General features: G+C 35.4%; 54 protein-coding genes and 1 pseudogene (1 of these 55 only partly in view). 41 read left to right on the forward strand and 14 right to left on the reverse strand.

The features are described from left to right. From AC1Q8N_RS25325 to AC1Q8N_RS25360, 8 genes are all read left to right on the forward strand, one after another. Nucleotides 1–1,728: SH3 domain-containing protein (locus tag AC1Q8N_RS25325; protein WP_493521424.1), on the forward strand; the 1,728-nt coding region annotated here is incomplete at its 5' end. A 62-nt stretch (nucleotides 1,729–1,790) separates the two neighbouring features. After that, complete coding sequence (locus tag AC1Q8N_RS25330) at nucleotides 1,791–2,669, forward strand: ROK family protein (protein ID WP_098079822.1); 879 nt, start codon at nucleotides 1,791–1,793, stop codon at nucleotides 2,667–2,669. Nucleotides 2,670–2,797: 128 nt separating this feature from the next. Next, nucleotides 2,798–3,394 carry a TerD family protein gene (locus AC1Q8N_RS25335; RefSeq protein WP_001121597.1) on the forward strand — a complete coding sequence of 199 codons (597 nt, stop codon included), beginning with the start codon at nucleotides 2,798–2,800 and terminating at the stop codon, nucleotides 3,392–3,394. Between the two features lie 23 nt (nucleotides 3,395–3,417). Next, nucleotides 3,418–4,002 (forward strand): TerD family protein, encoded by a 585-nt coding sequence (locus tag AC1Q8N_RS25340; RefSeq protein ID WP_000146727.1) that lies wholly within the window; start codon nucleotides 3,418–3,420, stop codon nucleotides 4,000–4,002. Between the two features lie 82 nt (nucleotides 4,003–4,084). Then, nucleotides 4,085–4,663, forward strand: a complete 579-nt coding sequence (locus AC1Q8N_RS25345; protein WP_000236650.1) for a TerD family protein — start codon at nucleotides 4,085–4,087, stop codon at nucleotides 4,661–4,663. A gap of 73 nt (nucleotides 4,664–4,736) precedes the next feature. After that, nucleotides 4,737–5,528, forward strand: a complete 792-nt coding sequence (locus tag AC1Q8N_RS25350; protein ID WP_046958168.1) for a TerC family protein — start codon at nucleotides 4,737–4,739, stop codon at nucleotides 5,526–5,528. Between the two features lie 110 nt (nucleotides 5,529–5,638). Continuing rightward, entirely contained in the window at nucleotides 5,639–7,270 is a 1,632-nt protein-coding gene (locus AC1Q8N_RS25355) for a YceG family protein (RefSeq protein WP_048542152.1), read from the forward strand. Nucleotides 7,271–7,288: 18 nt separating this feature from the next. Further along, complete coding sequence (locus AC1Q8N_RS25360; protein WP_001064402.1) at nucleotides 7,289–8,371, forward strand: toxic anion resistance protein; 1,083 nt, start codon at nucleotides 7,289–7,291, stop codon at nucleotides 8,369–8,371. Between the two features lie 82 nt (nucleotides 8,372–8,453). Here the strand turns inward: AC1Q8N_RS25360 and AC1Q8N_RS25365 are convergent, their stop codons facing one another. After that, nucleotides 8,454–11,120 carry a cation-translocating P-type ATPase gene (locus tag AC1Q8N_RS25365; protein ID WP_098079818.1) on the reverse strand — a complete coding sequence of 889 codons (2,667 nt, stop codon included), beginning with the start codon at nucleotides 11,118–11,120 and terminating at the stop codon, nucleotides 8,454–8,456. 188 nt (nucleotides 11,121–11,308) lie between these two features. Continuing rightward, nucleotides 11,309–11,533, reverse strand: coding sequence for a DUF1128 domain-containing protein (locus AC1Q8N_RS25370; RefSeq protein ID WP_000366197.1), 225 nt, complete (start codon nucleotides 11,531–11,533; stop codon nucleotides 11,309–11,311). 173 nt (nucleotides 11,534–11,706) lie between these two features. Between AC1Q8N_RS25370 and AC1Q8N_RS25375 the strand changes: the two genes are divergently transcribed. From AC1Q8N_RS25375 to AC1Q8N_RS25385, 3 genes are read left to right on the forward strand one after another with little or no spacing between them, the layout of a single operon-like run. Further along, complete coding sequence (locus tag AC1Q8N_RS25375) at nucleotides 11,707–12,171, forward strand: low molecular weight protein-tyrosine-phosphatase (RefSeq protein ID WP_098079816.1); 465 nt, start codon at nucleotides 11,707–11,709, stop codon at nucleotides 12,169–12,171. Between the two features lie 53 nt (nucleotides 12,172–12,224). Then, entirely contained in the window at nucleotides 12,225–12,740 is a 516-nt protein-coding gene (locus AC1Q8N_RS25380; RefSeq protein ID WP_001085384.1) for a DUF4075 domain-containing protein, read from the forward strand. Nucleotides 12,741–12,746: 6 nt separating this feature from the next. Beyond that, nucleotides 12,747–13,616, forward strand: a complete 870-nt coding sequence (locus AC1Q8N_RS25385; protein ID WP_048542149.1) for a YihY/virulence factor BrkB family protein — start codon at nucleotides 12,747–12,749, stop codon at nucleotides 13,614–13,616. Nucleotides 13,617–13,800: 184 nt separating this feature from the next. On the opposite strand, the gene AC1Q8N_RS25390 is transcribed toward AC1Q8N_RS25385, so the two are convergent. Further along, on the reverse strand, nucleotides 13,801–15,726 hold the full coding sequence (locus AC1Q8N_RS25390) for a heavy metal translocating P-type ATPase (RefSeq protein WP_098068161.1): 1,926 nt from the start codon (nucleotides 15,724–15,726) through the stop codon (nucleotides 13,801–13,803). 269 nt (nucleotides 15,727–15,995) lie between these two features. On the opposite strand from AC1Q8N_RS25390, the gene AC1Q8N_RS25395 reads away from it, so the two are divergent. The 3 genes from AC1Q8N_RS25395 to lepB all read left to right on the forward strand — a co-directional run bounded on the left by AC1Q8N_RS25395 (nucleotide 15,996) and on the right by lepB (nucleotide 18,504). Continuing rightward, nucleotides 15,996–16,946 carry a DMT family transporter gene (locus AC1Q8N_RS25395; RefSeq protein WP_431098375.1) on the forward strand — a complete coding sequence of 317 codons (951 nt, stop codon included), beginning with the start codon at nucleotides 15,996–15,998 and terminating at the stop codon, nucleotides 16,944–16,946. 122 nt (nucleotides 16,947–17,068) lie between these two features. Beyond that, on the forward strand, nucleotides 17,069–17,749 hold the full coding sequence (locus AC1Q8N_RS25400; RefSeq protein WP_048542140.1) for a lysoplasmalogenase: 681 nt from the start codon (nucleotides 17,069–17,071) through the stop codon (nucleotides 17,747–17,749). A gap of 218 nt (nucleotides 17,750–17,967) precedes the next feature. Beyond that, the gene (gene lepB, locus AC1Q8N_RS25405; protein ID WP_098079812.1) at nucleotides 17,968–18,504 is read left to right on the forward strand and encodes a signal peptidase I; all 537 of its coding nucleotides are present in this window, start codon (nucleotides 17,968–17,970) and stop codon (nucleotides 18,502–18,504) included. Between the two features lie 42 nt (nucleotides 18,505–18,546). Here lepB and AC1Q8N_RS25410 read toward each other — a convergent pair whose 3' ends face one another. Continuing rightward, nucleotides 18,547–21,309 carry a tetratricopeptide repeat protein gene (locus tag AC1Q8N_RS25410; RefSeq protein ID WP_098079810.1) on the reverse strand — a complete coding sequence of 921 codons (2,763 nt, stop codon included), beginning with the start codon at nucleotides 21,307–21,309 and terminating at the stop codon, nucleotides 18,547–18,549. A 474-nt stretch (nucleotides 21,310–21,783) separates the two neighbouring features. Between AC1Q8N_RS25410 and AC1Q8N_RS25415 the strand changes: the two genes are divergently transcribed. Beyond that, nucleotides 21,784–22,377: a DedA family protein gene (locus tag AC1Q8N_RS25415; RefSeq protein ID WP_048542134.1), complete on the forward strand. Its 594-nt coding sequence runs from the start codon at nucleotides 21,784–21,786 to the stop codon at nucleotides 22,375–22,377. A gap of 11 nt (nucleotides 22,378–22,388) precedes the next feature. Here the strand turns inward: AC1Q8N_RS25415 and AC1Q8N_RS25420 are convergent, their stop codons facing one another. From AC1Q8N_RS25420 to AC1Q8N_RS25430, 3 genes are all read right to left on the reverse strand, one after another. Beyond that, on the reverse strand, nucleotides 22,389–22,817 hold the full coding sequence (locus AC1Q8N_RS25420; RefSeq protein WP_000100307.1) for an EamA family transporter: 429 nt from the start codon (nucleotides 22,815–22,817) through the stop codon (nucleotides 22,389–22,391). Nucleotides 22,818–22,973: 156 nt separating this feature from the next. Continuing rightward, complete coding sequence (locus AC1Q8N_RS25425; RefSeq protein ID WP_000817786.1) at nucleotides 22,974–23,120, reverse strand: BH0509 family protein; 147 nt, start codon at nucleotides 23,118–23,120, stop codon at nucleotides 22,974–22,976. Nucleotides 23,121–23,427: 307 nt separating this feature from the next. After that, nucleotides 23,428–23,844, reverse strand: a complete 417-nt coding sequence (locus AC1Q8N_RS25430) for a pyridoxamine 5'-phosphate oxidase family protein (RefSeq protein ID WP_000550224.1) — start codon at nucleotides 23,842–23,844, stop codon at nucleotides 23,428–23,430. A 179-nt stretch (nucleotides 23,845–24,023) separates the two neighbouring features. Here AC1Q8N_RS25430 and cax point away from each other — a divergent pair, with 179 nt between their 5' ends. After that, a complete protein-coding gene (gene cax / locus AC1Q8N_RS25435) occupies nucleotides 24,024–25,079 on the forward strand; it encodes a calcium/proton exchanger (RefSeq protein ID WP_000482128.1) in 1,056 nt (351 codons plus the stop codon). Between the two features lie 81 nt (nucleotides 25,080–25,160). Further along, nucleotides 25,161–25,958: a YfkD famly protein gene (locus AC1Q8N_RS25440; RefSeq protein WP_033662157.1), complete on the forward strand. Its 798-nt coding sequence runs from the start codon at nucleotides 25,161–25,163 to the stop codon at nucleotides 25,956–25,958. A 118-nt stretch (nucleotides 25,959–26,076) separates the two neighbouring features. Here AC1Q8N_RS25440 and yfkAB read toward each other — a convergent pair whose 3' ends face one another. Further along, on the reverse strand, nucleotides 26,077–27,204 hold the full coding sequence (yfkAB, locus tag AC1Q8N_RS25445) for a radical SAM/CxCxxxxC motif protein YfkAB (RefSeq protein WP_000156029.1): 1,128 nt from the start codon (nucleotides 27,202–27,204) through the stop codon (nucleotides 26,077–26,079). A gap of 213 nt (nucleotides 27,205–27,417) precedes the next feature. Between yfkAB and AC1Q8N_RS25450 the strand changes: the two genes are divergently transcribed. The 6 genes from AC1Q8N_RS25450 (at nucleotide 27,418) to truA (ending at nucleotide 33,343) form a co-directional block, all read left to right on the forward strand. Then, nucleotides 27,418–27,600: an SE1561 family protein gene (locus tag AC1Q8N_RS25450; RefSeq protein ID WP_000513547.1), complete on the forward strand. Its 183-nt coding sequence runs from the start codon at nucleotides 27,418–27,420 to the stop codon at nucleotides 27,598–27,600. 206 nt (nucleotides 27,601–27,806) lie between these two features. Further along, nucleotides 27,807–29,327, forward strand: coding sequence for a class I fumarate hydratase (gene fumA / locus AC1Q8N_RS25455; RefSeq protein WP_098079808.1), 1,521 nt, complete (start codon nucleotides 27,807–27,809; stop codon nucleotides 29,325–29,327). A gap of 126 nt (nucleotides 29,328–29,453) precedes the next feature. After that, nucleotides 29,454–30,236, forward strand: coding sequence for a delta-lactam-biosynthetic de-N-acetylase (gene pdaA / locus AC1Q8N_RS25460; RefSeq protein ID WP_000875960.1), 783 nt, complete (start codon nucleotides 29,454–29,456; stop codon nucleotides 30,234–30,236). A gap of 59 nt (nucleotides 30,237–30,295) precedes the next feature. Then, on the forward strand, nucleotides 30,296–31,159 hold the full coding sequence (locus AC1Q8N_RS25465) for a DNA-3-methyladenine glycosylase family protein (RefSeq protein WP_000269433.1): 864 nt from the start codon (nucleotides 30,296–30,298) through the stop codon (nucleotides 31,157–31,159). A gap of 10 nt (nucleotides 31,160–31,169) precedes the next feature. Continuing rightward, nucleotides 31,170–32,549: a 23S rRNA (uracil(1939)-C(5))-methyltransferase RlmD gene (gene rlmD, locus AC1Q8N_RS25470; RefSeq protein ID WP_493521425.1), complete on the forward strand. Its 1,380-nt coding sequence runs from the start codon at nucleotides 31,170–31,172 to the stop codon at nucleotides 32,547–32,549. A gap of 56 nt (nucleotides 32,550–32,605) precedes the next feature. Further along, complete coding sequence (gene truA, locus AC1Q8N_RS25475; protein WP_048542121.1) at nucleotides 32,606–33,343, forward strand: tRNA pseudouridine(38-40) synthase TruA; 738 nt, start codon at nucleotides 32,606–32,608, stop codon at nucleotides 33,341–33,343. A gap of 53 nt (nucleotides 33,344–33,396) precedes the next feature. On the opposite strand, the gene AC1Q8N_RS25480 is transcribed toward truA, so the two are convergent. Together AC1Q8N_RS25480 and AC1Q8N_RS25485 are read right to left on the reverse strand one after the other, a co-directional pair. Next, nucleotides 33,397–33,594 carry a hypothetical protein gene (locus AC1Q8N_RS25480; RefSeq protein ID WP_048542120.1) on the reverse strand — a complete coding sequence of 66 codons (198 nt, stop codon included), beginning with the start codon at nucleotides 33,592–33,594 and terminating at the stop codon, nucleotides 33,397–33,399. Between the two features lie 157 nt (nucleotides 33,595–33,751). Continuing rightward, the gene (locus AC1Q8N_RS25485) at nucleotides 33,752–35,155 is read right to left on the reverse strand and encodes a sigma-54 interaction domain-containing protein (RefSeq protein WP_098642939.1); all 1,404 of its coding nucleotides are present in this window, start codon (nucleotides 35,153–35,155) and stop codon (nucleotides 33,752–33,754) included. Nucleotides 35,156–35,429: 274 nt separating this feature from the next. Here AC1Q8N_RS25485 and AC1Q8N_RS25490 point away from each other — a divergent pair, with 274 nt between their 5' ends. The 3 genes from AC1Q8N_RS25490 (at nucleotide 35,430) to AC1Q8N_RS25500 (ending at nucleotide 38,588) form a co-directional block, all read left to right on the forward strand. Then, on the forward strand, nucleotides 35,430–35,684 hold the full coding sequence (locus tag AC1Q8N_RS25490) for a biotin/lipoyl-containing protein (protein WP_000784766.1): 255 nt from the start codon (nucleotides 35,430–35,432) through the stop codon (nucleotides 35,682–35,684). A gap of 99 nt (nucleotides 35,685–35,783) precedes the next feature. Further along, complete coding sequence (locus tag AC1Q8N_RS25495; RefSeq protein ID WP_098079804.1) at nucleotides 35,784–37,205, forward strand: amino acid permease; 1,422 nt, start codon at nucleotides 35,784–35,786, stop codon at nucleotides 37,203–37,205. 60 nt (nucleotides 37,206–37,265) lie between these two features. Continuing rightward, nucleotides 37,266–38,588 carry an acetylornithine deacetylase gene (locus AC1Q8N_RS25500; protein WP_493521426.1) on the forward strand — a complete coding sequence of 441 codons (1,323 nt, stop codon included), beginning with the start codon at nucleotides 37,266–37,268 and terminating at the stop codon, nucleotides 38,586–38,588. Nucleotides 38,589–38,687: 99 nt separating this feature from the next. Here AC1Q8N_RS25500 and AC1Q8N_RS25505 read toward each other — a convergent pair whose 3' ends face one another. After that, complete coding sequence (locus tag AC1Q8N_RS25505) at nucleotides 38,688–39,341, reverse strand: DUF1232 domain-containing protein (protein ID WP_001123723.1); 654 nt, start codon at nucleotides 39,339–39,341, stop codon at nucleotides 38,688–38,690. Nucleotides 39,342–39,471: 130 nt separating this feature from the next. Here AC1Q8N_RS25505 and AC1Q8N_RS25510 point away from each other — a divergent pair, with 130 nt between their 5' ends. Continuing rightward, entirely contained in the window at nucleotides 39,472–40,083 is a 612-nt protein-coding gene (locus tag AC1Q8N_RS25510) for a manganese efflux pump (RefSeq protein ID WP_000100745.1), read from the forward strand. A 118-nt stretch (nucleotides 40,084–40,201) separates the two neighbouring features. After that, on the forward strand, nucleotides 40,202–40,360 hold the full coding sequence (locus AC1Q8N_RS25515; RefSeq protein WP_098079798.1) for a hypothetical protein: 159 nt from the start codon (nucleotides 40,202–40,204) through the stop codon (nucleotides 40,358–40,360). Between the two features lie 22 nt (nucleotides 40,361–40,382). Here AC1Q8N_RS25515 and AC1Q8N_RS25520 read toward each other — a convergent pair whose 3' ends face one another. Then, on the reverse strand, nucleotides 40,383–40,724 hold the full coding sequence (locus AC1Q8N_RS25520; RefSeq protein WP_000766602.1) for a DUF3969 family protein: 342 nt from the start codon (nucleotides 40,722–40,724) through the stop codon (nucleotides 40,383–40,385). 175 nt (nucleotides 40,725–40,899) lie between these two features. Then, complete coding sequence (gene glsA, locus AC1Q8N_RS25525) at nucleotides 40,900–41,829, reverse strand: glutaminase A (protein ID WP_001149862.1); 930 nt, start codon at nucleotides 41,827–41,829, stop codon at nucleotides 40,900–40,902. 69 nt (nucleotides 41,830–41,898) lie between these two features. Here glsA and AC1Q8N_RS25530 point away from each other — a divergent pair. From AC1Q8N_RS25530 to AC1Q8N_RS25590, 13 genes and pseudogenes are all read left to right on the forward strand, one after another. Further along, nucleotides 41,899–42,012 (forward strand): annotated as a pseudogene (locus AC1Q8N_RS25530) (transcriptional regulator). A gap of 141 nt (nucleotides 42,013–42,153) precedes the next feature. Beyond that, complete coding sequence (gene nagE, locus AC1Q8N_RS25535; protein ID WP_000938876.1) at nucleotides 42,154–43,647, forward strand: N-acetylglucosamine-specific PTS transporter subunit IIBC; 1,494 nt, start codon at nucleotides 42,154–42,156, stop codon at nucleotides 43,645–43,647. A 254-nt stretch (nucleotides 43,648–43,901) separates the two neighbouring features. After that, nucleotides 43,902–45,155, forward strand: coding sequence for a serine hydrolase domain-containing protein (locus AC1Q8N_RS25540; protein ID WP_098079113.1), 1,254 nt, complete (start codon nucleotides 43,902–43,904; stop codon nucleotides 45,153–45,155). A gap of 237 nt (nucleotides 45,156–45,392) precedes the next feature. Beyond that, nucleotides 45,393–46,208: a hypothetical protein gene (locus AC1Q8N_RS25545; protein ID WP_048542111.1), complete on the forward strand. Its 816-nt coding sequence runs from the start codon at nucleotides 45,393–45,395 to the stop codon at nucleotides 46,206–46,208. Nucleotides 46,209–46,375: 167 nt separating this feature from the next. Continuing rightward, entirely contained in the window at nucleotides 46,376–46,777 is a 402-nt protein-coding gene (locus AC1Q8N_RS25550; RefSeq protein ID WP_000335522.1) for an LSm family protein, read from the forward strand. Between the two features lie 16 nt (nucleotides 46,778–46,793). Then, the gene (locus tag AC1Q8N_RS25555; RefSeq protein ID WP_000899469.1) at nucleotides 46,794–46,988 is read left to right on the forward strand and encodes an LSm family protein; all 195 of its coding nucleotides are present in this window, start codon (nucleotides 46,794–46,796) and stop codon (nucleotides 46,986–46,988) included. Nucleotides 46,989–47,001: 13 nt separating this feature from the next. Then, nucleotides 47,002–48,546 carry a glycosyltransferase family 2 protein gene (locus AC1Q8N_RS25560; protein ID WP_141520051.1) on the forward strand — a complete coding sequence of 515 codons (1,545 nt, stop codon included), beginning with the start codon at nucleotides 47,002–47,004 and terminating at the stop codon, nucleotides 48,544–48,546. Further along, the gene (locus AC1Q8N_RS25565; RefSeq protein ID WP_098079792.1) at nucleotides 48,539–49,780 is read left to right on the forward strand and encodes a nucleotide sugar dehydrogenase; all 1,242 of its coding nucleotides are present in this window, start codon (nucleotides 48,539–48,541) and stop codon (nucleotides 49,778–49,780) included. The genes AC1Q8N_RS25560 and AC1Q8N_RS25565 overlap by 8 nt, the downstream gene beginning before the upstream one ends. Then, a complete protein-coding gene (locus tag AC1Q8N_RS25570; RefSeq protein ID WP_048542109.1) occupies nucleotides 49,777–50,742 on the forward strand; it encodes a UDP-N-acetyl-alpha-D-glucosaminuronate decarboxylase in 966 nt (321 codons plus the stop codon). The genes AC1Q8N_RS25565 and AC1Q8N_RS25570 overlap by 4 nt, the downstream gene beginning before the upstream one ends. Beyond that, on the forward strand, nucleotides 50,735–52,282 hold the full coding sequence (locus tag AC1Q8N_RS25575) for a glycosyltransferase family 2 protein (RefSeq protein ID WP_048542155.1): 1,548 nt from the start codon (nucleotides 50,735–50,737) through the stop codon (nucleotides 52,280–52,282). Before AC1Q8N_RS25570 ends, AC1Q8N_RS25575 begins: the two co-directional genes overlap by 8 nt. Nucleotides 52,283–52,621: 339 nt before the next feature. After that, nucleotides 52,622–54,871 carry a formate C-acetyltransferase gene (gene pflB / locus AC1Q8N_RS25580; protein ID WP_098079790.1) on the forward strand — a complete coding sequence of 750 codons (2,250 nt, stop codon included), beginning with the start codon at nucleotides 52,622–52,624 and terminating at the stop codon, nucleotides 54,869–54,871. 67 nt (nucleotides 54,872–54,938) lie between these two features. Next, on the forward strand, nucleotides 54,939–55,670 hold the full coding sequence (gene pflA / locus AC1Q8N_RS25585) for a pyruvate formate-lyase-activating protein (RefSeq protein WP_000589742.1): 732 nt from the start codon (nucleotides 54,939–54,941) through the stop codon (nucleotides 55,668–55,670). Between the two features lie 412 nt (nucleotides 55,671–56,082). Continuing rightward, entirely contained in the window at nucleotides 56,083–57,249 is a 1,167-nt protein-coding gene (locus AC1Q8N_RS25590) for a diglucosyl diacylglycerol synthase (RefSeq protein ID WP_098079787.1), read from the forward strand. A gap of 369 nt (nucleotides 57,250–57,618) precedes the next feature. Here the strand turns inward: AC1Q8N_RS25590 and AC1Q8N_RS25595 are convergent, their stop codons facing one another. Then, on the reverse strand, nucleotides 57,619–57,671 hold the final stretch of the coding sequence (locus AC1Q8N_RS25595) for a YfhE family protein (protein ID WP_000358487.1). 67 nt of this gene lie beyond the right edge of the window; only the last 53 of its 120 coding nucleotides appear in the window; the start codon falls outside the window, past its right edge — the gene reads right to left on this strand; its stop codon occupies nucleotides 57,619–57,621.

Genomic DNA, 57,671 nt, shown 5'->3' on the forward strand with positions numbered 1-57,671 from the left:
TGGGCGAAAATAAGCTACCAAGGAAAAGAAGGTTATGTATCGCTAGAGTTTGTGAAGCTAGAAGCAGGAAAACAAGAAGAAAAGCCAGCGGAAGACATTACGAATGGAACGCAAGAAGTAGGAACGATTAACGCGACAAGCTTACGAGTAAGAAGTGCGGCAAATACGAGCAGCACCATTTTAGGAACCCTAAAAAATGGAGAAAAAGTAACAGTACTAGGAAAAGCAAACGGCTGGGCGAAAATCAATTACCAAGGAAAAGAAGGGTATGTGTCGTTAGAGTTTATAACGATTGGTAAAGATTCCATAGATCCAACAAACCCAACAAACCCTGGACAGGTAATAGAAGAACGAGCCGTTGTAAATGCGTCTTTATTAAATGTACGTAAAGGTCCATCAACAGGTGCGGCAGCTGTCGGTCATTTGAAAAATGGAGAGACTGTTACGATCATAGGAAAAGAAAATGGCTGGGCAAAAATCCGTTTTAATGGCGGAGAGGGTTATGTTTCGTTACAGTTCTTAAAAGTTAAACAAGGTTCGTCTTCTTATGAAATTGTTACCTCATCACAAAAGGTTCAAAAACCAAATGAAGCGGAAGCAACACAAATTATGCAGAATATGAAAGAAGATGCTTACATTAAAAGTGACGGTAAAGTTGTAAATATGAAGCAAGGTTTCGTTCGTGCAAATGGTGTTATTAATATTTATGATATTACGACGGGTAAAAAGCTCACATATGTAAAGGGTGGAGCTGACCTGAAATTTGTAAAAGCTGTTGATGATCGTATTCATGTCCAAATTGATGGTATGACAGGTTATGTGAATATAAATGATGTTACATTACATCCGACAATGACTGGTGAGAAAACGTCGTATTATGCAACTAAAAATGGCAAGTTATATCATTATGTATACAATCCGGAAAATGGTAAACATGCAACGTATCAAATTGGTAATGCTCCGAAACATTTAAAAGAAGGAGAGCGTTACGAGGCTTTTGATAAGAAGCAAATTGGAGGACAAGATAGTTATCAATACTTTGAGTATATGCCACTTCGTGCAACATCTACTTATACAGGAGATGAAATTGATAATTTCTTACGTAAATCGAATGCAAAGAGTCCACTTATTGGATTAGGAAAATATTTTGTAAGTGCAGCAGAGAAATATAAGATGAATGCCGGTTACTTAGTGTCACATGCAATTTTAGAATCAGGATGGGGAACAAGTCGTATCGCGCAAGATAAGAAAAATTTATTTGGCTTTAGAGCGGTAGATTCAGATCCATACAATGGTGCAACTGGATTCAAAACATGGGAAGAAGGTATTGATTTTTGTGCGGCATATATAGATAAGCATTACTTAAATCCAAGTGGAAATACATATAATGGTGGAAACTTAGGAGATAAGGCACAAGGAATGAACGTCATGTATGCAAGTGATGAAAATTGGGGACAGCAAATTGCCTCGCTTATGTATAGAATTGATGCAATGAATGGAAGTAAAGATTTAAATAAATATCGACTTGGAACGTTAACGGCAGGTTCTCCGATATTCAAAAGTATGGCTGAAGGTCAGACTGGAATGACATCTCGCAACATTATGGTAGCCATTAAGAAAACAGTTAATACACCACAAGGATCGTATTATGAAATTGTCTCGGATAATAAAGAATACAACAGTGTCTACGTAAAAGCTGGATCTGTAAATCTTGTGAACTCTTATTAAAGGAAAACATCATCATTTCAATGCAGAAAAGTGAAGTTCATAATGTTAGAGGAAGTGACAGTGTGAAAAAATATATCGCATTTGATATTGGTGGCACACAGATTAAATATGGGATTATTTCAAAATCTGGGATATTACTAAATCACGAAACTACATTAACAGAGGCCCATTTAGGTGGGGAACAAATCGTTCAAAAGATTATTAGCTTGGCGGTGCAATTAATGAATGAACATGTTGTTTCTGGAATCGGTATTAGTACAGCTGGAATTGTAGATATTCATAGAGGAATCATAACTGGCGGCGTGGATCATATTCCACGCTATGCTGGTATTCCTATTATTGATAGATTACAAGCTGTATTAAAAGTTCCTATATCCATTGAAAATGATGTCAATTGTGCTTTGTTTGGAGAGATGTGGCAAGGTGTTGGAAGAGATGAAAATAATTGCATTATGCTTACCCTTGGAACGGGAATAGGGGGAGCTATTGTTATTAATAAAAAACTGTACAGAGGTCATTCATTTAGTGCTGGTGAATGGGGCAATATGTTGATCGAAGGGAAACAATTTGAAGAGGTTGCCTCGATTTCAGGGTTAATTTCTCTTGTGCGGAAGTATAAAGGTAGCGGGAATTGGAACGGTGAAAAAATTTTTGAATTATATGATCAGAAGGATAAAGAAGTTATACATGCCGTTCGAATATTCTTTAAACATTTAGCCATTGGAATTAGTAATCTTGCTTATATCTTCAATCCAAAAGTAATTATTATTGGTGGAGGGATTACTAATAGAGGTAATCGATTTTTAGAAGAAGTAAAGGAAGAGGTACGAAAATATTTAAATCCTGAGATTTATAGTAATTGCGAGATTAAAATCGCACAAAATCGTAATCACGCAGGAATAATTGGTTCGATTTACCACTTCTTACATCAATATAAATAAATGATATAGGTGTTTTCATATAATTGAGAATTTATTCTTTTTCTCAATAGATAAATAATGCTACAATATAAGAGAAGAATACAATATTTTCCGATTAGGAAAATGCTTTGTAGAAAGGAAGAAACTTCATGCCTATTATTTTAGAAAAAGGACAAAAGATCGATTTAACGAAAGGACAACCGAGAGTAGCAAAACTACAGGTTGGCTTAGGCTGGGATCCAATTGGGCAATCAGGTGGGTTTCTGTCTTCATTATTTGGAAGTAAACCGAATGTAGATTGTGATGCATCTGTTGTTATGTTAGAAGGGGATCGCTTTTTAAATAAAAACGATTTAGTTTACTTCGGAAACAAGCTTTCTACTTGTGGTAGTATTATTCATTCAGGAGATAATTTAACAGGTGAAGGCGCTGGTGATGACGAAACAATTTTCGTAGAATTACATAAAGTTCCGAGCCGTATTAATCGTTTAGTATTCGTTGTAAATATTTATGACTGTGTAAATCGTCGTCAAGATTTCGGGATGATTCGTAATGCATATATTCGGATTCAAAACCCGCAAACTGGTGAAGAATTAGCACGCTATAATTTATCGGATAATTATGCTGGCAAAACGACTCTAATTGCAGGTGAAATGTATCGCCACGGAAGTGAATGGAAGTTTTCAGCTGTTGGAGAAGGCACACAAGATAAAAACTTAAGTGAGATTGTATCACGTTATCAATAAAATAAACCTAGGAGGAATTGAATATGGCATCAATTTCATTGAAAAAAGGACAAAAGGTAGACTTAACAAAAACAAATCCAGGTCTTTCAAAAGTTCTTGTAGGACTTGGTTGGGATACGAATCGTTATGACGGACAAAACGATTTCGATTTAGATGTTAGTATTTTCTTAGTAGGTGCTAACGGTAAAGTTTCAGGGGCAGAGGATTTCGTCTTCTATAATAACCCAAAAGGTGCGAATGGTGCTGTCGAGCATTTAGGAGATAACCGAACTGGCGAAGGTGAAGGCGATGACGAATCGATTAAAGTAGATTTAAAAAATGTACCTGCACATATCGAACGTATTTGTTTCTCAATCACAATTTACGATGGAGAAGGTCGTAGCCAAAACTTCGGGCAAGTTTCTAACTCTTTCGTACGTATTTTAGATGAAGAAAAGAATGCAGAGTTAATTCGTTACGATTTAGGAGAAGATTTCTCTATTGAAACAGCTGTTGTAGTAGGGGAATTATACCGTCATGCAGGTGACTGGAAGTTCAATGCAATCGGAAGTGGATTCCAGGGCGGATTAGCGTCTCTATGTAATAATTTCGGTTTAGATGTAGAGTAATAGATTTTATATATCTATCGGTGAAACAGGTGTTTACTGATGGATATATTTTTTAAGATATCAAATATAGAGGTGAATATAAATGGTTATTCAATTGCAAAAAGGACAGAAGATTGATTTAGGTAAGACAAGCCCTGGCTTAACAAAAGCAGTAATTGGTCTTGGATGGGATATTAAATCTTATGACGGTGGATCAGATTTTGATTTAGATGCATCAGCATTCCTATTAGATGCGAACGGAAAATGCACAAAGGAAACTGACTTTATATTCTATAACAATTTACAGTCTCCTTGTGGATCTGTTCTACATACAGGGGATAACCGTACAGGTGAAGGTGAAGGCGACGATGAGCAACTTGTTGTAGACTTGAAGAAAGTTCCGGCAGATGTGCACAAAATTGCTATTACAGTTACAATTTATGATGGAGAAGGCCGTAATCAAAACTTTGGACAAGTTGGAAACGCATTCGTTCGTTTAGCGAATGAAGAAACGAGTGAAGAAGTTCTTCGTTTTGATTTAGGGGAAGATTTCTCCATTGAAACAGCAGTTGTCTTTTGTGAATTATACCGTCATAATGGACAGTGGAAGTTTAATGCAGTAGGAAGCGGTTTCCAAGGTGGCTTAGGTGCGCTTGTAAGAGCGTATGGCTTGGATGCATAAGAAGGGAAACGATATTCGTTTCCTTTTTTTGACCTTTCTATAAATCTAGCAAAGAATAGGGGATAAAGGTAAGATGAGTATTTTGCAAGGGATCCTTGATACGTATGCTCAGTTTTTCGACTTGGACATGTGGATTAAAGTGTTGCAAGATCCAGTATCTTGGGGATTAATAGGTACACTTGTTGTGCTTGAAGGGTTGTTATCTGCTGATAACGCACTTGTATTAGCGGTAATGGTAAAACACCTTCCGGAAGAAAAGCGTAAAAAAGCATTATTCTATGGACTTATTGGAGCTTATGTATTCCGTTTTATTGCGATTGGAATTGGAATGTTCTTAATTAAATTGGCGTGGGTAAAAGTGTTAGGTGCACTTTACTTAGCTTGGCTTTCAGTTAAATACTTCATTGATAAAAGAAAAGGTAATGCAGAAGAAGAAGAAGCTCATGGTATGAACCAAAACAGTATTCTCTTCAGAATGTTTGGTGTCTTCTGGGGAACAGTTGCGATGGTTGAATTAATGGATATCGCGTTCTCGGTAGATAGCGTACTTGCTGCATTTGGTGTATCAAATGAAGTTTGGATTCTATTATTAGGTGGAATGCTCGGTATTTTAATGATGCGTGGTATCGCTGGTGTATTCTTAAAATTGTTAGAGCGTATTCCAGAACTTGAAACGACAGCATATATTTTAATCTTAATTATTGCAGCAAAAATGTTACTGTCTGTTATTCATATTGAAATAAGTCATATGCTATTCTTTATCATTTTAGTTGTAGCATTTGGAGCAACATTTATACTTCACTACATGAAGAATTCTGGACAAGCTAAAGAAGAAGTTGCAGCTACTAAAAATAATCATAAATAATTGAAATGGGTTTGCTCGTTATGCGAGCGCCCATTTTTTATAACTAAAAATAGTTTATAATAGAAGAGAGACTTTATAAAAAAAGTAAATGTTTTTGGAGGTGAACTGTTGTGTTTTCACGTTTTACACTTCAACCATGTGCATTAAAAGACGAATCAGATTTAAAGCAATTTGAAGCACTTTTAGAAAAACGCCCACAATATGAACTGACAGAGAATGAGATGAAGTTTAGTTATATAGCAACTCGTATTCTTGGTGTTCCTAATGATGTAGATGAATATTTCAATGAGCTATTTGATTATAGCGAAGTGAAAGGGATCGTGGTTTTGCATGAACAAAATTTAAATAAGGTGATTGATCCCGAAAAACTGCGCCATATTCAAGAGGTTTTTACATTACATCAAGAAGCACCGAATGGCCTTACAGTAAATAGGCTTGTCGCCCATCTGTCTGGAAAACAACTATTACCACAAGTAGACAATCCTGACTTACAGCATTATATATATACGACGTTTATTTCTGTATTGAAATTGTATGAAAAACAACATAACCAATCATTAAAAACAGAAGGATTCCGTCGTTTCTTAATCGATATGATTAAGTTAAGTGACAATTACGTAGCGAAGTGGTTCTCTACGATTAATTATAAGAAACAAATGCCGCGCATTATTTGGTACGGTGATGCACAGGAAAGCCGTATATATTTCTTATACTTTCTTATTATGCTCGGTTGCGATGTACTTTATTATCACCCAGAAGGAAAAGATGGATTTGAGAATGTTGATGAGGAAGGAAGAAGTTTTGTTGTGTCTCATCCAGGTCGGATTTCTCTTGAGCCATTTCCAGATCGCCGCCGTGAGCGAGTTGCGACAGTAGCCTATCAGGCTTCAAAAGAAATTGAACAAGTACTTCACCATGATAACTCACTGCTGTACAAGCCGTGGCAATTTCGTTCCTATACGCCTGTTGCTCGTACGCTCAAAACAACGTATGATGAACTCTTTTTAATTACGAAAGAAAAGGCATTTGTGCGTCCAACATTCTTTGTTGAAAATAAACACATTTATATCCCTTCTTTATTTGCGAAAATATCAGGTGTCTCAAAAAATGATAAAGAATATTTTCAGCGATTAAAGGCTATTACATCATTTGATAACAGTTTATTAATTAATACATTTCCGTTTACGAAAGAACAAAAAGCGAATTTCCAATATCATTACCGAGATGCGTTAGACCGTGGGGGGAAATTACACCCTGATTTAATTATGAACAGTCATTGGTGGCCACATAAACGTTTGCCAGAAGGATTGCAACATGGTATTGCAGAGGCGATCATTCATACGTGCGAAAGTGAAATGTGTAAACCCATTGCGAAAGAGACGAAACAAGATGTAGCACTGTATGTTTTCGCACAGCTTTCTCAAATACCGCCGAACATTTTAGAGCAACTTGAGAAATTTGATTACTCGCAAGAAGTACCGAAAATTGTTATATTTAATAATGAGAAGAGCGGAGAATTAAGCCGTTCAGATGCTGTTTTATTACTATTTTTAAATCAAATTGGAGTAGATGTATTCCATTTCAATCCAACGGGAAGAAACGATATCGAACCGTATATTGAAGCAGGAGCATTTGATTCGCATTGGCTTGAAGAAGTTAATTTCGATCTTGAGTTTCATGGTTCATCAGCCTATAAAAATTTATCACAAACAATAAAAGGGCTATTTCGTCCATTTTTATAAGGAAAGGGAGAATACCATATGAATAACCCAGTCATACTAGATTCGAAAACAGAATTAAATGAGCAAACGGCACAAGATGTTCGTTTACAACTTAGACAAGATGCAGAAGTACAACGTATTTATAATGCAGTAGATATTAAAGATCAGTTAGAATTAATCGAGCTTGGAAAAGAACCATCTATGGAAATTTCACGTTTCGCTGATCAAATTTTACATACAATGTCTTTATCAAAAATAGAAGACTCTGGAGAATTATTAAAACAGCTTGGTAAAATTATGGACAGATTCGATAGCAAAGACTTTGCGGAAGAGAAAAGCGGTTTCTTCTCACGTATGTTCAAAAAAGCTGATAAAATGATTGAACAGATCTTTAGTAAGTACCAAACAATGGGTCGCGAAATGGATAAAGTATACGTAGAAATTACAAAGTATCAAGATGAAATGAAAAAATCAATCGGTACGTTAGATGGTTTATATGAGCAAAATTTAAAATATTATTTAGACTTAGAAAAGTATGTAGTAGCAGGGGAAATGTTATTAGAGCGTTTAAATACAGAGTTGGTTCCAATGTACGAAGAGCGTGTGCGTAACAATGACCAATTAGCAGGTATTGAATTAGAATCACTGAAAAACTCTGTTGAAATTTTAGAGCAGCGTATTGATGATTTAGAAAAAGCACGTATGGTTGCGCTACTTACAGCACCACAAATTCGTATGGTTCAACGTGGTAATAATAAATTAATTGGTAAAATCAATACAGCATTTATTACAACGATTCCTATCTTTAAAAATGGTATTATTCAAGCGGTAAATGCGAAACGTCAAAAGCTTGTTGCAGATTCTATGGCTGAACTGGATCGTCGTACAAATGAATTACTTAAGAAAAATGCACAAAATATCGCAACGCAAAGTGTGGAAGTAGCGAGATTATCAGGTTCTTCTAGTATTAAGATGGAAACACTTGAGGAAACTTGGAACATTATTTCAAGAGGTATGCAAGAAACACAACAAATTGAAGAGCAAAATAAACGTGAGCGCGAAGAAAGCCGCAAGCGTATGGCTACGTTAACGGAGAACATAAAAAAAGAATTACAAGGATAAAGTGAAACTTTAATCAGCGGGGACATCTCCCACAAATAATGAAATAAATGAAAAGGCAATGAGGAATAATCCTCATTGCCTTTTAGTTTCTCTTTACTAATTTAATGATATCATTCACAACAAGTGGAATGATACTTAAGAAGAGAACAAATCCCCAATCTCGCATCGTTAATGCATGTACACCGAATATATTTGCAAGAGGTGGGATGGAGATAATACACACTTGCATAAGAACACCGATAAGAAGGGAGAAGACTAAATATTTATTTGTAAAGATCCCAATTGAAAAAATGGATTTCGTTCTTGAACGCAAGTTAAATGAATGAACGAGCTGAGAAAAACTAAGAACGACAAATGCCATTGTTTGAGCGTGTAATAGAGCATCTTCATCAATTTTCTCTGGGAAAAGAGGAAATAAATTTGTATCTCCGGTATAGAATTTTGCCCCGCTGATAAAGGCTGTTAGCGTTAAAAGTCCAATGACAACTCCATTGAAAATAAGAAAAGGAACGCTACCACTAAATAAGCTTTCTTTCGCATGTCGTGGTTTTTCCTTCATCACATCTGGATCTTCAGGGTCAACCCCAAGTGATAATGCAGGCAGTGTATCTGTAATCAAATTGACCCACAAAATGTGAATAGGTCGTAGTGGTGTTGCCCAACCGAGTAAAATAGCTAAAAATAAAGCGATAATTTCTCCAAAGTTACAAGAGAGTAGGAAGAGAATTGATTTTTTTATGTTACGATAAATATTTCTACCTTCCTCAACAGCTTTCACTATAGATGAGAAATTATCATCTGTTAACACTACATCCGCTGCCCCTTTTGCAACGTCTGTTCCTGTAATGCCCATCGCTACGCCAACATCAGCCTGCTTTAAAGATGGAGCATCATTGACACCATCACCAGTCATAGAAACGATATTTCCTTTTGCACGTAATGCTTTTACAATCTTTACTTTATGCTCTGGAGAGACCCTAGCGAATACATTTAAGTGATCAATTTTGCTTGCTAGCTCTGTATCTGAAATGTTATCTAATTCAGTTCCAATCATAATTTCAGATATGTCTTCAGCAATGCCAAGTTCTTTGGCAATGGCGAAGGCGGTATCTTTATGGTCACCAGTAATCATAACTGTGCGAATACCGGCCTTTTTACATTCTGTAATTGAATCTTTTACTTCGGTTCGCGGTGGATCAATCATACCGACAAGACCAATAAAGATGAGATTTTCTTCAAGATGATCTATAACCACATCGTTTGAATTGTATTGTTTAAATGCGAATGAAAGTACTCTTAAAGCCTCTTGAGACATTGCCCCGGCAGCTTCTAATATTTGATTTTTATCAGCATCTGTTAGAATCTCGATTTTACCGTTTTTAAATATGTGGGTACATCGAGGTAAGAGTTTATCAATAGCACCTTTTGTCATACTATAGTAGCTTTCATCGTATGTATGAACGGTTGACATCATTTTACGATCTGAATCGAAAGGTAGCTCGTTAACACGTTCATGTATCTGTTCTAAATGATCCTTTTGCATGTTAAAAGTGCTTCCGGCAACGAGAAGGGCGATTTCTGTAGGGTCCCCTGTTTGTGAATCGGAACCGTAAGACGCATCGTTGCATAGCACCATATTTTCTAACAAGAGACGTTGTACATCATTATTTACATTTAAGTTTTCTAAGTGGTCGTATGTGTTATCACTATAAAAGTGAGTAACGGTCATTTTATTTTGCGTTAACGTACCTGTTTTATCTGAACAAATAATTGTGACAGAACCGAGAGCTTCGACAGCTGGTAGCTTACGAATGATAACATTTTGTTTAATCATTCGCTGCACACCAATTGCAAGAACGATGGAAACGATAGCCGGCAAGCCTTCTGGAATAGCTGCAACGGCTAAACTAATAGCAGTCATAAACATTTCTAACGTATCTCGTCCTTGTAAAAAACCGATGATAAACATAATGACGCAAATAGATACAGCGACAAAGCCTAAATACTTTCCGACTTGTGCTAAGCTCTTTTGAAGTGGTGTCATATCATCGTCGGCTTCATGTAAAAGGGTAGCAATCTTACCAATTTGTGAGTTCATTCCCGTTTCAACAGCGACACCGACTCCGCGCCCATATGTTACTAGTGTCGACATAAAGGCCATATTTTTTTGATCGCCTAACGGTACTTGCTCATCACTTTGCATAGAAGGGTGGTAAATTGCATCTTTATCAACAGGGACAGATTCACCAGTTAGAGCAGATTCTTCAACTTTTAAATTTGCGGTTTCGATAAGTCGCAAGTCACATGGGATATAACGTCCTGCATCCAGCATGACAATATCACCTGGAACGACTTGTTCAGATTGAATTTCTTTTAGTTCACCATCTCGCTTGACGATAGCTTTAGGTGTCGCCATCTTTTTCAATGCCTCTAAAGCTTGTTCTGCTTTCGATTCTTGGATGACACCGATAACAGCGTTTAAAACTACAACGAGCGCGATAATACTTGCATCAGCCCATTCGCCTACAAAGGCAGAAATAAGGGCAGCAATAATAAGGACATATACGAGGACGTCATTAATTTGGGCGAAAATACGCTGCCATAACGTGCGTTTTTGTTTTGTAGCTAATTCATTAGAACCGTATTGCTTTAAACGTTCATTTACAATTTCATCTGTTAAACCGTGTTGTTCGTTTGTTTCTAAGTCGATTAATGTTTGATCTTTCGTCTTACTGTACCAATTGCTCATAAGTAAGCACCTCCAGTAAAAACAGTTAGCAATGGTAGTGTTGCTATTATTTGTAAGTAGTATGTATGGAGAAAAAATCTAAGGTGAGGTTCTACTTCCATTGTACAATATTTTACAGTTGGTTGAGGGAAAGAGAAGAGTTGTCATGAATTTGTTGGAAATAAAAAAGAGCCCCATAGTGAGGCTTTTTACTTTTTAATTAATGTACCTAATTCTTCTGTAATAGCTTGCATTTCACTAATGCTGAATGTTTCACGTTTCATAACGTGCTCATAGATGTCACGTAAGTCTTCGTACATTTCTTCATTAAAGCTAGCAGCTCTCATCGCTCCAGCATTAACCATACGTAATTTTTCTTTAATAGCTTCAACCATATATTCAACATTTTCTTCTGACTTTACGGATAAATCCACCGAAGTGTCCCCCTTTAAAATAACATAAGGATATCTTAACATTTTTTATCATTTTCGTTAATGAATCTTTTCAATCCTATTAAATTAGTAGGTATTTCCTTTATAATTAATAATTGGTTGTTTATACTATAAGTATATATAAAGAAATGCACCAAGAAGGGAAGAACAAAAATATGGTTCAAGTATTGTTTGTTTGTCTTGGGAACATTTGCCGTTCACCGATTGCAGAAGCAATTTTTCGAGATCTTGTCGTAAAAGAGGGACTCGAGGAGAAAATTGTCATTGATTCTGCAGGAACTGGAGATTGGCATGTTGGCCATCCGCCACATAAAGGAACACAAAAAATTTTAAAAGAAAATGCAGTCACTTTTGAAGGAATTAAAGCAAGGCAAGTAGAAAAAGAAGACTTAACAAAGTTTGATTATATTATTGCCATGGACAACAAGAATATAGCAGATTTAAAAAGTTTAGGTAAAACTGGAGGCTATATTGGTAGACTGTCCGATTTTGTTCCAGACGGTGGCTGGACAGACGTTCCCGACCCTTACTATACAGGGAATTTCCAAGAAGTATATGACCTTGTAACAGAAGGGTGTGCAAAGCTATTAGCTTTCATTCGAAATGAACAAGGAATATGAGGAAGCTTAGAAAGAAATACTTTCTAACATAAGAAATGAAAGGGTGAAGGAATATGGCAAAGAAAAATAATATTGCTCGAAACATTGCGATTGGTGTAGCTGCAGGTGTGGCTGTATCTATGTTGAAGAAGGAAAACCGTGAAAAAGTAAAAAATACTGCGGAAAAAGCAAAAACAAAGATGATTGAAATCGGTGAAAATGCGAAGATAAAAGAAAAAGTGCAAACTGTTACAGATAAAGGACGCGAACTCGCTGACTTCAATGTAGTAAAAGCGAAAGTAGCAGAAATTAAAAAATTGACGCCGTCTGTTGTAGAGACGTTAAAAGAAACGAAAGAAATTTTTAGTAAGAAAAAGGTTGAGCCAGCAGAGAAGCCAGAAACGATTGAAATTCAAGCTGTATCTTCAAAGGTAGATGAGCTGAAAGCAGAAGAAGAGCCAATAGTTGCTGAAGAGGGCGGTATGAAAGAAGCGCGTGAACTATTTATGAAAGACTCAAATGTAGAGGAAAAAAAAACTGAAGCGTACATTGAGTTGAAGCAAGATAAAGAAGAGAAGAAAAGCGTTTAAACATATATGAGAAAAATTTTAGAAAAGGTGAGAAGAAATCGTACTTATTCGTTTGGTAAAGATTTGTATGACCGGACGATGCGCGATGATGTAGCGGGCTTGGCAGCACAGCTCGCTTATTTCTTCTTGCTTGCAATTTTTCCTGGGCTCGTTTTCTTAATTACGCTTCTTGGATTTATTCCCATTCAAACAGAGGATGTGCTTAGTTTATTAGAGGTTTATGTACCAGATGATGCAATGAACTTAATTGAGGTAAATGTAGATAAAGTTGTAAATGAGCAAAATGGTGGTTTATTATCATTTGGTTTATTATCCATGTTATGGTTTGCCTCAAATGGTGTTAATGCGGTTATGAATGCTTTTAATCGTGCGTATGATGTAACAGAAACACGTTCCTTTATTAAAACGAGAGCTTTATCCATTGTGTTTACATTAGCGATTATTTTTATGATTGTGTTTGCGCTAATTGTTCCAGTATTTGGACAAGTCATTGGAGCAGCGGTGTTTAAAGCACTCGGTTTATCAGATAGTTTCTCTTTCGTATGGAGCATTACACGCTTAGTAGCGAGTTTCTTCGTACTATTTGCCTTGTTTAGTTTCTTATATACATTTGCACCAGATCGAAAGTTAAAAAGAAGAGAAGTCATTTCAGGAGCAACATTTGCTACTGTAGGATGGATTGTGGTATCGTACTCATTTGCTTATTATGTAGATAAGTTTGCAAATTACGCCAATACATATGGCGGTCTCGGTGGTATCATTATTTTAATGTTATGGTTTTACTTAACTGGATGGGTAATTTTACTTGGCGGTGAAATTAATGGTTTACTCCATCATTATAGGACGGGTGACAATAATTCCCGTAATGAAAAATGACCTCTTGTTCCATAATAATAGGGAACAGGGGGGCTATCTCATGAGTAATAATAAAAAGAACCACAACAACAAAAATAACAATAAACAAAAGAGCAGTTCGCATCCAAAGCATAAAACGAGTAGTAGTGCGAACGGGCATAATAGCTACCATTAAAAAACGGGTCCTCTATGAGGGACCCGTTTCTTATTTGTTTCCTTTTAATAATCGTAAGCCATTCAAAATGACAAGAATTGTACTTCCTTCATGCCCAATAACACCGAATGGAAGAGCTAAAAATTGCAAGAAGTTTGAACAAATCAGCATTGCAATTACAGCTAGTGAAAAGATTACGTTTTGCTTTACAATACGATTCATTCGTTTTGATAAGCGGATCGCTTGAGAAAGTCGAGATAATTCGTTTTTCATAAGTACAACGTCTGCAGTTTCTAAAGCTACGTCTGTTCCTTCTCCCATTGCTACACCAATGCTAGCAGTAGCGAGTGCAGGGGCATCATTTATACCATCTCCGACCATTGCTACTGTCCCGTATTTTTCCTTTAGCTTTTTAATCGTTTCAACTTTTGTTTCTGGTAAGCATGATGCGTAATATTCTTTTATATTACTTTCAGAGGCAATAGCTTTTGCCGTTTCTTCATTATCTCCAGTAATCATAATTGCCTCGACACCGATGCTTTGTAATTCGCGAATAGCAGCTATTGTTTCTTGGCGAAGTGTATCTTTTAAAGCGATAAGTCCAAGAATGCCTCTCTCATCACTAATATAAACGACAGTTTTACCTTCTTTTTCAAGTGAGGCAGAAATACCATTATGAAATGTCTTTGTTTCTTCACCGATAAAGTCAGCTTTACCTATTTTATAAGCTTTGTTTTCAAATATTCCTTTGAGTCCAAAACCAGTTACATCTTCAACATTTTCTGGTTTTTTTAATGCAATGTCATACGCATGTTGTGCATATTTAACGATAGATTCAGCTAAAGGGTGGGTAGAGTGACTTTCAATTGATGCTGTAATAGAAAGTACTTCTTTTTCTGTCATACTTTCTCGAACATATACATCTGTTACGGTAGGTTTTCCTTGTGTTAATGTTCCTGTTTTATCAAAGGCGATCGCTTTTACTGAAGCGAGGCGTTCTAAATGTATGCCACCTTTAAAGAGAATTCCATTTCTTGCTCCGTTAGAAATTGCAGATAATGTTGCTGGTGTAATGGCAGCAACGAGTGCACAAGGAGATGCGACTACAAGTAAGATCATAGCGCGATAAAACGTTTCATTCCAGCTCCAGTCAAGTAAGAAATGAGGGACGAACATCATAAGCGCAACAACGAGTAGTACACCTTTTACGTATGTTCCTTCAAACTTTTCGATGAATAGTTGTGATGGTGATTTTTCACTTTGTGCACTTTGGACGAGACGGATAATCTTTTGGAATAATGTTTGATCGCTCGGCTTCGTAATCTTAACTTCGATAGCACCGCGTAAATTTACAGTACCGGCAAATACTTCATCGCCATATTTTTTTTCATTTGGAATAGGTTCTCCAGTAATTGTTGCTTCATCGATATTTGTTTCACCGTTATGAATCGTACCGTCAGCAGGAACGCGCTCACCTGGCTTAATTAAAATAATGTCGTTAATTTGTAATCGTCCAACAGGAACACGTTCTTCGGTTCCATTTGAAATACGTAATGCTTCTTCAGGTTGTAAATCAAGAAGCGCTGAAATTTCTTTTTGACTTTTACTTAATGTATAAGATTCCATCGCACCGCTTAGTGCGAAGATAAAGATTAAAATTGCACCTTCTGCCCAGTAGCCAATGATTGCAGCACCGATAGCAGCAAAGAGCATGAGCATTTCGACATTTAGCTCTTTCTCTTCAATGGTATCTTCAATACCTTCTTTCGCTTTTGCATATCCACCAACTATATAAGCAAGGATATAGCAAGTAATGCCTACATTCATTGCATCGTTCTTTGTGAATAACCAACCAGCTAAAATGAAAATACCAGATGCGATTGCAAATATAAGTTCATAATGTTTCTTTAATGTATCCCATAAAGAGGGATGAGAAATAGACTTTTGTACTTGTAATGTTTTTACTTCTGAGTTCATTACTACTCGCTCCTTCCAAATTCTTATTGAGAAAAAGAATCAAAATCGAAAGCCCTATAAAACGACGAAAGCTGCCATCCATAATGGATAGCAGCATTTCTGTTGAATCTGATTTTAATAGTTATTATGTTGTAATTATTCTATAGTATATCATATGTTTTCGTTAGATGATATGTTTTGTTTGCGTATAAACTGAAAACTTGTGTTTTCACACTTCCTTTGGTATATATGAATATTGTTCATAAAAAGATCGGAAAGGAAGACAACAAGTGAAAACAGAGAAATTTTTTACCCATCCGATTGGCGTACTAATTGCTGCAATAGTAGCGACTTTTTTATGGGGGAGCGCATTCCCATTTATTAAATTAAGTTATGCTGAACTTGGAATTCAGCCACAAGAAGTTGGGGAGCAAATATTATTTGCTGGTTATCGTTTCTTTTTATCTGGAGTCATGCTCTTATTATTCTTTAAAGTGTTAGGAAAAGATATGAGCTTCAAAAAAGGAACGGGGAAACAGTTAGTACAAATTGGTTTATTTCAAACATTTCTTCAATATATATGTTTTTATATTGGAATGAGTTATAGTTCTGGTATTGAAGGAGCTATCATTTCAGGAACATCATCATTCTTTCAAATTTTACTCGCTCACTTTTTATATAAAGATGACGCTCTCAATATGAGAAAAATAATTGGGGTCTCTATTGGCTTTTGTGGTGTCATTTTAGTAAATGTACCAAGTGATGGTAGTTTGTCATTCCATTTCGGAATCGGTAGCTTATTACTTCTTAGTGCAGCAATATTGTATTCATATGGAAACATATTGGCGAAAGAAGGTAGCAAAACATTAGATGTTGGCTATATGACAGCATACCAAATGATTTTTGGTTCTATCGGGCTATTATGTATAGGGGCTTTGCAAGTTGGAGCCATGCCATTTACATTTAGTGTACATGCAATACTTATGCTTCTCTACTTATCTTTCTTATCCGCAGCAGGCTTTTGCATTTGGAATACAATTATGAAGTATAACAAGGTTGGAAAAGTATCAATGTACATGTTCTTTATACCCGTATTTGGTGTGTTATTATCGAGCATGATTTTAGGAGAAGCAATTCATTCATTTGTATTATTCGGTTTAGCATGTGTAGCCGCGGGAATTATCGTGGTGAATCGGACGACAGCTAAGCAGAAAAGGGCGAACGAAAAACAAGTAGCATAGATAACAGGAAAACGATTACAATGGAAGAACAGTACTGTTCTTCTTTTTTTATATAGAAAAAGGATAATAGACTAGGTGTAACGAAAAAAGATACAAAAAGCATTTATTGAGGAGAACATGTTATGAATCTATTTTACATGGTGTTAATTGGACAAATCATTCTTTTTTTAATTGGTGCAATGTACGCAATAGGACAGACAAAAAAAACAAGAAATAATATGCCGTTACCTTTAGCGGTGCGTCTTATTCTTAGTTTTTCTTTAACAGCAAGTGCAATTTTGATATGGTTACAAGATCCATCAGTAGAGTATAGTACGTGGGTTGCACTAGGTATGACATTATCAACTGTAGGAGATTTATTTATGGCAGGTTTGATTCCAATTGGTCATCGATTAATTGGAGGGATGATTACTTTTGCCCTTGCGCATTGTTTTTATGTAAAAGCATTTTTGCAAACAGGCATCTCATGGAATGGTTTTTGGATTGGTTTACTCGTATACGGACTCTTTCTAATTATAGGATGGTTCTTTTTTATACGAAATGATAAACAAGATAAATTGTTTACGATAGGAGCTCTAATTTACGGATTGTGGGTTGGAGGAATGGCTTGCTTTGCATTCGCCCTATACTATGAGAATATAGGAATATGGTGGATACCGGCTTTTGGTGGTTTACTATTTGTGATTTCTGATTTTATTATAGGTGTGACAGATATTGGAGGACGCAAATTAAAGTATGAACCACTTTGGATTTGGTTTACATATGTAGCGGCTCAAATGTGTATTGTATATGTGGGAATATAAAAAGATACTCTCAAAATAGTGGATAGACTATTTTGAGGGTATCTTTTTTACTGCTTGCAAATAGTGAGGTAAATATAGATTATGGTATATAAAAATAATAAATTTATGAGGATGTTATTTTTAAGTTTGCAATATTACAATTTTATAATTCAGAATTTTGTGGAAATCACACAGTTGAAGTCCTTATAATAAAAGTAAAAAGATGATGAGATGGTGGAATGATGCAAAGGAAAAAACGTTTGCGTGAATTCTTTGGAACAATTGCAATTGCATGTTTGTTAGTGTTTTTAGCGAAAATTTTTGTGTTTTTTCCTACGACTGTAAAAGGAGCGTCCATGAAGCCGACGTTACAAGATGGGGATAAGCTGATTGTTAATAAGTTAGCAAAGCAGTTTGAAAGTTATGGGAGAGAAGATATTATTGTTGTGAAGACGGATAATTTTTATGTGAAAAGGGTTATTGGTTTGCCTGGCGATGTAATCGAGGTGAGAAATGATCAATTATATGTGAATCATGAAGTGACACAGGAAGCTTATTTGTATAGTAATAAAAAACAAGCTGAAAAAAAACTTATGAATTTAACAGAGGACTTTGGACCGATTACAGTTCCTAAAAATAAGATTTTTGTTATGGGAGATAATCGCCTAATAAGCAGAGATAGTAGAAATGGTTTGGGACTTATTGATAGAGAAGATGTATTAGGAGAATTAGCGGCAATTTATTATCCATTTGAACATATGAAAATAATGAATTAAAGTAAAAAACCAAGCAAACTGAAATTTGCTTGGTTTTTTATGTTAAATCGTAGGAGACTCATTAAATTCATAGACGTCTTCATTGTTTTTGTTTGTACTTAAAACGAATTTGTGTTGCAATAGTTGCAGTTTAAAGAATGCTAACGGATCGTGATAAGTTTCTGGGTTGCTTCTTAATGTTGTTAATGTTTGCTCGTCTTCCTGTATTTCAAGTTGAGCTGCTTCTACATTTTGTTTCAATATGCTAAGTGGATCTTTAAAGAACATCATGATATCTCGTTCTAATGCGCCTTCAAATACTTCAAATTGAAGGAAGAATTGTTTTGAGATTGTTTGAGCAATTTCCGTATAGTCTTCCGTTTCAATGTATTGTTTATATTTGTTTGCGAGCATAGACTGATTTTTTTGCATGTTACCAAATAGTTTTCCCGCACTCTTTAAGAAAAATTGTGTCGGTGTAAAGCGTAATAAAATATTGATGTTCGTTACTGTAATTCTATTTGTCATGCGTACAACATCTCGATGCCAATCATCTAGTAATTTGAAATCACAAGGAAGTTTCATGCGTTCTTCTTTATATAATTTATTAAACGTTTCACTCATTTCATCTAAATAAGATTGAGCTTGAATAAATTCATTATGAGCTGTTTCAATCCACTCTTGAATAGAACCAGTAAATTTAGGAAGAAGCACTTGTTGTACATGTTTTTGAACTCGTTCGTTCATCGCAGCATTTAATTCTTCATGAACTAATTTGAAGTCGCTATCTTCTTGAACAAGGTCAGAACAACTCTGTAATAATTCAGGAATTTGAGAATGGATATCTCGTGTGATTTCTTCTTTCGTTAAAAGATAAGATTCTGTAATAGAACGAATTTTATCTTTTTCAAGAGCAGTAAGGTTGTTAATAAATCCATTTAATTTAACTGAGATATGTTTATTCCAGCGTACGGACTTCACTAATGTATTTTCTAACTCCACACGTTCATTTACAAGGTATGCGATTGTCTTTTGAGTAAACCATATTAGTTTTTCTATACGTTCTTGTTCCATGTTACGTTCTGCTAGATTAGAAAGAATAGACTCTGTCACGTCTCCAAGTTGCTGGCTACTCTCTTGTGAAGGAGAGTATGGGAAGAACTGTGCATTTGGGAAATGGACTTTAATCTTACTCATTAGTTTTTCATTATTGGTCGTATTATTTGTGTGTAATACGAAATGAATTTGTAAATTTGGCACTTGTTCACGTAAATAAAGTAATGTATCAAGTTCTTCACCATGTAATGGTGAAGCAGAATTTAATACGTAAATAAGGCTATCTGCTGCTTGTAAGTATTCAAAATATGAGCTGTTTTTATCCACTTGCCCTTGAACAGGTGGCGTAACAAGAAATGCAAATTTATTTTTTCTTAAAAATCTACTTGGTAACTTAATTTCTATACATTTTTTCTCAAGTTCTGATTCGGAAGGTGTAGCCATTCTTTGATGGAATTCATCAAAGCTAGGTATATTGTGTACATCTAACGCAGTGAATTCTGTTATTTCAGTTTGGCTATCATCTTTAAATAGAATAGGAGTTGTTACAGTCTCAGTTAAGATGTTCTCTCCTAGTATTGAATTGATGAATGATGATTTATCCTGGTCAGTAGTTCCCGCTATTAGTAATTGTGTAACATTTAAATCACACAGTTCGTGCACGAGTAACGTAAATTGATGACTTAAATCCACATCGTTTTTTTCAGCCCATACAGCAATTGTTTCAAATAAATGAGAAACTGTTTCCATATTTACATTTGTTTCAGCTGTTGAATTAGAAAGTAGGGCTCCAGCACTTTTTACGAGTAATGACTCTAAAGTTGTAGGTGAAACTTCATTCCATGCTAACACTGCAGCAGAGACAAATAGGGCATCTTTTGCTTTCGTTAAACTAAACCAATTTGTTAATAAATCTGGTACAAGTCCCTGCATTTCATGCATGAAATGCTCACCAGTAATTAACTCAAAGTACGTATCTTGATAGCGTTCAACAATTTCATGCCAATCGTCATTGTTGTCTGTTTCAATATGTAAGAATAAATGATTTATTGTTTGAATCCAAGGTAGATACAAGTTTTCATTTTGATAGCTGTTCCAAAGCGCAATAACAAGTTCTTTAAATTGGACTTGATCAATTGCATATAAAGCTTTTAAAGATTCATAGAAATATTCTGGTTTGATTTGTTTCGTGAATCCTTGATTCACATAATTGATTAAAGTATCGAACCAGTGTAATGATTTTGTTCGAATTCCTTCTTGAACGGCAAGTTCGATGGCGTTATTCCAATCTTCTTGTTTTTCATAGAATGAGCGAGCAATTGCAGTGATATTAGGATAGTCAGGTTGAAATGCAACAGCCTCACTAATTGTCTTAAATGCTAGACCTAAACGTTCTTGTTCGATGTAAAGAGAAAGAAGTTGTAAGGAAACTTCCATTGTAAGAGTTGTATCTTCCGTTTGAATAGATTGATAAATCTCTTCTGCTCTTGGCAAGAATCCTAGTTCAAAATAAGAATCTGCAATATTTTTGGTTGCCCAAAGTGCAAGTTCGTTATTTACTTTCTCCCATTTAAATATCGCTGCTTCAAAGTCTTTATTTTGGTAATAAAATTCACCTTGAGCAAAGCGGATATTAGAAATGTTGGAGAATTCATTTGTAGATTCATTTATATATGCTTCACCGAGTACTTCTGATACTGGAGTAGAAGTTTCTTCTGTTAAAAATGTTTTATAGTAAACCTTTTGGATAAATTGATTTTCAATGGTCATGTTCGTTCCCCCTGTATAATTTAGAAAAATGATGTTGTATGTAAAGGGTGTATGTTCTTTTAATAGGTAGAAGTTGCATTATATCGACCAAACTATGTTTTTGCTAGATATATCATTTTTCCTGAGAGTTAAACCGTTGCGAAAAGTAACTTTCCTTTATTGTAACAAAAAAACAAGCATATGAATTTTTATTTTTTAATCCCGCTATTTGCGTGTAGTAAGACTAGCACTTCAAAAAGCGGTGAATACAAGGGAAGTAGGAGGGAGTCGTGCACACAATTGGTGTGTGCTAAAAATTAGTGAGGATGAACAAATCACCACTGATTAATGGTTCACTTTCTTCCTGCTAAAGGAATGGATAGAAGTAGAGTTCATTATAAAAACAATGTATAGTGAATATGTATACCATGTTTGTCTGAAAGATAGAAAGGGCACAATGTGGAATAACGATCGTGCATAGGATGTGTTTTCCGAATGGAACAACATATTGGCGAGTTAATCGCGCATTATGGGTATTTTGGAATTATTATAGCGTTGGCCGGTGGAATTGTTGGATTACCGATACCAGACGAGTTTTTATTGACCTTCGTTGGTTATAACGTTTCTAAAGGAGTTATGTCAGGAACTGCTGCTTTTTTAAGCGGGATGGCTGGTGCGATGTTAGGTATTACATTAAGCTACATATTAGGTTTAAAACTTGGGCTCCCTGTTTTAAAAAAATATGGGCCGAAGATTAGAATTAAAGAACATCACATTGAAAAAACACATATTTTATTTGAAAAATATGGACCATTTCTTTTAATGATTGGTTACTTTATCCCGGGAGTACGTCATTTAACAGCATATTTTGCTGGGATGTCGAATTTAACACTTTGGCGTTTTTGTTTGTACGCTTACGGTGGTGCGCTTATTTGGATAAGTGTTTTTATTGGACTTGGCTGGAAGTTAGGAGAGAAGTGGCGTTTCGTTGAGTATAGCCTACATCATTACGGAGTATGGATTTTATTCATTTCAGTATTTGTTACATGTATTGTATGGTTTTATATAAAGAAAAAGAAAAACCGCTAATAGCGGTTTTTTTAGCTGAAAGCAATAAATAATACACCAGCTGTAATAAAGACTACACCAACGCCAGTCATAAAGTTTAACTTTTCACCGAGTATAATCATCGCGAGGATGATAGAAAATACGACGCTTAATTTATCGACAGGAGCCACTTGTGAGACTTTCCCTGTTTTGAGGGCAAGAAAATAAAATAGCCATGACGAAGCACCTGCAACCCCACTTAATGTGATAAAGAGCAGTGCTTTTTTATTTAGCAGTACGTCGCCGATATTTTGAAATTTACCTTGGATAATAATAACGCCCACCATAAATAATGCCATAATAATAGAACGAACCGTTGTTGCAACATTGGCATCGATTCCATCTAAACCAATCTTTCCGAAAATAGATACAAGGGCAGCAGCGATTGCTGATAATAGTGCGAATAAGAGCCATGAACTCATAGTAAAATTCCTCCAATCTTACATCATTATACATGAAAACCATTCTCATGTATAAAGTGAAACTTTAATCAGTGGGATTTTACCGCCTCGCAAATAGCGAAATAAATAACGAAATAATCCCCACCTTATATTGCTAATAAGGTGGGGATTATTATACTACTCTGCAATTTCCTCATACAAAAAGTACGTTACATTATAAATATGTTCTACTTCATCGTCTGTCATAAACAATAATTCATCACGCTCAATCCCTTTTTTCTTTTCAATAAACTCAATCATGTTTTTGCGTTCTTCTCTTTTCATCAATTTTATTTCTCCTCTCAATCTGTTTTAATACAGTTTATTTAAGTTACTGCTATTATATAACAGAATCTTTAGAAAGTTCCACCTATTTTATTGTTTTTTTCAGAAGAACTTTTCGACAAAACAAGCCCACCTAAAGGGGGCTTGTTTTATCCCGCTTTAATGGGCAGTAAGACCCCCACCTCAAAATTCAGCGAAAGCAAAGAATTTAGGTGGGGGATCAACTGCCTATAAAAGTCCGATTGGTGAAGGCTAATAATCAGTGGGGGATGAAGAAAACCCCCACTGATTAAAGTTTCACTTTATTTTATAGTCGTAAAAACTCGGGCTCTGTCGTACCAGCACCATCGATGTAATAAATTGTGTCGGGATTGATTTTTATTAATACGTAATTAGGGTCTTCAGGACCAAGTAACCAGCGTTTTAAGCTATTATTCCAAAACTTGTTTTTTAATGTGGAGTCTTCCTCGATGGAAGCTAAGCCTTCAACTTCAATATAATCTTCATCTAATTTTTTTCCTTCACGTCCAAGTAGTACATGTACATTTGGATTGTTTTCGATATCTGTTATCTTTTTTGATTTCCGATCTGTTGCAACATATAACACAAAATCTTCGTGGAAAAACATCATAAAGGTACTATGAGGTTTATTTTCACGTACAGTAGATAATACACCAGTTCGTTGACCGCAAATAATAGTTTCAATTTTTTCTTTTAAATGCATGCTTTTAACCCCTGTTCATAATTTATTGTTTTCTCCGTTTAAACAAGATAATTTAAATATCTTTTATACTGTTTTCTTCAATCCGATTTTTTAAACGTAATTGTGATGAAATCGGACAAGTTAGGAGAAGAATAATAATAATATCGAGGAGAAATACATACGATGGAAGGATGAAAAGCATGTTTAATAAAATATTTCTTATAGTAGCGCTGATCGGGGTACCACTTTCTGTACTTGGAAAAATGCTTCATTGGCCTCAAACAATTATGTTCGCTGTGTATTGCATTACTATTATCGCCTTAGCGGGTTTTATGGGGAGAGCGACAGAAAGTTTGGCAATTGTCTCTGGACCTAGAATAGGCGGATTATTAAATGCTACTTTTGGTAATGCTGTTGAACTAATTATTTCGATTTTTGCACTTCAGGCGGGATTAATTGAGGTTGTATTAGCCTCTTTAACGGGTTCTGTACTTGGGAATTTATTATTAGTAGGAGGGCTATCCTTCTTTATAGGAGGGCTTAAATACAAAAGACAAAGTTTTAATGTATATGATGCAAGGCATAATTCAGCTTTATTAATCTTTGCGGTAGTAGTAGCTTTTGTTATTCCAGAGATTTTTTCAATGAAGATGGATGCTGGAAAGACGTATCAATTAAGTATCGGTGTTTCTATCATTATGATTATTATGTACCTTGCTGCACTACTATTTAAGCTCGTTACGCATCGTGGTGTATATCAACATAAAACGGATGAAGTAGCTCATGAGGAAGAACCAGAGTGGTCGAAAGGTAAAGCGCTACTCATTTTAGCAATAGCGACAATTGCGGTAGCTTATGTGTCAGAGGCGCTTGTGCATACATTTGAGACAGTTGCAAAGTCATTTGGTTGGTCAGAGTTATTTATAGGGGTTATTATCGTTGCAATTGTTGGGAATGCAGCGGAACATGCATCTGCAATTATTATGGCGTATAAAAATAAAGTAAATATTGCAGTTGAAATTGCAGTCGGTTCTACGTTGCAAATTGCCATGTTTGTTGCTCCTGTATTAGTACTGCTTTCTATGTTCTTTGCACAAAGGATGCCTTTAGTATTTACAATACCAGAACTTGTTTCTATGATTACAGCTGTTTTCTTAACGATTGCGATTTCAAATGATGGAGATACAAATTGGTTTGAAGGCGGTACTTTATTAGCGGCGTATGTCATTATGGGAATTGGTTTTTATTTATTATGAAAAATAGGCATAACAATTGTATTGAGAGAAAACAATAAACAAAGTAGTATATATACCTTTACGTAGGAAGGAGCCAGACAGGTGAAACGAGTATACAGCATATGTCTTTCAACTATGGTCTCGTTTATTCTATTATTTCCTAACATGAGTTTTGCAAAGACAACGGTAGAAACAAAAATGCCTTCATCTGTTTTAAATATTTCTAAAGACAATACGTTTCCAAATGATGCGCAAGATTTGCCGCGCTTACAACCGAGTAAGTTTGCTCAAGAACTATTGAAAACAGCAAATATTAAAATTGAAAATCCGGACTTAATTCGAATGTTTAATGAAACGACAATTTCGAATGCGCCGCTTGCGGTAGGGTACCGAGCGAAGATTTATTTAGGTCAATGGGCTTTAAATTATGAATCGGTTGATACATCGATTAATTGGGAATATAAACAAGTAAATCGCAATGTGTACGATAATCGCGGAGGAGATCGCTTATATCCGCTACGCTATAAGCAAGAAACGCAAAAGACGGTTGAAGGTGATTTAACAGCAGATATGAAAAATACTGCGGATGTGAAAAAAATGATGCTTCTCAAAGCACTTGAAAAAGTACAATTGCCACTTTCATTTAAAACGACCATTGGTTATGGTACTGGACATGAGCGTGTATATAATATTAGTCCGAGTCAACTTGGATATTTATACGCTTATACACCAGCAGTAAATGAAAAAGGAAAAGTAACATTTGGAGAAGTGTACCTTGTGTTAAAAGGAAATCAAAAGAGGCTTGTAGTAAAAAATATTACCTCACAAGGAATCGGAGCTGCTATTCCAATTCACGATCATTTGTATTTTAAATTCATTTCTTCTTCTCACTCGCAATAATATGAAAAAACGTCAGCTTATAAGCTGACGTTTTTATTTATCCCGCTATTTGTGGGCAATTGGTTCAACTAATAATCAGTGGGGAATGAACAAAACCCCCACTGATTAAAGTTGAACTTTAAAATGTTATGTTTGCTGTTTTTGATAAGAAGTCTTCTGTCGGATAGTAGCTATTTTTTACAAGAACATTTGGTCCAAGGCATTTTACTGCAGGACAGTGACAGCTTAATGATTGTGCTGTTTTTGAAGCACTCCATTTGTCATACGCTTCTTGTAGTGTGTTTGTTTGTACGTTACCTAGAAGAGGAACGTCACCGAAATCAGTTACAATAATATTTCCATCGAAAATGTTGACGTTTAAACGAGAACGACCATCTGGATCGTTACGAACTGTTACATTTTTGCTCTCTTGTAATTTCTTAAATGTGGCGATGTCTCGCTCGTCATCGCTACAAGCGTAGAAAGGTAAAGTTCCAAATAACATCCATACATTTTCATCGCGAATTTCTAGTAAATGCTCAATTGCATCGCGAATTTCAGCTTTTGTTAAGATCTCTAGATTACTCGCGAAGTCACTTGGATACATTGGATGAACTTCATGACGTTTACAGCCCATCTCTTCGACAATTTGACGATGAATATGTTCAATATGTGGTAGAGTCCTTTTGTTTAACATCGTTTCGGCTGATACGAGTACACCTGCATCTGATAGAGCTTTACTATTTGTAATCATTCGTTCAAATAATTTTGCACGTTGTTCATAAGTAGGTTTACGTTCCATCATTGCAAATCCACCTTCAACGAAGTCATCAATTGTTCCCCAGTTATGAGATATATGCAATACGTCTAAATAAGGAATAATTTGTTCGTAACGTGCTAAATCTATAGTTAAGTTTGAGTTGATTTGAGTGCGAACGCCTCGTTCATGAGCGTATTTTAAGAGTGGTGTTACATAGTTGTCGACGGATTTCTTTGAAAGCATTGGTTCTCCGCCAGTAATACTTAAAGAACGTAAATGAGGAATCTCATCTAATCGTTTTAATAAAAGTTCCATAGGAAGCGGATTTGGATCTTTCGGTTGTAATGTGTAACCAACAGCACAATGCTCGCAACGCATATTGCATAACGTTGTCGTTGTAAACTCAACGTTTGTTAATAGTAGTTTGCCGTACTCTTCAAGGTCCATATACGCTTCCCATGGATCGTAAGAAGGAGTAATCGGCTTCATTTTTTGTGATATCGTCATATGAAATACTCCTTTGACTATTGAAATAACAATTTGTCCATTCTCTATAATAGAAGAATATGTACTTTTTATAAAGTGAAACTTTTTTGTGAAAAAAGAGAGAGGGCTTACATTTGAATGAATGACTGTGACAAAATTGATGAAATTTCATGCCCATAGCAATCATTTTTGCGGTATAATAAAAGCATCTCGAATTAAAAGGAGAGTGCCTTCATGGGAAAAGCAATTGAAGATAAAGATTCACAACTAGTATATTTAAAAGAACGTTTAAATATGTTCATTGAAGTAATTGATACAATTGAACCTGAAGAAGTAGAGTTAGAAGATGTAGATCGTCTTCTTGCGATGTTAGATGAATTAGAATTAAAATGTGAGCAATTTAAAAAAGACGAATAATATATTAAAAAGGCTGCCAATGCAAAATTGGCAGCCTTTTTCTGTATGGATAATAGAAGGACGGTAGAAAAAAAGGTATAATCAAGTTGTGAAAAATTTCATTTATGCTTTAATAGCGTGAAACAAATAAAAAGCTGAAGAGCATAACGATGGAATTTTCAGCTCATAACGTTTTGGTAGCGTTCACAATTGAGGGGGAAGTAACAATGGAAAAGCTTCAAGAAAGCATGTATCAACTAATTGTTGAAACGTCAACGAACTTACCGAAAGATGTTCGTCGTGCGATTCAACAAGCGAAAGAACGAGAAAATGCAGGGACTCGTTCTGCGATGGCACTTGGCACAATTACGAATAATATTAAAATGGCTGATGATAACATCTCGCCAATTTGCCAAGATACAGGGATGCCAACGTTTAAAATTTATACACCAGTTGGTGTGAATCAATTAAAGTTGAAGGAAGCTATCTATAATGCGCTTGAGCGGGCGACAAAAGATGGTAAACTTCGTCCCAATTCTGTTGATTCTCTTTTTGGAGACAATAGTGGAAATAATTTAGGACCAGGTACACCGGTTATTAAGTTTGAACAATGGGAAAAAGATTATATTGATGCACGCTTAATTCTAAAGGGTGGTGGCTGTGAGAATAAAAATATTCAGTATAGCTTACCGTGTGAATTAGAAGGACTTGGACGCGCTGGCCGTGATTTAGAAGGGATTCGTAAATGCCTTCTTCATGCTGTATATCAAGCGCAAGGTCAAGGCTGTAGTGCAGGTGTAATTGGTGTTGGTATCGGGGGAGACCGCACATCAGGTTACGAATTAGCAAAAAATCAATTATTCCGTACATTAGATGATGTCAATCCAGTACCAGAGTTACAAAAACTTGAAGAGTACGTATTAGAAAATGCGAATAAGCTTGGCATTGGTACGATGGGATTTGGCGGAGAAACAACTTTACTTGGTTGTAAAATTGGCGTGTATAATCGTCTGCCAGCTAGTTTCTATGTATCTGTTGCGTATAATTGCTGGGCATATCGCCGCCTTGGCGTAACAATCCATCCTGAAACAGGTGAAATTATGGATTGGCTATATCAAGAAGGTGAGGATACACTTCAGCAAGAAGCGCAAGAAAAAACAGAGCAACGTGAGATTGTATTACAAGCACCAATTACAGAAGAGCAAATTCGTGAACTTCGCGTTGGTGATGTTGTAACAATTAATGGCATGATGTATACAGGTCGTGACGCAATCCATAAGCATTTAATGGATAACGATTGTCCAGTAGATTTAAAAGGACAAGTTATTTATCACTGTGGTCCAGTTGTCGTGAAAGATGAAAATGAAAACTGGCAAATTAAAGCGGCAGGTCCAACGACAAGTATTCGTGAAGAACCGTACCAAGGCGATATTATGAAGAAATTCGGTATTCGCGCTGTCATTGGAAAAGGTGGTATGGGGACAAAAACATTAGCGGCTTTAGAAGAGCACGGTGGTGTATATTTAAATGCAATTGGCGGTGCAGCGCAATATTATGCCGAATGTATTAAAGAAGTAAAAGATGTTGATTTCTTACAATTTGGTATTCCAGAGGCAATGTGGCATTTACGTATCGAAGGATTTAAAGCAGTTGTAACGATGGATTCTCATGGTAATAGCTTACATGCAGATGTTGATAAAACATCACTTGAAAAATTAGCTAGCTTTAAAGAGCCAGTATTTAAGTAAACAAAAATGCATCTCGAATGATTCGAGATGCATTTTTTTGGTATATATAGAAAAACATGTTCAGCATGAAAGAATGCACTGCAACAGAAACTACAAGTACGATTATATATGGAAAGGAGACTATTTATGAAATATAAATGGTTATATATCGGTCTCATTTTTTCAATTATGATGGCACTTGTTCCAGTTTCAGCATTAGCTTATACAAATACTCCACATAACTGGGGAATCCCGCGTCCTAAAAATGAAACAGTACCAGATGCAGGAAAGTTATACACAGATTTACTACAAAAAAATGGTGGGTTTTATTTAGGGGATACAAAGAAAAAAGATATTTATTTAACATTCGATAATGGGTACGAGAATGGATACACAGGGAAAATCTTAGATGTATTAAAAGAGAAAAAAGTACCGGCAACTTTCTTTGTAACGGGTCATTATATTAAAACACAAAAAGATTTGTTATTAAGAATGAAGAATGAAGGACATATTATTGGAAATCATTCGTGGAGTCATCCTGATTTTACAACGGTAAATGATGCGAAACTTCGTGAAGAATTAACGAGTGTAACGGAAGAGATAAAAAAAGTAACTGGGCAAAAAGAAGTAAAATATGTACGTCCGCCGCGCGGCGTATTTAGTGAAAGAACGTTGGCTCTTACGAAAGAAATGGGCTATTATAATGTGTTTTGGTCACTTGCATTTTTGGATTGGAAAGTGGACGAGCAAAGAGGATGGCAATATGCACATAATAATGTAATGACGATGATTCATCCAGGATCTGTTTTATTACTTCATGCAATATCAAAAGATAATGCAGAAGCACTTGCGAAAATCATTGATGATTTGCGCGAGAAAGGGTATCATTTTAAAAGTCTAGATGACTTAGTAAAAAGCAATCAACCGTAAGCATGTATGCTTGCGGTTTTCTCATGCTATAATGATGTGTAAAAAGGATGGGGAAACGTATGTGGAGCGAACATGTTACGTTAGAGTATCCGTATCATTTTGAAGAGGTATTAAAACGTTTATCTTTTGATCCTCTTAACGTCATTCAATTAGATGAGAAAGTCATTTATGTCCCGCTTTGTATAGACGAGGAACAGATTGTTGTTCGCTTGCAAGGGATTGGTACTGTTCAAAATCCACAGTTTTGGATCTCTAGTCAGGCAGGAGATCAAGAGAAAGTCATGAAACGAATGAGGGCCATTTTTCATTGGAATGAACCGTTTCAAGATATACAAAATCATTTTTTAAACACATCATTACGTCCACTATTTGAAACATATGCTTATACTCCAATTATTTTAGAGTTTGATTATTTTGCTTGTCTTCTTCGCTGTATCATTCATCAACAAATAAATTTGAAATTTGCTACTGTGTTAACAGAACAGTTTGTGAAACGATATGGAACAGAGAAGAACGGTGTATTCTTTTTCCCCACTCCAGAAATAGTAGCAAATATTTCAATAGAAGAATTGAGGGAGCAGAAGTTTAGTCAGCGAAAGGCTGAATATATAGTAGGGTTAGGTCGAAGTATTGTCAGCGGTACATTAAATTTAGCGAGTATAGAAACCAGGGCGGATGAAGAGGTTTCCGCACAATTGTTACCAATTAGGGGGATTGGTACATGGACAGTGCAAAATTTTTTAATGTTCGGGCTTGGACGGAAAAATATGTTTCCGAAAGCGGACATTGGGATTCAGCGTGCAGTGCAAGGTGTATTTCAATTAGATGATAAACCTGATGATGCATTTTTAGAAAAAGTGAAACAAGAGTGTGAACCATACTGCAGTTATGCAGCGTTATATTTATGGAAAAGTATAGAGTAGAGGTGTAATAATGATACAAAAGCAACATGAGAGTAAGTTGGAAGTTGGTCAAACGTTTCCTGTGACAATTAAACGTCTTGGGATTAACGGAGAAGGCGTTGGTTATTTTAAGAGACAAGTTGTTTTCATTCCAGGGGCATTACCAGGAGAAGAAGTTGTTGCTGAAACAACGAAAATTCAGCGTGGCTTCGCTGAAGCGAAAGTGAAAAAAGTTCGTAAAGCTTCACCACATCGTGTGAAAGCACCATGTCCGGTATATGAAGAGTGTGGCGGTTGTCAGCTGCAACATTTAGATTATAAAGAACAATTAAATCAAAAGCGTGATATCGTCGTACAAGCATTCGAGAAGTATATGAACAACAGTTTGGAAGAAAAAATTCGTCCAACGCTTGGTATGGAAAACCCATGGCATTATCGTAATAAGAGTCAATTACAAGTGGGACGTAAAGACGAAAAGGTTATTACAGGGCTGTATAAGCAAAATTCACATCAGTTAATTGATATTGCTCACTGTATGATTCAACATAAAGCAACGAATGAAGCGACAAAAGTTGTAAGACGTATATTAGAAAAATTAAAAGTTTCTATTTACAATGAGAAAAAACAAAAAGGTTTAGTACGCACAATTGTGACACGTACTGCAGTTCAAACAGGGGAAGTACAAGTTACACTTATTACAACAAAAGAAGAATTACCAAATAAAGATCAATTTATCGCAGAAGTACAAAAACAGATGCCAGCTGTTAAATCAATTATGCAAAACGTAAACTGGCGTAAAACATCTGTTATTTTCGGTGATAAAACATTTAAATTAGCTGGAAAAGAAGTAATTCAAGAAACACTAGGTGATTTATCATTTGAATTATCAGCACGTGCATTCTTCCAGTTAAATCCAGAACAAACAGTTGTTTTATACGATGAAGCGAAAAAAGCAGCTGCTTTAACAGGCGATGAGAAAATTGTAGATGCGTATTGTGGTGTTGGTACAATCGGTCTTTGGCTTGCAAATGATGCAGCGGAAGTACGTGGTATGGATGTAATTCCAGAAGCGATTGAAGATGCAAGAAAAAATGCGAAGCGTCACGGATTTACAAATACGAAATATGAAGCAGGTAAAGCTGAACAATGGTTACCGAAATGGGTAAAAGAAGGATGGCGTCCAGATGTAATTGTTGTCGATCCACCTCGTACAGGTTGCGATGATAAATTACTGGAAACAATTTTAAAAGTGAAACCAAAACAAGTTGTTTACGTATCTTGTAATCCTTCTTCATTAGCACGTGATGTGCAAGCATTAATGAAGAGTTATGAAGTGGAATATGTACAACCAGTTGATATGTTCCCACATACAGCCCATGTAGAAAATGTAGTGAAGCTTGTTAGAAAGTAAAGTTTATTCATATTCCCTCACGATATGAGGGAATATTTTCTATGAAGGAGAGTAAAATGAATAATTATAAATTAACGATTCAGTACGATGGTGCACGTTTTAAAGGATGGCAACGTCTCGGTAATAACGATAATACAATTCAAGGAAAAATCGAGAGTGTCATATCTGAAATGATCGGAAAAGAAATTGAAATTATCGGTTGTAGTAGAACAGATGCGGGTGTACATGCTTTGAATCAAGTTGCTAACTTTCAAAGTGATGAGAAGTTAGTGGAACATAAAGTGAAAAAATATTTAAATCAACATTTACCCAACGATATTAGCATTACGAATGTAGAAGAAGTACAAGATCGATTCCATGCTCGTTATAATTCTAAAGCAAAAACATATCTTTATAAAATTTGGAATGAAGAGCATACAAATCCATTTATGCGTAAATACAGCATGCATGTGAATAAAAAATTAAATGTGAAAAGCATGAAAGAAGCTGCGAAACATTTAGTTGGTTCACATGACTTTACTGCTTTTTCAAATGCGAAATCAAAGAAAAAGTCTATGGTTCGAGAAGTATATACACTTGAAGTGATGGAAGAAGCAGGATTTGTACAAATTAGAGTAAGTGGTAACGGGTTCCTTCATAACATGGTACGAAAAATTGTTGGAGCATTAATTGAAGTTGGATTAGGGCAATTAGATGCGGACGCAATCCCAAATATTTTAGAGGAAAAACAACGTAATCAAATTAATTGTCTTGCTGAGGCGAGTGGTTTGTATTTGGAGAATGTTGAATTTTAATAAACAATAAAAAAATCGAGCTGTGTAAGCTCGATTTTTTTATTGTTTTGGTATTAAGAAGATTTTTCTTTCTTCATACGTATCTTCAAATTCCAAAAAGCAGCAAGTATAATAGCTGCAAAGGAGCCGCTAATTGTTGCTAATAGTTTTGCATAAGGATAAGCATTCATATCAACTAGTAACATCATACATACAATGGTAGGGAAGAAGGCTAAGTATTGTAATAACTTTAATTTGTTATCATTACTCATATATATCGTTCCTTTCTAGTATGTTATATGTTTATTGTAGCGTATTTTTCCAATTTATATTTACACTTGGAAGCAGATTTATGCTGCATTAACAGGCAATAAAAGTCCAATTGGTGGGGGGGGACAAAACCTCCACAGATTAAAGCTTCACTTCATTTCATATGTGTAAATGCAATTTTTTAATTCGATATTGTAAGTTTTGCCTACTTAATCCTAAAAACTTTGCAGCCTGTGAGATATTACCGTGATACTCTGTCAGAATTTGATTGATGTAGTTCTTCTCCATTGTCTCTATTGTGTGCTTTAATGTTTTAGGTGCATCATCCTCGTTATTAGTTAGGGAAGGTTGCATATTGAATTCTTTTTTTATTTGTTCACGAAAGCGAGTGGGAAGATGAAACGCTGTAATGATATTTTCATCTTCAACTAAATTCATCGAACCTTCAATGATATGTTCCAATTCTCGTACGTTTCCAGGCCAATCATATGCATACAAAAATTCTCTTACATGTACATCTAGATCCGTTACGCCAAGTCCAAATTGAATGTTGTACTTTTCAATAAAGTGCTGCACAAGATCAGGAATATCTTCTTTTCGTTCACGTAAAGGCGGGAGACATAAAGTAACGACGCTTAATCGGTAATATAAGTCTTCCCGTAATCGGTTGTGTGTAATAGCTTCAAGAGGATCTTCATTAATAGTTGCTATAATACGAACATCAATTTCTTTTTCTTGTGTGCCTCCGATTCTTCGTATTGTTTTTTCTTGTATAGCTCGTAGTAACTTCGCTTGAAGTGCTGGACTTAATGAGTTGATCTCATCTAATAACAAAGTTCCTCCATTTGCTTCTTCAAATAAACCAGCTTTATCGATAGCTCCTGTAAATGCACCTCGGTTCGTACCAAATAATAAACTTTCCATGAGTGTATCAGGTATAGCTGCACAGTTTTGTGAAATAAATGGTTTTGTTGAACGTTGACTTTCATTATGGATACTTTGTGCAAATAGTTCTTTACCGGTCCCTGTTTCTCCTACGAGAAGTATGGATGAGGATGTACGAATTACTCTCTTTGCTTCTGTAATGACAGATTGAAGAGCATTAGAATCACCGATTATGTGATCAAAGGTAAATTTATTATTTTGTTTTCGAGAAAGGTTCGTTTTCATCGTTTGTTTGAAATGGCTAATCTCTGTTGAAATTTCAATAGCGCCTTTAATTTTTCCGTTTTCTATTATAGGGAAAGTATTGTTAATCGTTGTAATTTCTTGCCCTTTATTGTTAAAATACGTTTGCTTTATATCTTTGTTTGTTTTTCCCAATTTTAATGCCTCTATAAGAGTACTATTTTTATTTTCTTCAAATGCGAATACTTCTAAAGGACTTTTATATAGCACATCTGAGCGTTCCATTGATTCAATTTCCATCATTTTGCGGTTATAGATAATCGTTTTACTTTCCTCATTAATAATATGAATCCCGATATCGAGCTCATTGAGTAAAGTTTCATATAGCATATTCATTTCAATGATCTGTTTAAAATTAATTTCTTCTGTACGCATAGATTATCTTCTCCTCATTTCACCCTATGAAGACTGACTTTTTATAATTTTATTAAAATTCTTATAAAATCGCAAAATTTTTTTGCTATTTTCCTTTTAAAACTTCTCAAATGATAGAAAAATTTTGCGGTTATGAAGATTTTTTTTTGAGAAACCTTCATTTTAAATAGGAATTGGAGATTGGTACGCATTTTGCATAAATAATAGTTGAAATCTCTAAAGGAGGGATATGCAACGTTTCAGTACCGATTAATAAGAAGGAGGAGTTTATAAAGTGAAGATGGTTATAGAAGGCGTGTATAGTCCTTGTTACGGGAAAGTAGAGAAGTTATTTGTTACGGAAAGTTCTTACGTATACGAGTGGGAGAAATTAGCGTTAATTGAAACAATAGATAAACAGAAAGTAGAAATTAAAGTAGGAATCAGTGGATATATCGAATCATTAGAAGTAGTAGAAGGACAAGCTATCGCTGATAAAAAGTTATTAATAACAGTGAGGGATGATCTTTTAATAACAGGTAGTGATTGATACTATGTATTTTGCTCTTTTCAATAATTATTCTTATTATGAATATTTTTAAAAACGCTTACATGAAATGGGTTTCCAAAGTGAAAAGGGGGGATTTATATGATGGATCAAAACCAAGGGTTAAAAAGGGAATTGAAAAGCAGGCACATCTTTATGATTGCACTTGGAGGAGTTATTGGTACCGGTCTTTTTTTAGGATCTGGGTATACAATTCATGAAGCTGGGCCTGGAGGAGCGATTGTAGCGTATCTTGTTGGAGGATTTGTTATGTATTTAACGATGCTCTGTCTTGGAGAGTTAGCTGTTGCGATGCCTGACGCAGGATCTTATCAAACGTATGCTACAAAGCACATTTCCCCTGCAGCGGGTTATGTAGTCGGCTGGATGTCGTGGCTAAACTGGTCTGCTACGATAGGTATTGAACTGATTGCAGTTAGTATTTTAATGAAACGATGGTTTCCTGATGTACCGTCATGGATTTGGTGTGTAGTGTTTGCGGTGCTTCTTTTTGCTATCAATGCGTTATCTTCAAGAAGTTTTGCAGAAGTTGAATTTTGGTTTGCAAGTATTAAAGTAATTACAATCATTGCATTTATTATTTTAGGCGGGGCAGCAATGTTTGGTTTTCTAGATATGAAAGGAAACGAACCCGCACCGATGTTCTCTAGCTTTACTGATTATGGTGGGTTGTTTCCAAATGGATTATCAGCCATTTTAATTACGATGATTGCAGTTAATTTTTCCTTCCAAGGAACGGAACTAGTTGGTATTGCAGCTGGAGAGAGTGAAAATCCAGAGAAAACGATCCCGAAGGCAATTAATAATACAGTTTGGCGTATACTTGTGTTCTTTGTATTATCTATTTTCATTCTTGCAGGCTTATTCCCTTGGCAGCAAGCAGGAGTGATAGAAAGTCCATTCGTAGTTGTATTTGATAAAATTGGCATTCCTTATGCAGCCGATATTATAAATTTCGTTATTATTACAGCGGTTCTATCCGTTGCGAATTCAGGATTATATGCAACTTCTCGTATGCTATGGTCTATGTCTAACCAAGGCATGATTAGTCCAATTTTCGGTAAGTTATCTAAAAATGGTGTTCCTATTTATGCATTGATTGTAAGTACAATTGTAGGTTGCCTTTCATTACTATCAGGTATTTATGCGGAAGATACAGTTTATTTATGGCTACTTTCTATTGCCGGGTTTGGGGCGATATTAGTTTGGGCATCTATTGCTCTATCTAACTTATTGGCTAGAAGGTCATACATTAAGCAGGGCGGGGATGTGAAGGACTTGAAATTTAAAACACCGCTGTATCCATTCGTACCACTGCTTGCGTTAGTATTAAATGTAACAGTAATTGTTGGTATGGCTTTTATTCCAGAACAAAGAATGGCGTTGTATTGTGGCATTCCATTTATGATTATTTGTTTACTGTTTTACCGTGCGACAAGAAATAAGGCACGTAAGGTAGAACATATTGAAAAAACGAATACAACAGAGGCAGAAAGTTTGTAAATCTATTAGAAACTTATGCTAAAAAAAGAGACTGTAAAATTGTAAACAGTCTCTTTTTTTGTGACAATAAAGCTGGAAACATACTATGTATGCAAAGGGGAACTAGCGATGAATCAAGAAGTTTCACAGCTATTAGAACAGATTGATTTACGAAAAGATGAGTTACTAGAGCTTACAAAGACTTTAATTCGTTTTGAAACACCAGCACCTCCGGCGAGAAATACAAATGAGGCGCAAGAATTTGTTGCAGATTTTCTAAAAAAACGAAATTTTAGTGTTGATAAATGGGATGTATATCCGAATGACCCGAACGTTGTTGGGGTGAGAAAAGGGCTAGAAAGTGACACACATAAAAGTCTTATTATTAATGGACATGTGGATGTAGCAGAAGTATCGGTAGATGAAGCGTGGGAAACCAATCCGTTTGAGCCATTTATAAAAGATGGTTGGTTAGTTGGACGTGGTGCGGCGGATATGAAAGGAGGACTGGCTGGAGCACTATTTGCTATTCAACTGTTACAAGAAGCTGGCATTGAATTACCTGGAGATTTAATCTTTCAATCAGTAATTGGGGAAGAAGTTGGAGAAGCAGGTACACTTCAATGCTGCAAAAAAGGTTATGATGCTGATTTTGCAGTCGTAGTGGATACAAGTGATTTACATATGCAAGGACAGGGCGGCGTAATTACTGGATGGATTACTGTGAAAAGCCCCCAGACGTTTCATGATGCAACACGCAGGCAAATGATTCATGCTGGAGGACGCTTATTCGGAGCGAGTGCGATTGAAAAAATGATGAAAATTGTGCAAAGTTTACAAGAATTAGAGCGTCATTGGGCAGTTATGAAAACATATGAAGGTTATCCATCTGGAACAACAACAATTAACCCAGCTGTTATTGAAGGCGGACGGCATGCAGCATTTATTGCGGATGAGTGCCGGTTATGGATAACGGTGCACTTCTATCCGAATGAAACACATGAACAAATAATAAAAGAAATTGAAGAGTATATTGAGAAAGTAGCGGCTGCCGATCCATGGTTAAGTGAAAGTCCACCACAATTTAAGTGGGGCGGAGAATCAATGATTGTGGATCGTGGCGAAATTTTCCCTTCTTTAGAAGTAGATAGTGAACATGAAGCAGTAAAAACTCTTAGCTCAGTACACGAATCAATTCTATCTAAAAATGCAATTTTAGATATGTCTGCAACGGTAACGGATGGTGGTTGGTTTAGTGAATTTCATATTCCAGCTGTTATCTACGGACCAGGTACATTAGAAGAAGCTCATTCAATAAATGAGAAAGTTGAAGTAGAACAGTTAATTGAATTTACAAAAGTAATAACAGCATTTATATATGAATGGTGTCACACGAAAAAATAGATTAGTGTGTTGAAATCGTACAGGTATGTATACTTGTACGATTTTTTAGTGAACTATTTCAGAGTTGAACAGAAACAACTGAAATAGTTCTTTATTTTTCTATGTTTTTCGTTTTAGTTCGATTAATTTTTCTTTCGCTAATTCAACAGCAATTGCATCATCTAAATAGCCAATTGGAAAGAGATAGTCGGGAATAATATCTGTCGATAAAATGAAATACAGTAATGCGCCTCCAAGAACTGCACGCTCTTCTTTTGAGATAGTTTCATTGCAAAATTGTTGATACATATCGGTTAATTGTTCAATAAAAGGACCAGCGCTATCAATTTGTTCTAATTTACTCGCGAAACTTTCATGAATACGTTTTTCACCTTCTGTTGTCTGAGCATAGCGTTCATAGTTTTCAAGTTCTTGTTTTACGCGAGTTGTTGTATAGTCAAAATCGAATAAGTTAGAGGATTGCAGCGTTTGCTGAATTGTATCAAGAGATGTGTACATATCCGTCTTTTCTTTATTAATGTGAGGAGAATCAGGATACATTTCATCAAATAACAATTGGGGTGGAACTTGCAAACATTCTGCAAATTTTTGTAGATGTTTTTGTTTTGGCGGTTGTTTACCATTCATAATTCTTGAGATTGTTGCGGGATCAATATTTGTATGCATTCCTAATTGACGCATGGATAAGGCACGTTCTTTTAAAAGTTTTTTTATTAATGTACTAAGCCGCTCATTTGGGTTTTCTTTAGGCATAGTGAAGGCACTCCTTTTTTATTGTTGAAAAAATGTTGAGCATTTCTTACATGTATATGAAACAGACAGGCACAGTTGCTCAACATTTTCATAATATGCATTGAAAAGTGAGAAAAAGGGGTGGCTGTTTATGAGTACGGCAGGTCTATTTTCAATTTTTTTAATCGGTATTGCTTCTAATTTAGATAATGCAGGTGTTGGGATTGCATATGGCATTCGTAAAATTCGAATTTCGTGGCTTAACAATTTTATCATCGCATTTTTTGGTTTTTTATTTACTTTATTAGCTGGCTTTTTTGGGAACTGGATAGCGTTATTTATTTCAGAGTTTACTGCAAACCTAATTGGAGCAATCGTTTTAGGTATAATCGGTGTGTTTATTTTGTGCCAGCCTTTCTTGGGGCAAAGAAATACTGTAGGTTCTAAAGATGGTAATGTACTTATGGGCATTTTACGTGATCCAGAAAAAGCAGATTTTGATGGTTCTAAAACAATTAGTTTTTCAGAAGCAATTGTTTTAGGGGTTGCGTTGTCTATTAATAATATTGCAGGTGGATTTGACGCTGGGGTAACAAACTTGAATCTGTGGCTTACAGCAACTATTTCTGGGGTGTTTAGTTTTATTTGTATTAGTGGTTTTGCTTATGTAGGAAAACGATTTTTAGCAGAATACTTAGGGAAATGGGCTACTGTTATCGCAGGAGTGTTATTAATTCTTATTGGGATCGATCAGTTGTTGTAAGGAGAACAGAAAACAATGTTCGAGTATTTCCTTGGAAATACGGCAAAGGATTGCATATGTCGACGTACTTTTCTTTCCCCATACTAATACGGATTTCTTTTAAAGAAAGGGGATCCGTATGGGACGCGGAAAAGCATTTGATCATAAGAAAAAAGGGCATGACCATCAACCGCCTAAAGGTGCGTTCATTCATAAAGATGTAAATGAACATACTTTAGAAGAGGAAGAACTACCAGTAAATATTGAGACGTATAAAAATATTTTGAAAAAACATTAAAAGCACCTAAATAGGTGCTTTTTTAACGTATATCTTCAATTAATTGTTCCGATTCTTCATGCATACTGTATTCACTTAGAACTTGAATGCAAAGCCACTTTAATTCTTCGATAGTATGTTCAAGTTCTTCAGGAAGCACATGATGAATGTCTTCAAGTCCCATTCCGAAATGGATGAGTTCAAGTACTTGATCATCGATGTTCCGATCCATTAGTAGTTCAAGCACTTCTAAATTGAATATGTATCGGTGAGCTTCATCGAGTGAAACAACTTTTAACTTCAAGCTTTCTACAATACTCAATATAAAAAGAAGAATTGTTTTTTCAAGAACAGGCTGTTTTTCCATTTGAAATATTAGTTTCATCTTTCACACCTCCACATATAGCGCTAGGTTGTACTATATTATTCAGGAGGGGGGAGCAAATATGCATGATATAGAGAAACTTTCAGTACGGTTTTTATAAGGGGATGGATAGCCGATAAAGTTGAGGGTTTTATGAAATAAAAAAATCCTGCTAGTATAGCAGGATAACTATGAATTAAAAAATACTCCAACCTTCTTGAGCAGAAAGAAGTTCAAGAATTTTAAAACCAGCGATACTATTTCCGTTTGCATCTAAAGCTGGTCCGAAAATACCAATTCCCATTTCTCCTTTTACGCAGCCGAAAATACCACCAGCTACACCACTTTTTGCGGGGATACCAACACGAATCGCAAATTCACCAGACTCGTTATACATACCGCATGTAACCATAAATGTTTTACAGATTTTTGTAATATGTTTAGGGATAATTTGCTTTTTCTTATATGGATCATAGCCATCCATCGCAAAAATTAAGCCGATACGTGCTAAATCGATACAGTTTACTTCAACTGCACATTGTCGAGTGTATAAATCCATAAGTTCTTCGATGTCACAATCGATAATTCCGTTTTGTTTCATGTAGTAACAAAGTGAACGGTTTAAGTAAGCTGTCTCTAATTCTGAATTGGCAACTTTAGAAGAATAATTAATGGTAGGATTATCTGTTATTTCACGTACAAAATGAAGGATGCGCTCCATTTTTTTTTCATTATCTTTTCCTGTTAACATGCTTGTAATAGCTAGTGCTCCCGCATTAATCATTGGATTAAGTGGTTTGGATGGACTTGTTGTTTCTAACTTAATAATAGAGTTGAATGGATCACCAGTTGGTTCCATTCCAACTTTAGAAAATACATATTCTTCACCACGATCTAAAAGGGCAAGTGCAAGTGTAATTACTTTTGAAATACTTTGAAGAGTAAATAGTGTTTGTGAGTTGCCAGCATGGATATATTCTGTTTCTTTATGGAAAATGGCAATCCCTAAATCGTCTGGATTTGCATTTCCTAGTTCGGGGATATAAGTAGCAAGCTTTCCTTTTTTCGTATATGGTTTTACTTGTTCTAACAACTGTTGTAAGTTGTTTGTTTCAATGCACTGCATAGTACCAACGCTCCTATTTCGAATTAACTACGTTTACTTTTCCCGATATGCTCGGAAATAAATAATAACATGAAAAGGTGGAATGATAAAACGAAAGTTACATGTTCTATAGTGGGTCTTTCATTTTGATAATTCTGTATTGAAAAAGGAGAATTTTCCTTTTATATAACAGTTTGGAAATAGGAGATTTATCCATAAAAAATTCGAAAATAAAAACTACACATCTATACAACTATATGTTATTATGGTTATGTAAATAGAAAGCGTTTTCTAAGGCGTACTTATAATGATAACGATTTCATAAATTTGATAGGGGGAATTAAAATGTTGCAGTTTCTACAACGTATTGGTAAAGCATTAATGCTTCCAATCGCCGTACTACCAGCAGCAGGATTATTGCTTCGTTTAGGACAAGAAGACGTATTTAACATTCCTGTTATGGCACAGGCCGGTGCAGCAATTTTTGATAATTTAGCACTTATTTTTGCAATTGGTGTTGCAATCGGTTTGTCTATTGATGGTAGTGGAGCAGCTGGACTTGCCGGAGCAATTGGATATCTTGTTTTACAAAATACAACGAATGCTCTAAGTAAGACATATTCAGCAGCAGAGTTAAATGATAAATTAAAAAGTGTTCAAGATTTAGTAGGTTCAGTAGATCCAACTAAATTAGCAGATACAATGACAAAGGTTTCAAAAGCAGCGGCGTTAACGCCGAAAATTAATATGGCCATACTCGGTGGTATTATTGCAGGGGTTGTTGCGGGATTACTATACAACAAATTCCATAAGATTAAACTACCAGAATGGTTAGGATTCTTTGCAGGAAAACGTTTCGTACCAATCATTACTTCAATCGTAATGCTTCTTTTAGGATTAGTATTCGGTCAAATTTGGCCAACGATTCAAAGTGGTATTGATTCAGTAGCACATGGCATTGTGAACTTAGGTTCAATTGGTGCTGGTTTATTCGGATTATTAAACCGTTTATTAATTCCAATCGGTTTACACCACGTAATGAACACATACTTCTGGTTCGTACTTGGTGACTTTACAAATGCAGCTGGCGATATCGTTCATGGTGATATTGCACGCTTCTTTGCAAAAGATCCATCAGCAGGTATGTTTATGACTGGTTTCTTCCCAATCATGATGTTCGGTTTACCAGCAGCATGTTTCGCAATGATTGCAGCTGCTAAACCAGAAAAACGTAAAATGGTTACAGGTATGTTAGGTGGTCTAGCATTAACTTCATTCTTAACTGGTATTACAGAACCAATTGAATTCTCATTCATGTTCTTATCACCAGTATTATATGGAATTCATGCTGTATTAACAGGTCTGTCTCTATTCATTACAACAACACTCGGCATTCACGATGGTTTCTCATTTAGTGCCGGAGCAATCGATTACTTCTTAAACTTCGGTATTGCAACAAAACCATTGTTACTTGCAGGAATCGGTTTAATTTACGCAGCAATTTACTTTGTAGTATTCTACTTCTTAATTAAGAAGTTCGACCTAAAAACTCCTGGTCGTGAAGACGAAGAGGAACTAGCTGAAGGTGAAGAAGCTCCAGTTGCAGGTTCAATTGGTGAAACTTACGTAGCAGCTTTAGGTGGAAAAGAAAACTTAACAGTTATTGATAACTGTGCAACACGTCTACGCTTACAAGTGAAAGATGCTGGTCAAGTAAACGAAGCAGCATTAAAACGTGCTGGTGCAAAAGGTGTTATGAAATTAAGTAACACGAGTGTACAAGTTATCGTAGGTACAAATGTTGAATCTGTTGCCGATGATATGAAAAAACACGTATAAATAATGAGATAAGAGGATATCCCAAAAGATTGATAACATCAATTTTTTTAGAGGATATCCTCTTTTTTATGTTAACGATTTAACGGGAATCTTACTTTTGTAAATTTTCTTTTTCTTTTTTATACATATAGGTTGGTAATATGTGCAGTGCGTGATAAAGTAGGGATGATATAGAATAGAGTATCCATAATCTGCTAAAATAAATCTTTAGTAGAGGAAGTAAATTATTGGTGAGTAAGGGGAAAAAAGCAATCATGGATCAGGAAAAAAATAATGCGAATGGGAAAGCACGTCGGCCGATTGTATACATAAAAAGAACAATCATTCTCGTCTTACTATTTTCACTTGTATATTTCATGTATACAAAAATTGTTGCGCATAATAAGAAAGAAGAAACTTTAAAAGCAGCGGCAGAAATGAAGAAACAAGAAGAGCTGAAAAAGAAAGAAGAAGAAAAAAAGAAACGAGAAGTACAAAAACAAAAAGAGCAGGAAGAACAAGAAAAACAAGTGAAGCAAGCACAAGCTGTGGAAAAGCCTGCTGAGGGACCACCTCAAGAAATTAATGAAAACGCTCAATTAGATCAATATTTACAAAACGCAGGATTTAGCGGGACAGCTGTTATTGTGAAGAACGGAAAAGTTCTTTTGAATAAAGGATACGGTATGGCGAACAAAGAGAAACAAGTACCGAATAATTCAGAGACAACTTTTTATATTGGTTCTATTTCAAAGGCATTTGTAGCGACTGCTATTATGCAATTAAAGGATCAAAATAAATTAAATGTAGAGGATACGGTTGCAAAGTATATTCCAGATTTCCCTCAAGGTAATGGGATTCAGTTAAAGCATTTACTAACACATACATCAGGAATTCCAGAGTATGAGCAAGGAACAGAGGATATTTCTCATGAAGAACTGATAAAACGAATAGGAAAGCAAAAGCGTGTTGGGAGCCCAGGAGAGAAATGGAAATATTCCGATTCGAACTATTCGATACTCGCCTATATCGCTGAGAAGGTAAGTGGACAACCGTTAGAAGACTATATTAAACAACATATTTTTGCTACTGCGGGTATGAAACATTCTGGTTTCGGTAAAGCGTTAGAGCAAACAAGGTTCCCATCAACAGGTTATAAAATAGTAAATAACAATATGACAACACCTAATATTCCAAGTATGTCACAACTATATGGTTGTGGTGATATATATACAAGTGCACATGATTTATATTTATTTAATGAAGCACTCTTCTCTGGAAAGCTGATTTCAAAAGAGAGTTATGATCAAATGTTTACGGCTGTGAAAAAGGATTACGGATTTGGTTGGTATGTAGACCCGGGAAGTTATTCGAATCACGGTGTAATGCCAGGATGGAATTGTTTAAATGGATTTAGTAAAAACGGAAGTGTGTATGTCGTTTTATTATCTAACATTCAAAATAATATTAAATCGTTTGGTAAAGTGAATAACGACATTTATACGATGTTGCGAAATATTGAAGTGTAAGAGACTATCCTATTGGATAGTCTTTTTTATTGAGGAAGTGTATGTGCAATGGGATAATGAAATAAAGTGAAACTTTAATCAGTGGGGGGGCTTCATCCCAAACTGATTATTAGCCCTCACCAATCGGGCTTTTTCGGGCAGTAAGACCCCCACCTAACTTCTTTGCTTTCGCCGAATTTTGAGATGGGGGTCTTACTGCCCGGCAAATAGCGGGGTAAATGGAAAAGGGGGAAGGATATGAGTATACATAAGCATCACGCACGTAATGCAAAACGCATTTTTGGGGTATCTGTCATTGTATGGATTATTCTCGCAATTGGATTAGTGATGGAATATAAAAAAGGGATGCTATTCACTTCGAAGAAAGAAAATCTGAAATTAATAGGTGTTGTACTACCGGCATTTGGATTATTAATATATAGCTTTATAGAAAAACGAAGATCAAAAATGCTCAAACAGGAAAATTATAATATAGAGGCTTCTGAATTATTGGAGCAACAAAAATTTGTTGTTCGCAAAGAAGTAGGAGTATTTCAAGTAATTACATACTTTGGATTAGATGGCAGTGCAGTAGGATTTTTAAAAGAAGAGTATGATTTTGTGATTCAAAGTGTATGGCAAGCTGTACTCTCTTTTCTTGTTAATGGACTACATAAGCAACAATTTTATTTATATAATAATTCGGGAGAAAGATTATTGCGTGTTCAAAAGAAGATGGGAGTACGTAACTTCTATATTTTTTCCGATGTAGAGGGAAAGAAAATTGGAGAATTGAAACAAGTACTAAGTTTAACAAAGTGGGAATGGATCTTTTTAGGAGTGGATGGTAAAGAATTTGGTAAAGTGACTGGGGACCTTTCAGCAACAATGCAGAAAATAGATTGGCGAGATGGGACGCATATTGATGTAAAAGAAGATGGTATTCCTTTAGAAGCTGTTAAGTATTTCTCGGCAAGTGGTGGTTCACTTGTTACAGCTTCTATAAGTGAACAGGCAGAATTACCACGAGCGGTTTATTATAGTGCAGCTGCCATTGTTACAATTAAAAATTAAAATATACATAAAGATAGATGGGATACCATCTATCTTTTTTGTGTGACTAGAAAAGATGGTTTCTTTGAAAAATGTATGCCTTACCTATCACAAAAAAAGCCTGCTTTGTATACATTAAGATGTATGGATGTGTTTTTATACTTTAAAAATAATAGGAGGAGAAGTGTATGTGTTTGTTCGGTAAGTATTGGAAAAAGCTATCGAGATTGTTTAATAGACAATTAGATTATTTTTTAGATAATAAGTTATTGCCTGCTGTGGAGAGACTTTTATTTTCACAAAACTTCGCGAGATTTATTCAAAGAAACTCTAAGCAAGCTACGGAAGAAGTTATTGAATCAAGTAGATTCCAATCTATTATTTGTAACATTTTAAAAGAATGTAATACATCACCTTTTAAAGAAATTGCAGAGCAATATTTGGGTAAAAACGTAGAAATTACTGTGACAGTTGGACAGTTAACGGGTGTGATTGTAGCAGTTGGTGATGATTTCTTAACATTGCAAGAAGGAATAGGAACAGAAGTTTTATTACCATTTACAAGTATTATATCAATTAAAGAAGTGTAAGAAAGGAGAGTTATATATGTTATTTACTGATGAATTACGTAACCATGTTGGTGAACTAGTGCAAGTTGTGACAGCTGTAGAAATCATTGCAGGCGTTCTTTTATCTGTGACGGATGGGGCAGTAATTGTTCGTACTTCTCCTTCTTATGGACCACCAGAAGATGTAGTTGTACGTATTCCGATTATTGCTTATGTTCGCTTGGAAGGGTAAGCGTGATACAAGTATGAGAGTGTCAGTTGTGATTCCAGTGCATAATGAAGCAAGTACTTTATCAAAAGTTTTAGTAGAAGTAAGGAAGTTGGAACCATATGAAATTATCATAGTAGATAATGGATCGACAGATGGTACGAAAGAAATAGCGTTACAGCATAATTGCCGTGTGATTTATTATAGATATTCTCTTGGTAATGATGTGGGACGGGCAATTGGTGCTAGAGAAGCAAAAGGTGAAATTGTTTTATTTTTAGATGGCGATATCGTCATGAAAAGTGAAGAATTATACAATTTTATTAAAGGAATACAGCAAGGACATGAGATTGTTTTAAATAATTTAACATGGTCCGTTTATTTGAAGATGAGACCGCATTATACGACGGTTGGAAAATATATGTTAAACCGTTATTTGAACAAAAAAGAATTTGTTGTAGGATCTTTAATTGCGATACCACATGCGATAAGTCGTGAAGTGATTGAAGAACTAGGGTGGTGGAATTTAGCGGATCCAGCACTATTTCAAGCGATGGCGATGTCTAGAGGAGTAGATATTTCTGATATGGCTTCAGTTGATGTCATTTACACAAATAAAGTTCGTCCTGTCCATACGGGCACATCACCTGGCTCTCCTTATCCGAAAGCGACTAGTCGTATTATGGGGGATCATTTGCGAGCTTTACAATACGTAATCGAAACATACGGTAATCGCGGTGGTTTTTCAGAGGGCAATAAAGATAGGGAGTTTGTAGGAAAGTATAAACCAGTTTTATTACAAAAGAAAAAAGCGAAATATAGTGCCATTATCCCAGTATCAGAAGAGAAAACAACTATAAGGTCTGTTATACAAGAAGTGAAAAAAGCAGGTGTAGATGAAATTATAGTTGTTGTGAATGGAGCTGCCGTAAAGACCATTAAACAAGTAAAGCTAGAGAATGTTATTGTTGTTGAGTTGGAGGAAGTGCTTGGGCATAATGTAGCACGGGCGATAGGGGCCATGTATGCTACGGCAGATATTTGTTTATTTGTTGATAGTGATTTTGTTATTCCAGCAACAAATTTAATTCTATTTTTGCGTGCTATTGAAGATGGAAGTGATGTGGTATTAAATGATTTACAGTGTTTATTAGATATGTTTCATCCAGCAGATCCAATTAGCATGGGAAAATATTTTGTGAATTTGATAGCGAAGCGACCAGATTTATGGAATAACTCATTAACAGCAGTACCACACGCTATGCATAAAAAAGTAATAGAGAAAATTGGTTATGATTCTCTTGTGATTCCTCCAGTAGCTCAGGTGAAAGCTATTTTAGAAGGATTCTCTATTACAGCAGTAGAGTTAGTAGATGTTATAAAAACAAATCGAGTACGTCCAGAGCAACACGAATTTGTAAATGGGCGTATTTCAGCATTTGATCGTATTTTCGGGGATCAAATTGAGGCGATTGCGTATTTATTACAATGTACAGATGAACGCGGTGGCTTTACGGATGGAGATAGAGATAGAGATATCATTCAACACTTGAGAAGGGAAGAAGAGAATACAAATGAATAGTAGTAAAGTAGCTATTATTGGCTTAGGGTATGTTGGCCTTCCTTTAGCAGTCCATTTTGCAGAGAGAGGCCATACAGTACTTGGGTTAGATAAAGATATTAGAAAAATAGAATCAATTATAAAAGGAGAAAGTTATATTCCGGATGTTTCTTCTAAAGAGTTACAAAGTTTATTGATGAAAAAAAATTTAATAGTGAACACACCGGATCAAGGCATTGCTGATTTTCAAAATAGTGATTATGTTATTGTCACTGTCCCGACACCAATTAATGAACAAAGAGAACCAGACTTAAGTGCCCTCATTTCAGCCTCACATTATATACAACAAAACCTTCAAAAAGGACAAACCTTCATTTTTGAAAGCTCCACATATCCAGGTACACTCGAGGAAGTTATTATTCCGATTATTTCTCAAGCAGGTCAAAAGGTAGGAGAAGATTTTTATATCGGATATTCCCCTGAGAGAATTGATCCGGCTAATAGTCACTATTCCGTTCAAACGATTCCAAAAGTTATTAGTGGACAAACAGAAAAGTGTAAACAAAAAGTACAGGAGTTATATAGCACTACATTTGATGTCGTTGTTCCAGTTAGTTCTCCGAAAGTAGCGGAAATGTGTAAGTTGTTTGAAAATATTCAGCGCCTAGTCAATATTTCATTAGTAAATGAGTTAAACACACTATGTGAAAGTTTAGGAATTGATTTTTATGAGGCGCTTGAAGCCGCATCTACAAAACCGTTTGGATTTACCCCATATTGGCCAGGACCAGGAATAGGAGGACATTGTATTCCAGTAGATCCTTTATATTTCCAATGGAGAATAAAAAGGAATGGGGAAATTAGTCAATTAATTGAGGCTGCACATGTGATTAATGAAGAAATGCCAGAGAAAATAGTCCGGAAAGTAAAAGGCATGGTGCAATCACCTGCATCAGTTTTAATTGTAGGAATTGCGTATAAGAAAGATGTAAATGATTTGAGAGAATCACCGGCTTTACCAATTATTGAATTGTTAATAAAAGAAGGATATGAAATCGAATATCACGATCCATATATTTCTTCTGCAAAGTTTGAAGATAAGGTGTACCAATCTGTTTCTTTGGATGAACAAGTGGTTAAACAAGCGGGTTGTATTTTAATTTTAACTGATCACTCTAATATCGATTGGAAGCTTTTTAAAGGAATGAAGCGAGTAATAGATACACGTGGAATTATAAAGAAGGTGAGTGTATGAGTAAGAAATGTTTAATTACAGGTGGAGCAGGATTTATTGGTTCACATTTAGCTGAAGAGCTGGTGAAAAGAGGCTATGGAGTTACGATCGTTGATAACTTCTATAAAGGGAAAAATAAATATCATGATGAGCTAATGAAAGAAATTCGAGTTATTCCAATAAGTGTTTTAGATAAAAATTCTATTTATGAATTAGTAAACCAACATGATGTAGTGTTTCATTTAGCAGCAATTTTAGGCGTGAAAACGACAATGGAAAAGAGTATAGAGCTTATTGAAACAAATTTTGATGGAACGAGAAATATTTTACAAGCAGCGCTAAAAGAAAAGAAGAAAGTGGTCTTTGCTTCTACTTCAGAAGTATATGGTAAGGCAAAGCCACCCTTCTCTGAAGAGGGAGATCGATTATACGGGGCAACTTCTAAAATACGCTGGAGTTATGCAGTGTGTAAAACATTAGAAGAAACATTATGTTTAGGATACGCATTAGAAGGTTTACCGGTAACGATTGTTCGTTATTTTAATATTTATGGTCCAAGAGCGAAAGATGGTCCGTATGCAGGGGTAATCCCACGATTTATTAGTGCGGCTTTGCAAGGGGAAGACATTCTCGTATATGGAGATGGAGAGCAGACACGTTGCTTTACGTATGTAAGTGATGCGGTAGAGGCAACGATTCGAGCAATGGATGAAAAGGTAAATGGTGAAATTATTAACATAGGTTCTGAGAATGAAAAGAGTATAAAAGAAGTAGCAGAAGTAATTAAAAATCTAACGAAATCCTCTTCAAAGATTATTCAAGTTCCTTTTGAAGAGGTATATCCACATGGCTTTGAAGAAATTCCAAATAGAAGACCAGATGTTGCGAAATTAAGAGAACTTGTTCAGTTTCAAGCAAAGGTAACGTGGGAAGAAGGATTGAAAGAAACTATTAAGTGGTTCCGTGAAGAAAATAATGGCTAAGTCACTATCGGTCATTATACCTGTATGTAATGAAGCTGAAACGATTTCAGATGTTATCCAATCGGCAAAAGGATTAAATCCAATAGAGATTATTGTAGTAGCAAACGGTTGTAACGATGGTACAGAAGAGGTTGCTGATCGTTTAGGGTGTAAAGTAATCAAGCATACAGAGCTACTAGGGAACGATGTTGGCCGCGCGATTGGCGCAAAACACGCGATAGGTGATGTATTACTATTTATAGATGGAGATTTTGCTATTCAAACTTCAAAATTACAATTATTCCTGAATCCGATTTTACATGATCAGGCCGACATCGTTTTAAATAATTTGGACGCATTATTTTTAAAGAAACAAAAACCGCATTCTATTACCGTATGGCGCCAAATATTAAATGCAATATTAGAGCGCGAAGAATTAAAGATTGATTCTTTATTAGCTGTACCGCATGCGTTGACGAAAGAGGTTGTTCAAAGCATTGGATATGAATGTTTCGTTAATCCTATTGTCGCTCATTTACGCCTAGTACAAAGCAAATGGAGAATTAGTCGTCATTGTGCAATTGACGTTATTACGCCAAATAAATTTCGGCCGGCCGAGCATGCTGCGTATGGCACGGGTCTTTCTCAATCTGAAAAACGGATGATAGGTGATCATATAGAAGCTGTAGCGGAGCGAATAGTAGGCACTGATGAGCGCGGAGGGTATTATGATGGAAATAGGAAAAGAGAGTGTGTCTATCATACTTTAAGTTTCGAAGATTTTTATCAAGGATGGGGCGTTACATCTAAGTTGTATAAAGGAAAACAATTATCGGTCATTATTCCTGTACAAGATGAAGAGAAAACAATTGGAAATGTTATAGAAGAGCTTCGCAAAATTGAACCTTTTGAAATTATCGTTGTTGTAAATGGTTCGTCTGATCAAACAGCAACGATTGCAAAAGACAAGGGAGCAACAACAATTGTATATAAAGAAGCACTTGGCAACGATGTGGGACGTTCACTTGGGACTTATTTCGCCAAAGGAGAAATTGTATTATTTATAGACGGTGATTTTGTTATTCCAGCTAGTGAGCTATATCCATTTACAAAAGCTATTGCAGATGGAATGGATGTCGCATTAAATGATCTAAATCATTATTTAGATTTAAGAGTACCGCTTCATCTTGTAACTGCATTTAAATATGCATTAAATTTAGCTTGTGATAGAAAAGATTTAGGAGTAGGATCTCTTATCGCTGTACCTAATGCGTTTAGCCAGAAGTGTTTGAAATCAATTGGGTATAGGTCTTTATTGTCACCTTGCGTAGCGCAAGTGAAAGCTATTCTTTCAGGATTCGAAATTGCGTGTGTAAGTCGTGTAGAGGTCGATAAGATGAACCGCATTCGTCCCAGTGAACATTTTGCAAAAATAGGTCATCCTCCAGCTGTCTTGCGAATTATAGGTGATCATATAGAAGGATTAGAGCAATTAATTGTATTAGAAGGTAGCCGTGGTGGATTCTATGATGGGAATAGAAAAAGAGATGTTTTAGAGTAGTAACAAAAAAAGTGTACAACATATGTACACTTTTTTGTTCTGTTATAAAAACTATAACAGATTAGGAGATAAGAGTATTACAGCTCTACAATGGGTATTTTTCTTATATTACAAAATAGGACTCGTATATAAGGATACCAAAAAAATACAATTAAGGAAAGGGTTAATTATAAAGACTTTCAAGTGAAGTTAACACTATGCATATAGTAGTTTGCTCAACATTTCACAAACATGTCACAACTATTTCGTTCACTTTAGCAAAAAAGTAGTATTCTAAGTGTGTAAGCTGTTATATAAAAAATCTTAGTCCTGTACTAATCAAAAATGGAGGAGATTAGGATGACTCAAGTATTAGAAAATGTTAAAAACGCATGGGAAAACTTTAAAGGTGAAAAATGGAAAGCAGAGATTGATGTTCGCGATTTCATTTTAAATAATGTAAACGTTTTCGAAGGGGACGAATCTTTCTTAGCGGGAGCAACTGAAGCAACGAAACAACTTTGGGATCAAGTAATGGATTTAACAACGAAAGAACGTGAAAATGGTGGCGTTCTTGATATGGATACAAAAATTGTTTCTTCTATTACATCACATGAACCAGGATATTTAAATAAAGATATTGAAAAAGTAGTCGGTTTCCAAACTGAAAAACCATTTAAACGTTCTTTACAACCATATGGTGGTATTCGTATGGCGGAACAAGCTTGTGAATCTTATGGATACGAAATGGATAAAGAGCTTAGTCGTATTTTTAGAGATTGGAGAAAAACTCATAACCAAGGTGTATTCGATGCTTATACACCAGAAATGAGAAATGCACGTAAATCAGGTGTAATTACTGGTCTTCCAGATGCATACGGACGTGGACGTATTATCGGTGACTACCGACGCGTAGCATTATATGGTATTGATCATTTAATTGAAGCGAAAAAAGTTGATTTGAATTTAACTGGCGGTGTAATGAGCGAAGATACAATGCGTTTACGCGAAGAGTTATCTGAGCAAATGCGTGCACTTCAAGAGTTAAAACAAATGGCTGCTTCTCATGGCTTTGATATTTCTAAGCCAGCAACAAACACACAAGAAGCATTCCAATGGTTATACTTCGCATATCTTGCAGCGATTAAAGAGCAAAATGGAGCTGCAATGAGTCTTGGACGTACTTCTACATTCTTAGATATTTATATTGAAAGAGATTTAGCAAATGGTACTTTAACAGAAGGAGAAGTACAAGAAATTGTGGATCACTTCATTATGAAATTACGTCTTGTGAAATTTGCAAGAACACCTGATTATAATGAATTATTCTCTGGTGACCCAACTTGGGTAACTGAGTCTATCGGTGGTATGGCATTAGATGGTCGTCCATTAGTAACAAAGAACTCATTCCGTTTCTTGCATACATTAGATAATTTAGGACCAGCTCCAGAACCAAACTTAACAGTTCTTTGGTCTAAACAATTACCGCAGAACTTTAAAAACTACTGTGCAAAAATGTCTATTAAAACATCAGCAATTCAATATGAAAATGATGACATTATGCGTACTGAATACGGCGATGACTACGGAATTGCTTGTTGTGTATCTGCAATGAGAATTGGTAAACAAATGCAGTTCTTCGGTGCACGTGCAAACTTAGCAAAAGCATTACTATATGCGATTAACGGTGGTAAAGATGAAAAATCTAAAGCACAAGTTGGTCCTGAGTACGCACCGATTACTTCTGAAGTATTAGATTATGAAGAAGTTATGCGTAAGTTTGATATGACAATGGAATGGTTAGCAGGTCTATATTTAAACACATTAAATGTTATTCATTACATGCATGATAAATATAGCTACGAACGTATTGAAATGGCACTTCATGATACAAATGTTCTTCGTACAATGGCAACAGGTATCGCGGGTCTATCAGTAGTAGCAGACTCTTTAAGTGCAATTAAACACGCAAAAGTAAAACCAATTCGTGATGAAAACGGTATTGCAGTTGACTTTGAAATCGAAGGAGATTTCCCTAAATACGGTAACAATGATGACCGTGTAGATGAAATCGCTGTAAATCTTGTAAAAACATTTATGAATAAACTTCGTAAACATAAAACATACAGAAATTCTGTTCATACAATGTCGATCTTAACAATCACATCTAACGTTGTATACGGTAAGAAAACTGGTAACACTCCAGATGGTCGCCGTACTGGAGAACCATTTGCACCAGGTGCGAACCCAATGCATGGTCGTGATACAAAAGGTGCATTAGCTTCATTATTATCTGTAGCTAAATTACCATATGAAGATGCACAAGATGGTATTTCTAATACATTCTCTATTATTCCAAAAGCACTTGGTAAAGAGGATGATGTACAAGTACGTAACTTAGTATCAATGCTTGATGGTTATGCAGTAAAAGAAGGCCATCACTTAAATATTAACGTATTTAATCGTGAAACATTAATGGATGCGATGGAACATCCTGAGAAATATCCACAATTAACAATTCGCGTATCTGGTTACGCTGTAAACTTTATTAAATTAACTCGTGAACAACAAATCGATGTAATTAATCGTACAATGCATGAAAGTATGTAAGTGAAAAAGTGTCCCTCTGCTTTTTATAAATCGAAGAGGGGTCTGCTTCAATAAAGGAGGAAGTAACATGATAAAAGGAAGAATTCATTCTGTAGAGTCTTGTGGTACTGTTGATGGCCCAGGAATTCGTTATGTCATATTTACACAAGGGTGTTTATTACGTTGTCAATACTGTCATAATGCTGATACGTGGGAGATAGGTAAAGGAAAAGAAATAACAGTTGAAGAAGTAATGCAGGATGTGACATGTTACCTTCCTTTTATTGAAGCTTCTGGAGGCGGTATAACAGTTAGTGGTGGTGAACCATTATTACAGCTAGATTTCTTAATTGAATTATTTAAGAAATGTAAGGAAGTTGGAATTCATACAACAATTGATTCTTCGGGTGGTTGTTATTCTGAAGAACCAGAATTCCAAAATAAGCTAGATATTTTAATGGATTACACAGATTTAGTTTTATTGGATTTGAAACATATTGATTCAAAGAAACACCGTAAATTAACAGGGAAACCAAATGAACATATTTTACAATTTGCTCGTTATTTATCGGATAAAAATAAACCAATTTGGGTAAGACACGTATTAGTTCCTGGTGTTACGGATAATGAAGAGGATCTACAAAAATTATCTAGCTTTATTCAAAGCCTGTCTAATGTTCAGAAGGTTGAAGTGCTACCATATCATAAGCTTGGTGTATATAAATGGGAGGCACTTGGGCATAAGTATCCACTCGCGAATGTAGAACCACCTACTGAAAAAAATGTAGAGCAAGCAAGACATATTTTACAAGCAGTCTAATCCAAATATTGGATTAGGCTTTTTGCTTTCTTTACAATAAAACCTAGAGTATGTATATAGAAAAGAGTATACTAAAAATAGAATATCCATATTTTTGTAAGGAATAAGTGGAGAAATTTACATAATTGTAAAGGGAAATCAAAATAGTAAAAAGAATTAAGAAGTAAAAGAGTGAGTATTATGGAATAGAGAACATTTGTAAGTTATTGCGAAAGCTCTTATAGGAAAGTATAATGTAAAGATATGAGCACAGATAGGATTAAGGGGTCAATCTTATATGCTTTGCATATCCACGACAGGTACATAGCTGAAAGAGAAGTATTAGAATCTGTTTATGTAATTTTTAAGGAAAATGTTTTTCCTATTGTCGTATATGCAATATGGAGAAACAATAAGCTAGGAGTGGATTTGTTTGATAAAAAACCCCAAGGTTTTAATATTAACTGCACATTACGGTAATGGTCATGTGCAAGTAGCGAAAACATTAGAACAAACATTTCGCCAAAAAGGAATTAAAGATGTAATTGTATGCGATTTGTTCGGAGAATCACATCCAGTTATAACCGATATTACAAAATATTTATATTTAAAAAGTTATACAATAGGAAAAGAATTATACCGCTTGTTTTATTATGGCGTAGAAAAAATTTATGATAAAAAAATAGCATCTTGGTATGCGAACTTTGGAAGAAAACGTTTGAAATTACTTTTACAAGCAGAGAAACCGGATATTGTTATTAATACTTTTCCAATCATAGCTGTACCAGAGTTAAAAAAGCAAACAGGTATTTCAATTCCTGTTTATAACGTATTAACGGATTTTTGTGTGCACAAAATATGGATTCATCGGGAAGTAGATCGTTATTTTGTAGCAACGGATCACGTGAAAAAAATTATGGTTGATATTGGTGTGCCCTCGGAGCAAATTGTTGAAACTGGAATTCCGATTCGTAGTAGTTTTGAGCTCAAGATCAATCCAGACATTATATATAATAAATATCAGTTATGTAAGAATAAAAAGATTTTACTAATTGTAGCAGGTGCTCATGGGGTATTAGGAAGTGTAAAAGAACTATGCCAATCATTTATGTCATTACTTGATTTACAAGTAGTTGTCGTTTGTGGAAAGAATGAAGCATTAAAACAGGATTTATTAGGAGTACAGGAAAAAAATCCTGATGCATTAAAAGTATTTGGTTATGTTGAAAATATTGATGAATTATTCCGTGTTACTTCTTGTATGATTACGAAGCCAGGCGGTATTACGTTAAGTGAAGCGGCAGCATTGCAAGTACCTGTCATTTTATATAAGCCTGTTCCAGGGCAAGAAAATGAAAATGCGATGTACTTTGAAAGAAAAGGAGCTGCAGTTGTCATTCGTGATGATAGTGAGGTTTTTGCAAAGACAGAGGCGTTATTACAAGATGATATGAAGCTTCTTCAAATGAAAGAAGCGATGAAAAGCATTTATCGTCCGGAGCCAGCTGGTCATATTGTGGATACAATTTTGACAGAAAATCATGTAGAACCGAATCATATACCTATTAAATCACCTGCTCTTGCACAACTATTTACTTAATATGAAACCCTCTTTTATATGTTTAAAGAGGGTTCTTTATTGTTTTATAAGATAAAGTAGTAACTTATCCACATGAAGATTACGTTTTCATTAAACAGTAAAGTCGAAATATTAACAACTATATCCACATTGTCCACAATTTTTAGAAAACTATCCACAATTCGAACATTTACTATGCGTTACAACATATAAACTTGTGAAGGATTTGTTGAATTTATTCACAATTCTATAAATTGTGTGGATAACGTTATCCACACAAAAAAGGTTCCTTATAAATAAGGAACCTTTTTGTCTATCCTATCACGTAGAAAAAATATGTAATGAGAATGAATAATCAGGGGGGAAAACTTCTAATTATTCATTCTCACTTTAAATACTTTTCGAGCGATAACCCGCTGCGCGATCTGCTTTGCGAAATTCTC

This window comes from Bacillus sp. GW823-FHT06B01, from assembly GCF_058952315.1.

Coding starts and splice junctions, on each gene's coding strand:
- AC1Q8N_RS25390 (WP_098068161.1), bottom strand. CDS start 15,726: ATGAACTCAGAAGTAAAAACATTACAAGTACAAAAGTCTATTTCTCAT.
- AC1Q8N_RS25360 (WP_001064402.1), top strand. CDS start 7,289: ATGAATAACCCAGTCATACTAGATTCGAAAACAGAATTAAATGAGCAA.
- AC1Q8N_RS25510 (WP_000100745.1), top strand. CDS start 39,472: ATGAGTACGGCAGGTCTATTTTCAATTTTTTTAATCGGTATTGCTTCT.
- yfkAB (WP_000156029.1), bottom strand. CDS start 27,204: ATGACGATATCACAAAAAATGAAGCCGATTACTCCTTCTTACGATCCA.
- lepB (WP_098079812.1), top strand. CDS start 17,968: ATGATGCAAAGGAAAAAACGTTTGCGTGAATTCTTTGGAACAATTGCA.
- AC1Q8N_RS25565 (WP_098079792.1), top strand. CDS start 48,539: ATGAATAGTAGTAAAGTAGCTATTATTGGCTTAGGGTATGTTGGCCTT.
- AC1Q8N_RS25425 (WP_000817786.1), bottom strand. CDS start 23,120: ATGAAAAGAGAAGAACGCAAAAACATGATTGAGTTTATTGAAAAGAAA.
- AC1Q8N_RS25415 (WP_048542134.1), top strand. CDS start 21,784: ATGGAACAACATATTGGCGAGTTAATCGCGCATTATGGGTATTTTGGA.
- glsA (WP_001149862.1), bottom strand. CDS start 41,829: ATGCAGTGCATTGAAACAAACAACTTACAACAGTTGTTAGAACAAGTA.
- AC1Q8N_RS25430 (WP_000550224.1), bottom strand. CDS start 23,844: ATGCATTTAAAAGAAAAAATTGAAACTATTATTTGCGGTCAACGAACT.
- AC1Q8N_RS25480 (WP_048542120.1), bottom strand. CDS start 33,594: ATGAGTAATGATAACAAATTAAAGTTATTACAATACTTAGCCTTCTTC.
- pflB (WP_098079790.1), top strand. CDS start 52,622: ATGACTCAAGTATTAGAAAATGTTAAAAACGCATGGGAAAACTTTAAA.
- AC1Q8N_RS25345 (WP_000236650.1), top strand. CDS start 4,085: ATGGTTATTCAATTGCAAAAAGGACAGAAGATTGATTTAGGTAAGACA.
- AC1Q8N_RS25385 (WP_048542149.1), top strand. CDS start 12,747: ATGAGAAAAATTTTAGAAAAGGTGAGAAGAAATCGTACTTATTCGTTT.
- AC1Q8N_RS25495 (WP_098079804.1), top strand. CDS start 35,784: ATGATGGATCAAAACCAAGGGTTAAAAAGGGAATTGAAAAGCAGGCAC.
- AC1Q8N_RS25335 (WP_001121597.1), top strand. CDS start 2,798: ATGCCTATTATTTTAGAAAAAGGACAAAAGATCGATTTAACGAAAGGA.
- AC1Q8N_RS25515 (WP_098079798.1), top strand. CDS start 40,202: ATGGGACGCGGAAAAGCATTTGATCATAAGAAAAAAGGGCATGACCAT.
- AC1Q8N_RS25410 (WP_098079810.1), bottom strand. CDS start 21,309: ATGACCATTGAAAATCAATTTATCCAAAAGGTTTACTATAAAACATTT.
- AC1Q8N_RS25560 (WP_141520051.1), top strand. CDS start 47,002: ATGAGAGTGTCAGTTGTGATTCCAGTGCATAATGAAGCAAGTACTTTA.
- pflA (WP_000589742.1), top strand. CDS start 54,939: ATGATAAAAGGAAGAATTCATTCTGTAGAGTCTTGTGGTACTGTTGAT.
- nagE (WP_000938876.1), top strand. CDS start 42,154: ATGTTGCAGTTTCTACAACGTATTGGTAAAGCATTAATGCTTCCAATC.
- AC1Q8N_RS25575 (WP_048542155.1), top strand. CDS start 50,735: ATGGCTAAGTCACTATCGGTCATTATACCTGTATGTAATGAAGCTGAA.
- rlmD (WP_493521425.1), top strand. CDS start 31,170: ATGATACAAAAGCAACATGAGAGTAAGTTGGAAGTTGGTCAAACGTTT.
- AC1Q8N_RS25365 (WP_098079818.1), bottom strand. CDS start 11,120: ATGAGCAATTGGTACAGTAAGACGAAAGATCAAACATTAATCGACTTA.
- AC1Q8N_RS25485 (WP_098642939.1), bottom strand. CDS start 35,155: ATGCGTACAGAAGAAATTAATTTTAAACAGATCATTGAAATGAATATG.
- AC1Q8N_RS25545 (WP_048542111.1), top strand. CDS start 45,393: ATGAGTATACATAAGCATCACGCACGTAATGCAAAACGCATTTTTGGG.
- truA (WP_048542121.1), top strand. CDS start 32,606: ATGAATAATTATAAATTAACGATTCAGTACGATGGTGCACGTTTTAAA.
- AC1Q8N_RS25540 (WP_098079113.1), top strand. CDS start 43,902: ATGGATCAGGAAAAAAATAATGCGAATGGGAAAGCACGTCGGCCGATT.
- AC1Q8N_RS25520 (WP_000766602.1), bottom strand. CDS start 40,724: ATGAAACTAATATTTCAAATGGAAAAACAGCCTGTTCTTGAAAAAACA.
- AC1Q8N_RS25505 (WP_001123723.1), bottom strand. CDS start 39,341: ATGCCTAAAGAAAACCCAAATGAGCGGCTTAGTACATTAATAAAAAAA.
- AC1Q8N_RS25555 (WP_000899469.1), top strand. CDS start 46,794: ATGTTATTTACTGATGAATTACGTAACCATGTTGGTGAACTAGTGCAA.
- AC1Q8N_RS25420 (WP_000100307.1), bottom strand. CDS start 22,817: ATGAGTTCATGGCTCTTATTCGCACTATTATCAGCAATCGCTGCTGCC.
- AC1Q8N_RS25400 (WP_048542140.1), top strand. CDS start 17,069: ATGAATCTATTTTACATGGTGTTAATTGGACAAATCATTCTTTTTTTA.
- AC1Q8N_RS25465 (WP_000269433.1), top strand. CDS start 30,296: ATGTGGAGCGAACATGTTACGTTAGAGTATCCGTATCATTTTGAAGAG.
- AC1Q8N_RS25550 (WP_000335522.1), top strand. CDS start 46,376: ATGTGTTTGTTCGGTAAGTATTGGAAAAAGCTATCGAGATTGTTTAAT.
- AC1Q8N_RS25450 (WP_000513547.1), top strand. CDS start 27,418: ATGGGAAAAGCAATTGAAGATAAAGATTCACAACTAGTATATTTAAAA.
- AC1Q8N_RS25375 (WP_098079816.1), top strand. CDS start 11,707: ATGGTTCAAGTATTGTTTGTTTGTCTTGGGAACATTTGCCGTTCACCG.
- AC1Q8N_RS25570 (WP_048542109.1), top strand. CDS start 49,777: ATGAGTAAGAAATGTTTAATTACAGGTGGAGCAGGATTTATTGGTTCA.
- fumA (WP_098079808.1), top strand. CDS start 27,807: ATGGAAAAGCTTCAAGAAAGCATGTATCAACTAATTGTTGAAACGTCA.
- cax (WP_000482128.1), top strand. CDS start 24,024: ATGTTTAATAAAATATTTCTTATAGTAGCGCTGATCGGGGTACCACTT.
- AC1Q8N_RS25340 (WP_000146727.1), top strand. CDS start 3,418: ATGGCATCAATTTCATTGAAAAAAGGACAAAAGGTAGACTTAACAAAA.
- pdaA (WP_000875960.1), top strand. CDS start 29,454: ATGAAATATAAATGGTTATATATCGGTCTCATTTTTTCAATTATGATG.
- AC1Q8N_RS25350 (WP_046958168.1), top strand. CDS start 4,737: ATGAGTATTTTGCAAGGGATCCTTGATACGTATGCTCAGTTTTTCGAC.
- AC1Q8N_RS25380 (WP_001085384.1), top strand. CDS start 12,225: ATGGCAAAGAAAAATAATATTGCTCGAAACATTGCGATTGGTGTAGCT.